The 57671-nt window shown below is 59.2% G+C and carries 50 protein-coding genes (2 of these 50 running past the window's edge); 34 read left to right on the top strand and 16 right to left on the bottom strand.

Going from position 1 to position 57671, the window contains the following annotated elements; all coding sequences use genetic code 11:
* A protein-coding gene (locus AC1RS8_RS12945; RefSeq protein ID WP_489340413.1) for a c-type cytochrome crosses the window boundary here: on the bottom strand, window positions 1–1178 show its 5' portion. 295 nt of this gene lie to the left of the window's left edge; 1178 of the gene's 1473 nt are visible here — the first part of the coding sequence; it begins with the start codon at window positions 1176–1178; the stop codon falls past the left edge of the window.
* Window positions 1179–1491: 313 nt separating this feature from the next.
* Here AC1RS8_RS12945 and AC1RS8_RS12940 point away from each other — a divergent pair, with 313 nt between their 5' ends.
* A complete protein-coding gene (locus tag AC1RS8_RS12940) occupies window positions 1492–1830 on the top strand; it encodes a hypothetical protein (RefSeq protein WP_489340412.1) in 339 nt (112 codons plus the stop codon).
* Window positions 1831–2771: 941 nt separating this feature from the next.
* Here AC1RS8_RS12940 and AC1RS8_RS12935 read toward each other — a convergent pair.
* Complete coding sequence (locus tag AC1RS8_RS12935; RefSeq protein ID WP_090454858.1) at window positions 2772–3698, bottom strand: LysR family transcriptional regulator; 927 nt, start codon at window positions 3696–3698, stop codon at window positions 2772–2774.
* On the bottom strand, window positions 3695–4669 hold the full coding sequence (locus AC1RS8_RS12930) for a quinone oxidoreductase family protein (protein ID WP_489340411.1): 975 nt from the start codon (window positions 4667–4669) through the stop codon (window positions 3695–3697). The genes AC1RS8_RS12935 and AC1RS8_RS12930 overlap by 4 nt, the downstream gene beginning before the upstream one ends.
* A 490-nt stretch (window positions 4670–5159) precedes the next feature.
* Between AC1RS8_RS12930 and AC1RS8_RS12925 the strand changes: the two genes are divergently transcribed.
* On the top strand, window positions 5160–5438 hold the full coding sequence (locus AC1RS8_RS12925; protein ID WP_057715339.1) for a DUF2790 domain-containing protein: 279 nt from the start codon (window positions 5160–5162) through the stop codon (window positions 5436–5438).
* A 276-nt stretch (window positions 5439–5714) separates the two neighbouring features.
* The gene (locus AC1RS8_RS12920; RefSeq protein ID WP_057715340.1) at window positions 5715–6368 is read left to right on the top strand and encodes a hypothetical protein; all 654 of its coding nucleotides are present in this window, start codon (window positions 5715–5717) and stop codon (window positions 6366–6368) included.
* Window positions 6369–6519: 151 nt separating this feature from the next.
* Here AC1RS8_RS12920 and AC1RS8_RS12915 read toward each other — a convergent pair whose 3' ends face one another.
* Together AC1RS8_RS12915 and AC1RS8_RS12910 are read right to left on the bottom strand one after the other, a co-directional pair.
* Complete coding sequence (locus AC1RS8_RS12915; protein ID WP_057716633.1) at window positions 6520–6819, bottom strand: hypothetical protein; 300 nt, start codon at window positions 6817–6819, stop codon at window positions 6520–6522.
* A gap of 319 nt (window positions 6820–7138) precedes the next feature.
* Window positions 7139–7780 (bottom strand): response regulator, encoded by a 642-nt coding sequence (locus AC1RS8_RS12910; RefSeq protein WP_057715341.1) that lies wholly within the window; start codon window positions 7778–7780, stop codon window positions 7139–7141.
* A 283-nt stretch (window positions 7781–8063) separates the two neighbouring features.
* Here AC1RS8_RS12910 and AC1RS8_RS12905 point away from each other — a divergent pair, with 283 nt between their 5' ends.
* From AC1RS8_RS12905 to AC1RS8_RS12875, 7 genes are all read left to right on the top strand, one after another.
* Window positions 8064–12926, top strand: coding sequence for a HAMP domain-containing protein (locus AC1RS8_RS12905; RefSeq protein WP_489340410.1), 4863 nt, complete (start codon window positions 8064–8066; stop codon window positions 12924–12926).
* Between the two features lie 117 nt (window positions 12927–13043).
* Window positions 13044–14177 (top strand): ATP-binding response regulator, encoded by a 1134-nt coding sequence (locus tag AC1RS8_RS12900; protein WP_090454854.1) that lies wholly within the window; start codon window positions 13044–13046, stop codon window positions 14175–14177.
* Window positions 14178–14233: 56 nt separating this feature from the next.
* Window positions 14234–14974, top strand: coding sequence for a Mut7-C RNAse domain-containing protein (locus tag AC1RS8_RS12895; protein WP_057715344.1), 741 nt, complete (start codon window positions 14234–14236; stop codon window positions 14972–14974).
* Between the two features lie 105 nt (window positions 14975–15079).
* Complete coding sequence (locus AC1RS8_RS12890; protein ID WP_489340409.1) at window positions 15080–17206, top strand: TonB-dependent receptor family protein; 2127 nt, start codon at window positions 15080–15082, stop codon at window positions 17204–17206.
* A gap of 87 nt (window positions 17207–17293) precedes the next feature.
* Window positions 17294–18571, top strand: coding sequence for a peptidase MATCAP family protein (locus tag AC1RS8_RS12885; protein WP_489340408.1), 1278 nt, complete (start codon window positions 17294–17296; stop codon window positions 18569–18571).
* A gap of 165 nt (window positions 18572–18736) precedes the next feature.
* Window positions 18737–20296 carry a DUF3300 domain-containing protein gene (locus tag AC1RS8_RS12880; protein WP_489340407.1) on the top strand — a complete coding sequence of 520 codons (1560 nt, stop codon included), beginning with the start codon at window positions 18737–18739 and terminating at the stop codon, window positions 20294–20296.
* Between the two features lie 80 nt (window positions 20297–20376).
* Entirely contained in the window at window positions 20377–21210 is an 834-nt protein-coding gene (locus AC1RS8_RS12875; protein ID WP_057715348.1) for a DUF2950 domain-containing protein, read from the top strand.
* Window positions 21211–21252: 42 nt separating this feature from the next.
* Here AC1RS8_RS12875 and AC1RS8_RS12870 read toward each other — a convergent pair whose 3' ends face one another.
* Window positions 21253–21756 (bottom strand): GNAT family N-acetyltransferase, encoded by a 504-nt coding sequence (locus tag AC1RS8_RS12870; protein WP_218498395.1) that lies wholly within the window; start codon window positions 21754–21756, stop codon window positions 21253–21255.
* A gap of 158 nt (window positions 21757–21914) precedes the next feature.
* Between AC1RS8_RS12870 and AC1RS8_RS12865 the strand changes: the two genes are divergently transcribed.
* The 16 genes from AC1RS8_RS12865 (at window position 21915) to AC1RS8_RS12790 (ending at window position 38099) form a co-directional block, all read left to right on the top strand.
* On the top strand, window positions 21915–22262 hold the full coding sequence (locus AC1RS8_RS12865) for a metalloregulator ArsR/SmtB family transcription factor (protein ID WP_489340406.1): 348 nt from the start codon (window positions 21915–21917) through the stop codon (window positions 22260–22262).
* Window positions 22263–22285: 23 nt separating this feature from the next.
* Window positions 22286–23569, top strand: coding sequence for an arsenic transporter (locus AC1RS8_RS12860; RefSeq protein ID WP_489340405.1), 1284 nt, complete (start codon window positions 22286–22288; stop codon window positions 23567–23569).
* A 28-nt stretch (window positions 23570–23597) separates the two neighbouring features.
* Window positions 23598–24068, top strand: coding sequence for an arsenate reductase ArsC (locus AC1RS8_RS12855; RefSeq protein ID WP_090454846.1), 471 nt, complete (start codon window positions 23598–23600; stop codon window positions 24066–24068).
* Between the two features lie 11 nt (window positions 24069–24079).
* A complete protein-coding gene (gene arsH, locus AC1RS8_RS12850; RefSeq protein ID WP_489340404.1) occupies window positions 24080–24775 on the top strand; it encodes an arsenical resistance protein ArsH in 696 nt (231 codons plus the stop codon).
* Between the two features lie 75 nt (window positions 24776–24850).
* Entirely contained in the window at window positions 24851–25657 is an 807-nt protein-coding gene (locus tag AC1RS8_RS12845) for a hypothetical protein (RefSeq protein WP_493162761.1), read from the top strand.
* Window positions 25658–26115: 458 nt separating this feature from the next.
* A complete protein-coding gene (locus tag AC1RS8_RS12840; protein WP_090454844.1) occupies window positions 26116–26892 on the top strand; it encodes an ABC transporter substrate-binding protein in 777 nt (258 codons plus the stop codon).
* 91 nt (window positions 26893–26983) lie between these two features.
* A complete protein-coding gene (locus AC1RS8_RS12835; protein ID WP_057715357.1) occupies window positions 26984–27673 on the top strand; it encodes an ABC transporter permease in 690 nt (229 codons plus the stop codon).
* A gap of 12 nt (window positions 27674–27685) precedes the next feature.
* The gene (locus AC1RS8_RS12830; protein WP_090454843.1) at window positions 27686–28384 is read left to right on the top strand and encodes an ABC transporter permease; all 699 of its coding nucleotides are present in this window, start codon (window positions 27686–27688) and stop codon (window positions 28382–28384) included.
* A 9-nt stretch (window positions 28385–28393) separates the two neighbouring features.
* On the top strand, window positions 28394–29506 hold the full coding sequence (locus tag AC1RS8_RS12825; RefSeq protein ID WP_489340402.1) for a succinylglutamate desuccinylase/aspartoacylase family protein: 1113 nt from the start codon (window positions 28394–28396) through the stop codon (window positions 29504–29506).
* Window positions 29507–29524: 18 nt separating this feature from the next.
* Complete coding sequence (locus AC1RS8_RS12820; RefSeq protein WP_489340401.1) at window positions 29525–30289, top strand: ABC transporter ATP-binding protein; 765 nt, start codon at window positions 29525–29527, stop codon at window positions 30287–30289.
* Between the two features lie 127 nt (window positions 30290–30416).
* Window positions 30417–31325: a MurR/RpiR family transcriptional regulator gene (locus AC1RS8_RS12815; RefSeq protein WP_489340400.1), complete on the top strand. Its 909-nt coding sequence runs from the start codon at window positions 30417–30419 to the stop codon at window positions 31323–31325.
* A 92-nt stretch (window positions 31326–31417) separates the two neighbouring features.
* Entirely contained in the window at window positions 31418–31759 is a 342-nt protein-coding gene (locus AC1RS8_RS12810) for a hypothetical protein (protein WP_407516034.1), read from the top strand.
* Between the two features lie 100 nt (window positions 31760–31859).
* A complete protein-coding gene (locus AC1RS8_RS12805) occupies window positions 31860–33116 on the top strand; it encodes a TolC family protein (protein WP_489340399.1) in 1257 nt (418 codons plus the stop codon).
* Window positions 33113–34597: an efflux RND transporter periplasmic adaptor subunit gene (locus AC1RS8_RS12800; protein ID WP_489340398.1), complete on the top strand. Its 1485-nt coding sequence runs from the start codon at window positions 33113–33115 to the stop codon at window positions 34595–34597. Before AC1RS8_RS12805 ends, AC1RS8_RS12800 begins: the two co-directional genes overlap by 4 nt.
* Window positions 34594–37752, top strand: coding sequence for an efflux RND transporter permease subunit (locus AC1RS8_RS12795; RefSeq protein WP_489340397.1), 3159 nt, complete (start codon window positions 34594–34596; stop codon window positions 37750–37752). Before AC1RS8_RS12800 ends, AC1RS8_RS12795 begins: the two co-directional genes overlap by 4 nt.
* Entirely contained in the window at window positions 37749–38099 is a 351-nt protein-coding gene (locus AC1RS8_RS12790; RefSeq protein WP_090454838.1) for a copper-binding protein, read from the top strand. The genes AC1RS8_RS12795 and AC1RS8_RS12790 overlap by 4 nt, the downstream gene beginning before the upstream one ends.
* Window positions 38100–38396: 297 nt before the next feature.
* Here the strand turns inward: AC1RS8_RS12790 and AC1RS8_RS12785 are convergent, their stop codons facing one another.
* Window positions 38397–39416 carry a hypothetical protein gene (locus AC1RS8_RS12785; RefSeq protein ID WP_489340658.1) on the bottom strand — a complete coding sequence of 340 codons (1020 nt, stop codon included), beginning with the start codon at window positions 39414–39416 and terminating at the stop codon, window positions 38397–38399.
* Window positions 39417–39775: 359 nt separating this feature from the next.
* Here AC1RS8_RS12785 and AC1RS8_RS12780 point away from each other — a divergent pair, with 359 nt between their 5' ends.
* The 3 genes from AC1RS8_RS12780 to AC1RS8_RS12770 all read left to right on the top strand — a co-directional run bounded on the left by AC1RS8_RS12780 (window position 39776) and on the right by AC1RS8_RS12770 (window position 42290).
* A complete protein-coding gene (locus AC1RS8_RS12780; RefSeq protein ID WP_057715369.1) occupies window positions 39776–40261 on the top strand; it encodes an adenosine-specific kinase in 486 nt (161 codons plus the stop codon).
* A 332-nt stretch (window positions 40262–40593) separates the two neighbouring features.
* The gene (locus tag AC1RS8_RS12775) at window positions 40594–41403 is read left to right on the top strand and encodes a glycosyltransferase (RefSeq protein WP_218498387.1); all 810 of its coding nucleotides are present in this window, start codon (window positions 40594–40596) and stop codon (window positions 41401–41403) included.
* Window positions 41404–41486: 83 nt separating this feature from the next.
* Window positions 41487–42290: a 2OG-Fe(II) oxygenase gene (locus AC1RS8_RS12770; protein ID WP_057715371.1), complete on the top strand. Its 804-nt coding sequence runs from the start codon at window positions 41487–41489 to the stop codon at window positions 42288–42290.
* A 92-nt stretch (window positions 42291–42382) separates the two neighbouring features.
* Here AC1RS8_RS12770 and AC1RS8_RS12765 read toward each other — a convergent pair whose 3' ends face one another.
* The 4 genes from AC1RS8_RS12765 to AC1RS8_RS12750 all read right to left on the bottom strand — a co-directional run bounded on the left by AC1RS8_RS12765 (window position 42383) and on the right by AC1RS8_RS12750 (window position 46523).
* Window positions 42383–43132: a hypothetical protein gene (locus AC1RS8_RS12765; protein ID WP_489340396.1), complete on the bottom strand. Its 750-nt coding sequence runs from the start codon at window positions 43130–43132 to the stop codon at window positions 42383–42385.
* Window positions 43133–43234: 102 nt separating this feature from the next.
* Window positions 43235–44893 (bottom strand): DUF5666 domain-containing protein, encoded by a 1659-nt coding sequence (locus AC1RS8_RS12760; protein ID WP_489340395.1) that lies wholly within the window; start codon window positions 44891–44893, stop codon window positions 43235–43237.
* On the bottom strand, window positions 44890–45732 hold the full coding sequence (locus AC1RS8_RS12755) for a DUF6502 family protein (RefSeq protein WP_489340394.1): 843 nt from the start codon (window positions 45730–45732) through the stop codon (window positions 44890–44892). The genes AC1RS8_RS12760 and AC1RS8_RS12755 overlap by 4 nt, the downstream gene beginning before the upstream one ends.
* A 218-nt stretch (window positions 45733–45950) precedes the next feature.
* Window positions 45951–46523 carry a hypothetical protein gene (locus AC1RS8_RS12750; RefSeq protein WP_218498384.1) on the bottom strand — a complete coding sequence of 191 codons (573 nt, stop codon included), beginning with the start codon at window positions 46521–46523 and terminating at the stop codon, window positions 45951–45953.
* A 267-nt stretch (window positions 46524–46790) separates the two neighbouring features.
* Between AC1RS8_RS12750 and AC1RS8_RS12745 the strand changes: the two genes are divergently transcribed.
* Window positions 46791–47417 carry a dihydrofolate reductase family protein gene (locus AC1RS8_RS12745; protein WP_489340393.1) on the top strand — a complete coding sequence of 209 codons (627 nt, stop codon included), beginning with the start codon at window positions 46791–46793 and terminating at the stop codon, window positions 47415–47417.
* A 95-nt stretch (window positions 47418–47512) separates the two neighbouring features.
* Window positions 47513–48319 carry a glycosyltransferase family 2 protein gene (locus tag AC1RS8_RS12740; RefSeq protein WP_489340392.1) on the top strand — a complete coding sequence of 269 codons (807 nt, stop codon included), beginning with the start codon at window positions 47513–47515 and terminating at the stop codon, window positions 48317–48319.
* Window positions 48320–48394: 75 nt separating this feature from the next.
* Here the strand turns inward: AC1RS8_RS12740 and sorB are convergent, their stop codons facing one another.
* The 3 genes from sorB to mqo form a co-directional block, all read right to left on the bottom strand.
* Entirely contained in the window at window positions 48395–49033 is a 639-nt protein-coding gene (sorB, locus tag AC1RS8_RS12735; RefSeq protein WP_489340391.1) for a SorB family sulfite dehydrogenase c-type cytochrome subunit, read from the bottom strand.
* Between the two features lie 10 nt (window positions 49034–49043).
* Window positions 49044–50303: a SorA family sulfite dehydrogenase catalytic subunit gene (gene sorA / locus AC1RS8_RS12730; RefSeq protein WP_057715379.1), complete on the bottom strand. Its 1260-nt coding sequence runs from the start codon at window positions 50301–50303 to the stop codon at window positions 49044–49046.
* A 636-nt stretch (window positions 50304–50939) separates the two neighbouring features.
* Entirely contained in the window at window positions 50940–52586 is a 1647-nt protein-coding gene (gene mqo / locus AC1RS8_RS12725; protein WP_407516053.1) for a malate dehydrogenase (quinone), read from the bottom strand.
* 390 nt (window positions 52587–52976) lie between these two features.
* On the opposite strand from mqo, the gene ilvD reads away from it, so the two are divergent.
* Window positions 52977–54659: a dihydroxy-acid dehydratase gene (ilvD, locus tag AC1RS8_RS12720; protein ID WP_057715383.1), complete on the top strand. Its 1683-nt coding sequence runs from the start codon at window positions 52977–52979 to the stop codon at window positions 54657–54659.
* 191 nt (window positions 54660–54850) lie between these two features.
* Here the strand turns inward: ilvD and AC1RS8_RS12715 are convergent, their stop codons facing one another.
* Window positions 54851–55501 carry a DUF2238 domain-containing protein gene (locus tag AC1RS8_RS12715; protein ID WP_489340390.1) on the bottom strand — a complete coding sequence of 217 codons (651 nt, stop codon included), beginning with the start codon at window positions 55499–55501 and terminating at the stop codon, window positions 54851–54853.
* Window positions 55502–55658: 157 nt separating this feature from the next.
* Between AC1RS8_RS12715 and AC1RS8_RS12710 the strand changes: the two genes are divergently transcribed.
* Window positions 55659–56090 (top strand): nuclear transport factor 2 family protein, encoded by a 432-nt coding sequence (locus AC1RS8_RS12710; RefSeq protein ID WP_489340389.1) that lies wholly within the window; start codon window positions 55659–55661, stop codon window positions 56088–56090.
* Between the two features lie 84 nt (window positions 56091–56174).
* Here AC1RS8_RS12710 and AC1RS8_RS12705 read toward each other — a convergent pair whose 3' ends face one another.
* On the bottom strand, window positions 56175–57035 hold the full coding sequence (locus tag AC1RS8_RS12705; RefSeq protein WP_489340388.1) for a helix-turn-helix domain-containing protein: 861 nt from the start codon (window positions 57033–57035) through the stop codon (window positions 56175–56177).
* Window positions 57036–57169: 134 nt separating this feature from the next.
* Between AC1RS8_RS12705 and AC1RS8_RS12700 the strand changes: the two genes are divergently transcribed.
* Window positions 57170–57671, top strand: the 5' portion of a protein-coding gene (locus tag AC1RS8_RS12700) for a carboxymuconolactone decarboxylase family protein (protein WP_218498376.1). 17 nt of this gene lie beyond the right edge of the window; only the first 502 of its 519 coding nucleotides appear in the window; the start codon lies at window positions 57170–57172; its stop codon lies off the right edge, out of view.

The following is a 57671-nucleotide window of genomic DNA, read 5'->3' as shown; positions in this document are numbered from 1 at the left end:
GCCAGTCGCTGCCCCTGCGCCACCAGGTCTTCACCCGGGCTCGACGCTTCGCCGGTCGAAGGTTCATCGTCTTGCCCCGCAGCACCCAGTGATTTGATCAGGGCGATGACAGCGCCCAGTTCATCGTCTTTGAGAGTATAGGCCACCATCACCGGCGGGTAGCCCTGTACCAGCCGGGCCTTCGGATCGAGAATCGACTCTTTCAGGTAGGCCTCGTCGACCACCGCACTGGTGCCATCGGCAAACTGTTCAGTGCGGCCGTACAGCCCTTTCCATCCCGGGCCGAGACTGGCACTGCCATCCTGGCTATGGCAGGCCTTGCAGCCGAGCTGTTCGACCAACTGGCGGCCTTTTTCCAGCACGCTGTCGCGACCGGGTTTGGCAGTTGTCGTCAATGTCTGCGCAAAAGTCGGCTGGCCGTTGAGCCATTGATCGAAGACGCCCTGCTCTTCCACGATCATATGGCCGCGCATGTTGTAATGACCTACACCACAAAACTCAGCGCAAAGGACTTCGTATTTTCCGGTTTTAGTTGGCGTAAACCAAAAGTACGACACCATTCCTGGCACCATATCCATCTTGCTGCGAATTTGCGGTACATAGAAATCGTGCAGGACATCTTTAGCGCGCAACAAGACTTTCACCGGCCGGTCGAGCGGAAGGCGAACTTCATTATTCATTACAAGCACATCGTCCTGCCCTGCAGGATCCTTGGGATCAAGGCCGAAGGGATTGGCGGCATCAATAAACCTGATATCCGATTTGCCCAGCTTTGCGTCCTGGCCGGGAAAACGAAAGGCCCACTGCCACTGTTGGGCGACCACTTCAAGTTCGTAAGCCTCTTTCGGTACCCGGATGAAGTCGTTGTAGACAACAAGGCCTGGCGCCAGCATCCCGGCAATACCTACCGACGTAATGATAATTAACCACAGTTCCAGCTTTTTATTTTCTGGCTGGTAGGCCGCCCTGGCACCCTCCTTGTGACGATACCGCATCACCGCTACTGCCATGAATACCGTGATGGCAATGAAAAATATTCCGCTAATGATCAGGGTGATGAACAGGGTGGTGTCTATGGAACCCCAGTTGGAAGCTGCCGGTGTCGCGTGCCAAGGCGCCAGTATGTGGAATAGCACTGATGCAATAACGATTAGTATCAGGACAATTGCTATTGCCATTTCCTCTTCATCCTATTCCTGTTGTTCATTGGTTATGCAAAAGCATCGCCTCTGACGTCCAAGCAGGGCAGACAAATACCACCCATCGGGGCGGCAAAGTCAGTAAGAAGTATAGAGCCCATCGGGTTGTACGTGAGGTTGGCAAGCGAGGCCCGGCGACCGGCTATACTGAATGTCTGATGACGGACAGCAGGGTCGGCCAGAAGCGGCGCCAAAATCGAACCCTGCCCTTGTGCAGTCATCCAACATAAGTGATGGCATCGAGCAGGAACGATAGCTACAGATTCCAGCAATCCACATGGGAGGTTTCGTCATGAGTGCCCTGACGATCGAAGGTTGGTGCAAAACCAGCGGCGCCCAAAAGTCCACCCCGATGGGGGAAGTTCATTTCTACGTCGACGGCCCTCTGCACCTCCGTCTGGAGCAGGCCGAAGAGCGCTTGCAGAAGACCCACGAGCCGGAAGCCATGGTCAATGTCGATATGGACTCGATGGATCTGATCATGCCCGAGGGATACGCCCCCTTGTCCGACTGTCAGATGCGTGTCTATTTGCACCACGAACGCGGACAGTTCCATCTGGTTGGACACCGGGCGAGTGACGGCAGTTTGATCTACACCAATGCGGTGTTGATAGATCAGCTGCTTGAGTAGCGGTTACGTGATTCTCGGCATCGATGTTTCTCCTCGGGTAATGTGCGGTGCCGAAAACTCACTCGTCTATTAAACAGAATTCAGTGTGTTGCTTCGACCGGTTGAAACCACAGTTAGAAGCGGCCCTTCCGCCCCGTTAAATCCACCTCGCCTCAGGGACAAGTAGCCCCTACCAAAAACAATCGGTGAAACAGGGCCGCTACTCTCTCCAAAAATGGGGTACTACACCCACCCAACCAGGCGTTTACCACCAACTTTGAGGAATATTCCCCCCTCCCCCCTTTCTCTCGCTTGAAACCCCTCGCAAACAGCTTGTTAATTAATTTGAGTTTTTTCTTCGCCCTATTGAAATGGCTCATTAGTTGCACCACCCCTGGTACCCGCAACAGCTGTCGTCCCGGACATCATGGAGACGGCGGGGCTCGCCGGATTCGGCATGACGCGAGGGGTAGGAAATGAAACGCGCGACACCATGCGGTTCCATCGCCTTACTGCCCAAGTCAAGCCTGTGGTGCGTGTTCCACGCAAAAGTGAGGATGAGTGATGGCTTCCACTGATAGATCAATTGCTCGAATCACGAAACGGCCGATGGCCCTTTATAAGCAGCTGGCCGAGTTGGGCCTGATGTTTATCGCGTTGGTGATGACGCTGGCGTTGTCCGCTGTACTGGCGATGGAATTGACCCTTGGAGTGTTCTGACGAGTTATTGCTCATGCGACGAGCGCCCGTTTTACCAGGCACCCATGTAAAGAAAGCGGTTATGGGAGGTGTGTCATGTGGAATCAGCCTCTGATGATTGTGGCGATCTACCTTGCCATCACCCTCTGCATCGGCTGGTTGTGGTCCGTTACTATCCTGTATTGGCTTTGATGCAATGCTGATTTTATGAACACACATGACCGGCAGCCATGTGTCGGTCAGGGGAATCGAAGGTCAGCCGGTCAGATGGTCCATGGGGGCGCGGGGGTAAACTTTGACTCGATCCATTGTTTGAACGCGACGACCACGGCACCCGGAAACTTGGCTGATGGCCTGACCAGGTAGACCCCACCGGCGGTATCCAATTGCCAGTCAGGAAGGACCTGCAACAGTCCCCCGGCAGCAATATCACGACTCATCAACCAGTCACCTGCCCCCAGTATTCCCGCATCGGCGCAGGCCGCTGCAAGTAATGATTCGCTGTCGTTGGCCGTCAGGTTTCCTTTGGGAGAAACCGTCTGCAGTTCATTGCCGCGATGGAGTCTCCACTGAGGAAAAGACGCAAGGCCACTGAAGCGAAGGCAATTGTGCCTGATCAGGTCCTGTGGCGTTTCGGGCATGCCGTGCTTTGTGATGTAAGCAGGCGAGGCACACAGTATCCGGCGATGGTCACTCAGTTTTTTGGCTATCAGCCGGCTGTCGTCCAACTCTCCGATTCGGATCGCCGCGTCAAAACCTTCATCGATGATGTCGACCAGACGCTCGCTATAGTCAGCGATGATCGAGACATGCGGATGAGCCTTGAGAAACTCCGGCAGCATCGGGCCAAGCCAACGTCTGCCCATGGCTGCCGGCAATGCAAGGCGCAAAGTACCGCGGATTTCGCTGGCGCCCTCGGACGCTTGCTGCTGCGCTTCATTCATCAATTCGATGGCTGAGCGAAGCCGTTGCTCCAGCCTGGCACCTGTTTCAGTAATTCGAACCTGGCGGGTGGAGCGCTCCACAAGCCGAACGCCAAGGCGCTTTTCCATTGCGGCGAGTCGTTTCGAAACGACTGTTGGGTGTCGCTGCAATAGCCGGCCTGCCCCGACAAACGAGCCTTGCGAGGCCACGGCCAGAAACGCAGCGATTTCGTCGCTGTGCTGATTGTTCAGAACATCAAGATTCATGGTTTTAGAATGATCGCCCCCGATGAACGCCCCGACTCCAGGTCCGCATGCGCCAATGCTGCGTCCGCCAGAGAGTAACTTGCCCGGACCGAAGGTTTGATAATACCTGCACCTATGGCGGCCAACACATCCTGCGCTCGTTCCTGGTACTCAGAGACACTCGCCGTATGGGCTGCCAACGAAGGACGTGTCAGGAACAGCGAGCCTTTGGTATTGAGTGTCGACAGTTCCACGGCTGACGGCGCACCTGATGAGGCTCCGAACGATACCATCAGGCCTCGTGGTCGCAAGCTATCCAGGGATGCCTGGAAAGAAACACGCCCAATCGGGTCATAGACGACGTCGACCATTTTACCCTTGGTGATACGAGCGACCCGGGAAGCCAGGCTGTCTGCATCGAACACCAGGACTTCATCGCATCCCGACGCCAGAGCTTTCTCGACACTGGCCTGCTTTGAAACCACACCGATCACGATGGCACCCAAGTGTCTGGCCCACGGCACCATGATTTCCCCCAGCCCTCCGGCCACACCGTAGAGGAGAATGGTTGTACCGGGCCCCACAGGATAGGTGGCTTTCAACAGGTACTGCGCAGTGATGCCCTTGAACATGACGGCTGCTGCATCGTCAAATGACAGCGAATCCGGAATTCTGACCAGCCGCTCTGCCGGATAAAGCCGGGCCGAAGCATAGGAACCCAAGGGGCCGGTGGCATAGGCGACGCGATCCCCTACTCGCACGTTGCTGACACCCACACCCACAGCGGCGACACGCCCCGCGCCTTCCAGCCCAATTCCAGATGGCAAAGCAATCGGCACCGCCCCTTTTCGTTGGGTCACGTCGAGAAAGTTGACACCTACAGCCTCTTGCTCAAGCCATACCTCACCCTGGCCGGGCGCTTGTTCGCTCAGTGTCTCCAGGTTCAGTACTTCAGGGTTGCCGAATTGGTTAAACCGGATCGCAGATACCATGGTCATCTCTCCTTCAGTCAGAAGCCGTTATCAAATGAGTGACCTCAGTGTGATAACTGACCTACTGATGAACAAGACGGGTGATTGCAGGACATTAATGCACCTGTTGCAGCAATATAATCACGGATAGCACGCTTTACTACGTGGAGCATGTTGGTTTCATTGTGATTTTGGAGATGCCAAAGATTGCCTCCGAGAGTCCTCCATGGGTCGGATATAGCCCTCGGTGACAGGCAGAAATCGGCCAATACCCGACGCGTGACAATCGGTCATGACATGTCATGACCTCCTTAAAAAACGGACTTTTTCCAGCAAATACGGGGGTTAAAGGACGAACGGTCGAGAGGCGTCAAGCGTGGGGAATTGCCGGGAGTTTGCAGCCACTACAGGCTTTTCAGGCAGGCGCGTTCGTCGCGGTCAAGTGAACTTCACTTTCACCACGTGTCACATTAAGTCCTTGTCAAGCGAACTTCAGTGGAGGTACAGCCTTATGAGCATGGCCACGATTGTCAGTGCCGTGATTTCCAGTCTCGCACCCAGTGTCTTTGACCAGAGCAGCCTGCAAGAACCCGGCGCGCATGTTTCAGCCGTCGAATACCACTACGGGATGGACATCGATGTGAAACGGGTACTGCAGCGCACCGATACATCCGACAAGACCGGCGTGGTACCGGTGACCCTGGTCTACGAAGACAGCGAGGGCGAGGTTCACAAGATCCGTTTCCTCGAATGGGGTGGAAGCCCCGCCGACCCTACCAGCATTGCCTGATTCGCTCGTCGATCGGGTTCCGGGCCTCACCGCCCCCCAGAAGCGGAAGTTAAACCTCCCATGCACTCAGTGCGATTGAGGTTTTTGGTTACCTGAAAATGGACATGATCGAATGACTAAAAGTTCATTCGAGAAACTCACTATTATCTTGCTGGCGTAATGTCGCAAGATTAACTGATAACAATTGCTGGATCTAAATGGCAGTCAGCAACGGTAAATTCCAATCAAGCCGTGCCGAGAGCCAAGTTGATTCACTATTGAAGCCAAGAGGTCACCATGGAACTTAGTATGTTTTCTTCGTCCACCGTGGAATATGTGCGTTTGGGCGTTGTATATTTTCATCTTATCGCCTGCTGTGTGGCAATCGGGCTGGTCTTGACCAGCGACATTGCAATGGTCAAGCAACTCCTGAAGGGAGATGCGTCAGGCCACCACGATGACGCGCATATGGAAAGCCTTCAAAAAACCGTAGTGCTTGCACTTGTAGCGCTCTGGATTACGGGCATTGGTATTGTCGGGATCGATTATGCCGGCAAGGGGATGGAATATTTCCTCAATCCAAAACTGCAAGCCAAAATCGGCATAGTAGTGCTGTTGACCTTTAACGGCATCCTGTTGCATAGCGCTGTATTGCCGGCACTGAAAAAAGCCGGTTCGTTACTCAAACTCTCCTTCAGCCTGCGCATGCTGGCGCTGTTTTCCGGCGCCCTCTCTGGCGTGTCATGGTTCTATGCCGCCATGCTGGGTATTGGTCGTCCGCTGGCCTGGAAGTACTCGCTGGTGGAGTTGCTGGCAGCCTATCCGGTACTCATCGTCGGTGGTTTCGGGGCGATGGTACTGCTCACCGCCTGGGCAAAAGACAGAGACACCGAAGCGCGTTTGGAGCAAGACACCAGGCCCCTGGGAAACGCCGCCCTGGCTGGATGGTGAAGTCAGGTTGAACAAGGAAGTTCAGCTTTAGCCAATAAATCCGTTGTTAGCCGTTCGCGAAATTTGAGTTGAGCGCCTGACCGGAAAAGTCTCCCCGCCGGGCGACGATAGTGAAATCTCAATTACCCGCAGTAGTCATGGAAACAGGCATCTATCGCTTACCCTTCATGCAGACTACGGACAGATATGCACCCCAAAGAACACCACATAGGGCAAGTATCAGCTCCGGATTGAAAACACTCTGATCGACCGGCGCCACCAGGATTTCGCTATAAAGACACATGGCGCCCGCGATCAACGCAAAAAAGTAGCCTGTCCGGTTTCTAGTCCGGCGCAGCAACAGAACCTTTTTCAGACCCTCGTCTTTCCATTCCTGTCGGGGTATGAGTTGGATCTCCTCCAGCAGCACCACTCCCCACAGCAATGCGCATAACCAATAACCTATCATCATGATGCCCTCCAGTTTGAACATTGATTCAACATGAATGCAGCGTGCACTCCGCGCTCAACTTGCGAGTATCAATTCCGGAGTCTTTTCTGACTCGTGAAACTTGCTCTCATGCATATCCTGAAGGCCATGGCGGTACAAGACTTTGACGAAGACAACTCCATTGAGCGAACGAAAATTTGTCGAGAGGTAAATATGCTTGATTGGAACGGCTCCCGCTATCGACGTTAGCAGGACATCTTTGTGGAGATTTCGACCAAGAGCTTGTAGCGATTCCACTACAAACAGTCTGGTGCCCGGCTGCGTCGGATGGCAGGGCGATCTAAGTCAACAGGCCGTTTTCGAGTGCATAGCGGGCCAATTTCGCGTTGCTGTCCATCCCTGTTTTTTCCAGGATACGTGCCCGGTACGTCGTGACGGTACTCGGGCTCAAGTGCAATATCTGAGCGATGCGGACAATTCTCTCGCCTGCAGCAAGGAGCTTGAGTACTTCAAGCTCCCGGTCGGATAGCGCTTCGTGGGGCGCCGCGTCGCCTTTGCCGATAGCGTTGACCAGTTTTTCCGCCAGTTCAGGACTGACGTGCTTGCCACCTGAGGCCACCTTGCGAACTGCCGTAACCAGGGTGGCTGCGGAAATATCTTTGGTGAGGTAGCCCGCAGCGCCGAGCTTGATTGCGCGTAACGCATAGGCCTCGACCGAATGCATGCTCAGCATCAGAACGGCGAGCTTGGGCTTGTGCGCACGCATGAGTTTGAGGAGTTGGAGGCCGGTCTTGTCGGGAAGCTGAATATCCACCAGCGCCACGTCGAAATCCTGCTCCCGGACCAGGAGCATTGCGTCTTGTGCCGTCTCGGCTTCACCCGTTACGTCGATCTCGCCGGCAGTCTCCAGCATGCGTCGCACGCCACTGCGCACGATGCTGTGATCATCCACCAGCAAGACTCTGATTTTGTGGTCAATCATCTGTATTTTCCATTCGCACCCGCAAGGCCCCGGCCGTATCGTGTCTCGACCTACAGATGATGTTGAACCCGCCGGCACAGTGGCGCGCGCCCATGCATTCCCACACCAGCCCTGCGGCCAGTGGCCAGCAAGCCATGGAATCTACTGCAGAGTTTGACGTTAGCAGGCACAGAGCACACTTGCACTTTTGCCTCAGGCGTTAGCGGCGCCTAAGCTCTTAGGATTGTCTGCACGCCCATGGGTAATGCCTTGCCCGTGGCATCAATTATGACTGGACAGAGGCATGGCCACAGTGACGACACCGATCGAAGCTTTCGACATGAAGACGTTGCTGGCAGCGCTGAAGTCGTTGCGCAAAGGTGACTTCACTACGCGTATGCCGGAAGACTGGACCGGCATGCCGGGCAAGATCGCCGACACGCTCAACGAGATCATCGACATGGCAGCCGACACCACCACCGAATTCGAACGCGTGGCGCGTCTGATCGGCAAGCAGGGCAAGGTCGATGAGCGTATCGAATTGCCGATGATGAAAGGCTCATGGCAAAAGATCGTCAACTCGAGCAATGCGCTCACCAGCGACCTCATCAGCCCGATGAACGAGATCATTCGCGTTGTCGGTTCGGTTGCCGAGGGTAATTTGAACCAGCAGGTACCGCCGGTACTCAACGGCCTGAGACTGCGGGGTCAGTTCCTCAAATCCGCCGAGATCGTGAACACCATGGTGACGCGACTGGGCTCCTTCGCCTCCGAGGTGACCCGCGTGGCGCGCGAAGTCGGCACTGAAGGGATTCTCGGTGGGCAGGCCAATGTCAAAGGGGTGTCCGGCACCTGGAAAGACCTGACCGACTCCGTCAACGACATGGCCGCCAATCTGACCACCCAGATGCGCAACATCGCTTACGTGACGACTGCGGTGGCCAAAGGCGATCTGGGCAAGACGATTACCGTCGAAGCCAAGGGTGAGATTCTCGAGCTGAAGAACACCATCAATACGATGGTCGGCCAGCTCTCGAGTTTCGCTGCGGAGGTGACCCGTGTGGCGCTTGAAGTCGGTACCGAAGGCAAGTTGGGCGGTCAGGCGGAAGTGCGCGACGTTTCAGGCACCTGGCGCGACCTGACCGAATCGGTCAACGGCATGGCGGCCAACCTGACCACCCAGGTGCGCAACCTCGCACAGGTGACGACGGCGGTGGCGCGCGGCGACCTCGGCAAGAAAATTACGGTTGAAGCCAAGGGCGAGATTCTCGAACTGAAAAACACCATCAACACGATGGTCGACCAGCTCTCCAGCTTCGCCGCGGAGGTGACACGCGTCGCACTGGAAGTCGGTACCGAAGGCAAACTGGGTGGACAGGCCGAAGTGACCGGCGTGTCCGGTACCTGGAAGGACTTGACCAATTCGGTCAACGGCATGGCGGCCAACCTGACCACCCAGGTGCGCAACATTGCCGACGTGACGACGGCGGTGGCCAACGGCGACCTGTCACGCAAGATCACAGCCGAAGCGAAAGGAGAAATTCTCCAACTCAAGGAAACCATCAACACGATGGTGGACCAGCTCTCGACCTTTGCCGACGAAGTGACACGCATGGCTCGCGAAGTGGGGACTGACGGCAAGCTCGGTGGCCAGGCCAAGGTGACAGGCGTCGGTGGAACCTGGAAAGATTTGACCGACTCGGTCAACAGCATGGCGGCCAACCTGACCAATCAGGTGCGCAACATCGCCGACGTGACGACGGCGGTGGCCAAAGGCGACCTGGGACGCAAGATTACCGTGGAAGCCAAGGGCGAAATCATGGAGCTGAAGAACACCATCAACACCATGGTGGACCAGCTCAATAGCTTTGCCGCCGAAGTGACGCGGGTGGCGCGCGAAGTCGGCACCGAAGGAAAGCTCGGGGGACAGGCACAGGTGCAAGGCGTGTCCGGCACCTGGAGGGATTTGACCGAAAACGTGAACTTCATGGCCGCCAACCTGACCAGTCAGGTGCGAGGCATCGCGAAAGTGGTGACCGCGGTAGCCAACGGCGACATGAAGAAGAAACTGACACTGGAAGCCAAGGGTGAGATCGCCGAACTGGCCGATACCATCAACGGTATGACCGATACGCTGGCGCTGTTCTCCGATCAGGTGACCTCGGTGGCGCGTGAAGTGGGCGTCGAGGGCAAGCTGGGGGGCCAGGCCAACGTGCCGGGTGCTGCCGGCACCTGGCGCGACCTGACCGACAACGTGAACGGTCTGGCGGCCAACCTGACCAATCAGGTGCGCGCAATTGCCGATGTGGCGACTGCCGTGACCAAGGGCGATCTGACGCGTTACGTGGAGGTGGAAGCAAAGGGTGAAGTGGCGGAGCTCAAGGACAACGTCAACGAGATGATCCGCAACCTGCGGGAAACCACGCGGCAAAACGCGGAGCAGGATTGGCTCAAGAGCAATCTGGCGAAATTCAACCGTCTGCTGCAGGGCCAGCGCGATCTGGCGGCAGTCTCCAAGATGGTGCTGTCTGAACTGGCTCCGCTGATCAACGCCCAGCACGGTGTGTTCTACATGATGAACGAGAGCCCGCCCGATCCTGCGAAACTCAAGCTACTGTCCGCTTATGCGTACAAGGGAAACATCAATGTGAACGATGAGTGGCGGCTCGGCGAGGGCCTGGTCGGGCAATGCGCTTACGAGAAGCGGCGCATCCTGCTGACCGATGTACCCGCAGATTACGTCGCGATTTCATCCGGACTGGGCGCGGCCGCCCCGCTGAACATCATCGTGTTGCCGATCCTGTTCGAGAACAAGGTCAAGGCTGTCGTCGAAATGGCTTCGTTCACGCGCTACAGCATCATTCATCAAACCTTCCTTGATCAGCTTGCTGAATCGATTGGTATCGTGCTCAACACGATCGAAGCCAATATGCGTACCGAAGAACTGCTCAAGCAGTCGCAATCGCTGGCGCAGGAGCTGCAAAAGCAACAAGAAGAATTGAGACAGACCAACGAGGAACTGGGGGACAAGGCTGGACTGCTGGCGGAGCAGAAAGCCGAAGTCGAGCGCAAGAACCGCGAAGTCGAAATCACCAAGCTATCGCTGGAGGAGAAGGCGGAGCAACTGACGCTGACCTCGAAGTACAAGTCCGAATTCCTCTCCAGCATGTCCCATGAGCTCAGAACGCCATTGAACAGCTTGCTGATCCTGGCCCGCCAGCTCAGCGACAACGCGGAACACAATCTCACTCCCAGGCAGGTCGAATATGCCAAGACCATCCGTAGCGCGGGCAAAGACCTGCTGGAGCTGATCGACGAGATTCTCTATCTGTCCAAGATCGAGTCGGGTACGGTCACACTGGATCTGAATGAAGCGCTGTTCGCCGATCTGCACGACCAGATCGAACGCACCTTCCGGCCGGTCGCCGAAAGCCGGGGCCTCTCCTTCACGATTGAACTGGCGACTACCCTGCCCCCCGTCATCCGGACCGACGAAAAGCGCCTGCTGCAGGTGGTCAAGAACCTGCTGTCCAACGCCTTCAAGTTCACTGAGCAAGGCAGCGTCAAGATCAGCATCGCGCCCGCTGTGTCCGGGTGGAGCGTGGATAACAGCGAACTGAATCGTGCCGATGCGGTGGTCGCCTTCGTGGTCACCGACACCGGCATTGGCGTCTCGGCCGGCAAGCAGAAGCTGATCTTCGAAGCGTTCCAGCAGGGAGATACCGGAACCTCACGAAAATACGGCGGCACCGGCCTCGGCCTGTCGATCAGCCGCGAGCTCGCACACCGGCTGGGCGGTGAGCTGCGACTGATCCCCGGTGAGATCGGCAAGGGCAGTACTTTCGCGCTGTACGTGCCCTTGCGTACACAGGATGCCCAGGGTCAGACGCTAGACGAATCAGCGACAGAGGCAGTACCTGGCCAGGTCAAGCGCGACCTCATGTCAAACCCGACCGCACAGGTACTGGACGACCGCGAGTCTGTCCAACCCGGGGATCAAGTGCTGCTGATGCTCGAGGGCGACACCCGATTCGCCAGCATTCTGCTCGAGGCCGCGCACCAGAAGGGGTTCAGGGCTATCGTCACGACCCGTGGCGCGGATGCGCTGGAGCTTGTCGAGCGCTTCAAACCCGCCGCGATCACGCTGGACCCGGGCCTGACGGACATCGATGGCTGGTCGCTGCTCGAGCAGTTGAAGCGCAATTTCGCCACGCGTCACATCCCGGTCCAGATCATCTCGATCGCTGACGACCACACCCGCGGGCTGCGCTATGGCGCTTTCGACTATCTGCTCAAGCCGGTCACAGCCGACGAGATTCAAAATGCGCTGGCCGCCATCGTGGCATTCGCTCGGCGCAAGACCCGGGACCTGCTGCTCATCGACGGCGACGAAGGGAACCGCGCCCGCATCCTCGATCTGCTCGATAACACCGACGTGAAGATCACAGCGACCGACAGCGGCGCTGACGCCATGAAGAAACTGGCAAAGAAACGCTACGACTGCATGGCAATCAATCTCAAACTGCCCGACGCATCCGGCATCAGGTTTCTCGAGGCGTTGCAGGAAGACCACGCCATGCGTGAATTGCCGATCGTCGTCTATGGTGCAGAGACGCTGACCAAACCGGAACACGAGCGTTTCAGGACACTGCTCGGCAAAAGCGTCATCAAGGCCGTTCAGTCCCCCGAGCGCATACTCGACGAAACCGCTCTGTTTCTACACCGTGTCGTCGCCAGGCTGTCGCAGACCCAGCGCAGAATGCTGGAAAAACTCTATGAAGGTTCGGACAGTCTCGAGGGTAAAAAGGCCCTGGTGGTCGACGATGACGTGCGCAATATTTTTGCCCTGACCAGCGTGCTTGAGAGCAACAAAATGCTGGTGGCCACGGCCGAAAACGGCCGAACCGCCATAGAACTGCTGCAGCAGCAGCCCGATACCGACATCGTGCTGATGGACATCATGATGCCCGAGATGGATGGCTTTGAAACCATGCGCCAGATCCGTACATTCAAAAGATTTGAAGCCCTGCCCATGATTGCGCTGACGGCCAAGGCGATGATGGGTGACCGTGAAAAGTGCATCGAGGCAGGCGCCTCGGACTATGTCAGCAAGCCGGTGGATACCGACCAGCTACTGTCACTGATGCGCAAATGGCTCTATCGATGATTCTGTGCCGCGCTCATTGCGCGACAGCAAAGGTGGCAAAGTGCGCAAGGCCGGCTCGACTTTACCGGTGTTGCCGTAACGGCAAGAGGCGCTAGCGCAAACCGAAGTGGCATAAATATGCAGCAGGAACCCCCGGTATTCAATGAGAGAACCCAGGTGCGGCACCCGCTCCCGCCTGATGGCGTGCCAGCATCCGTGTTGCTGGTGGATGACAATCCCGCCAAGCTCACGGCGCTCGCCGCGGTGATTGCCGACATGGGCCTCGATATTGCCACGGCGACTTCCGGACGCGAGGCGCTGCGCCTGCTATTGCAGCGCGACTTCGCCGTCATTCTGCTCGACGTGAAAATGCCAGTGATGGACGGTTTTGAAACCGCTGCACTCATTCACGGCCGCCCGAAGTCGGCCCACACGCCCATTATCTTCGTCACGGCGGAGGCCGACACCGATTCCGAGCGTTTCCGCGGTTATACGGCCGGCGCAGTCGATTACATCTTCTCGCCGATTGTGGCCGAGGTTCTTCGCGCCAAGATCCAGGTGTTTGTCGACCTGTTCTACTTGCAGCGCAAACTGACAATGCAGGCCGAAGAATTGCTGCAATCGAAGCTGCAGCTGCGTGAACTGGCCTCCTATCAGGAGCACATCAAGGAAGAAGAGCGAAAGCGGATCGCACGGGACATCCATGACGAGCTGGGGCAGAGTCTGCTGGCGTTGCGAATCGATGTCTCCATGTTGCAGACGCGCACCAGTACCATGCACCCCAAGCTCAACGAAAAGGCCAGCGATGCTCTGAATCACCTCGATACAGCCATCCGCAGTGTCCGCAGTATCATCAATGATCTTCGGCCACCCGTACTCGATCTGGGATTGCAGGCAGCGATCGAGTGGCAACTTGAAGAGTTCCGGCAGCGCAGCGCGATCGATTGCACGATGTCGGCGAAAGACGAAAACTTCCGTTGCGATCTGAATGAAAAATCCGCCACCACTCTGTTCCGCATCGTGCAGGAATCGCTGTCGAACATTGCCCGGCACGCGCAAGCGACACAGGTGCATATCGAACTCTCCAGGGAGGGTCGCCGGCTTTACCTGCAGATCAAAGACAACGGCGTAGGCATGACGGATCGCAAAAAACTGAACTCGTTCGGGTTGGTGGGGATGAAGGAACGCATCAGCATGCTGGGCGGGGAGTTCACGATCGACAGCGCACCGGACAAAGGAACGAGATTAACGATATCGCTGCCACTGGACTGACCCGGCTGGCATCAACACCAGAACAACCACACTGCAGCCCTGCCATACTGTTCAACATGACCAGTGCAACTTTCCGCTTCTACGAGGAGCTCAACGATTTCCTGCCGGCCGAACGGCGGCGGCAACCCTTCACCTGTGAGTGCGCGCAAGGGGCGACGGTCAAGCACATGATCGAGGCGCTCGGGATACCGCACACCGAGGTCGAACTGGTGCTGCTCAATGGCGAGTCGGTGGGCCTGGAGCGGGTGATCCTCGACAATGACCGGCTGGCGGTGTATCCCAAGTTCGAAGCGCTGGACATCAGCCCGCTGCTCAAGGTTCGTGCGCAACCTTTACGGGTGCTGCGTTTCGTCGCGGATGCGCACCTTGGCGGGCTGGCCAGCCTGCTGCGCATGAGCGGCTTCGACACCCTCTACGACAATGGCTTCGAGGATAGCGAGATCGCCGAGATCGCTGCGCAGCAAGGACGCATCGTGCTGACCCGCGACCGCGAACTGCTCAAGCGGCGAATCATCAGCCACGGCTGTTATGTGCATGCCCTGAAACCGTCGCTGCAGCTGCGTGAATTGTACGAGCGCCTCGACCTGGCGCGTAGTGCGCGGCCATTCAGCCTGTGCCTGCATTGCAACCTGCCGCTGCACGAGATCAGCCTGGAACTGGCCCGGACGCAGGTGCCGCCACGCATTGGCGTCCTCTATTCGCACTTCCTGCGCTGCGACGCCTGCCAACGGGTTTACTGGGAGGGCTCGCACTGGCGCGGTATGTGCGCATTGCTGGCACCGCTGCTGAATCGATAGCCGCCAACCCTTGGCGGGAAAATAACAAAATTGCCATGTGCTCCCTTCGTTCCTTCTTGCGTCGCACTGTTCATTGCCCGTTCCCGTACGTCTGGAGTTTTCCCAATGCCCTCGCCTCATTCCTTGCCCGCTGCGCTGCTGGGCCTGGCCCTTGTTTGTCCGGCCATGACCGAGGCTCAGGGCCTGGAGCTGGGACAAGTGCTGATTGGCGCTGAGGACCAGAGCGACGAAGACCAGGGGATCGAGGACGCCAGGGCCCGGCTGGCCCAAGTGCCCGGCGGCACCAACGTTGTCGACATGCGCCGTCCGTTGCAGGGCCGCGTGGCCAGCAATCAGGATGTGCTCGCTTACCAGCCGGGGATCTATGCCCAGTCGGCGGGCAACGAAGGGGTGAAGATTTCGATCCGCGGATCGGGGATCAACCGTGCACCGGGCGCCCATGCCTCGGGGCTGTACGCCATGCTCGACGGTCTGCCGCTGACCGGCCCCGGCGGCACGCCCTATGAATTGCTGGAACCGCTGTGGCTCGACCATGTGCAAGTGCTGCGCGGCGCCAACGGATTCGACCGGGGCGCCCTGGCTCTTGGCGGGGCCATCGATTACGTCAGCCATACCGGCTACAACGCGCCGAAGTTGCAGGTACGCTACGCAACGGGCAGTCACGGCTATCAGCAGCGCCAGGTCAGCTCCGGACAGGTGCTCGGCGCCTTCGATTACTACGTGGCCATGACCGACGCCAACGCCGACGGCTATCAGGACCACACGGCCAGCGAGAGCCAGGGTGTCATCGCCAACTTCGGCTATCGCTTCAACCCCAACCTGGAAACACGCTTCTACCTGCGTCACCGCCAGACCGACAACGATCTCGCGGGACGGGTGACCAAACACTCCATCGAGCACAACCCACGGGCGGCCAACCCGGCCTACGTGGCGCGTGACGACCACCGCGACGAGCCCGGTAGCACCTTTATTGGCAACAAGACCACCTGGTACATCGATGACGATTCGAGCATCCAGACCGGCCTTGTCTACCACGACTATCCCATGGACCTGAGCGAGGGCCCCAACCGCCTGAAGGTGGCGTACACGGATGTCAGCGGCACGTTCGACTACAAGCGTCGCGACATGCTCTGGGGGCTGGAAAGCCAAAGTACCTTGGGTCTGCGAGTGACCAAACACCTGCCCAACGCCGGTGCCAGCGAGTTCGTGCGCATCCCCACCGGCAACACCGCCGGTTACGCACCGGGCACGCTGATTCGCAACTTCACCTACCAGGGCTCGGACACGGTCCTGCATGTCGGCAATGACCTGGAGATCGCCGACGACCTGTGGCTGACCACCGGACTCGCCGCGATCTATACCCGCCGTGAAAGCGCTGTCACCTACCCGCAGGAAGGTGGCAAGACCAGCCTGCACGACTGGGACTACGCCCCGCGCGTGGGCTTGCGCTACCAACTGACACCGGACCTGCAACTGTTTGGCAATCTCAGCCGCTCGGTCGAGGCGCCACATCCGTGGTCGCTGATCTATAGCTCGAACATCCGATTCCCCGCCGGCAGTGGCGTCGCCACGGGCGCCCAGCGCGAACCGGTCACGCTGCAAAACCAGACCGCCACCACCCTGGAAATCGGCGGCCGTGGCGATAGCACGCTGGGGCAGTGGAGCCTGGCCTGGTACTACGCCCAGGTGCGCCACGAACTGCTTTCGGTGCTGCCGGACGCCAACGCCACCACGCCCTACGAGCTCAACGCCAGCCCGACCGTGCACCAGGGCGTGGAAGCCAGCCTGCTGAGCCCCCTCTGGTCGCCGGGCGATGGCGGCCAATTGAGCCTGCGCCAGAGCTATACCTTCAGTGACTTCCACTACCGCGACGATGAGCGCTTCGGCGACAACCGCCTGCCGGGCCTGCCGATGCACTATTACCAGGGCGAACTGCGCTACGACTGGCCACAAGGCTTCTTCGCCGCGGTCAACACGCAATGGGTGTCGAAGGTGGCCGTCGATTACGCCAACAGCTACTACGCCGATCCCTATGCCATATTCGGCGCGACCTTGGGCTACAACGCGCCCAAGGGCGACTGGCAGACCTGGCTGGACCTGCGCAACCTGACCGACAAGCACTATGCCGCCACGGTCACGCCGGGCTACGACGACAAAGGGCTGGACGCGGCACGATCCACCCCCGGTGAGGGCATGGCAATGTACATCGGGGTGTCGTGGAGCCTGCTCTGAGGCCGTTTACCTCACTTCGTAAACACACACAACCGCGCGCGACGACTAAGCTTTTGTAACGTCACTTCGTCCCTCAAGGAGCTATCCATGAGCGCCGCCGCCCTGTCCGAACTCGATGCCGCCCTGCCCGGCCTGACCCGCAAGATCCGCGTGCTGGATGCCCTGTCCTGGCCGGACGGCGTCGAGGAAGACTTCCTGGCGAAATGGCGCGGCGGGCGGGCCGAGTTACCCCAGGTCCAGTTGCAGCCCCGCGACCACAGCGCCGACATCGCCGCCCTGGAAACCTTTATCCGCCGTTGCGATGTGGGGCATCCGGCCGGCAATTACCTGGCCATGACCGCCCGTAGCTATGCCACGGCCGGGCACATGCTGGGAGCCATCGGTACTCCCGCCTTTACGCAGTATTCATCCGCGCTGTACCGGCGCCCGGATTTCTATTACACACGCCTGCAACTGAGCATGCTTGACGCGGCCCGGTTCTTCCTCAAGACCACCGACGCCCTGCTGGGCAGTGCGCGGATTCCACCCTGCCCGGCCGAGATCCCGGCCAAGGCGTTCGCCGCCTGGATTCAACCGGAACTGGACCGATTCTTCGGCGTCGGACAAATCACGGTCGTGCTCGATCCGAACCTGGCCGCCAAGGCCATCGCCGGATCGAGCCGCATTCGCCTGCGGGCCAGCGCGCTGTTCTCGGAACTGGACAAGCATCAGCTGTTGCAACACGAGGCGTTCGTGCATGTCGCCACGGCACAGAACGGCGCGCGCCAGCCCAACCTCACGAGCCTGGGCCTGGGGGCGCCCCGCACCACACAGACCCAGGAAGGCATTGCCACCCTGGCCGAACTGTTCACCGGCAGCATGGACATCAACCGCCTGCGGCGCCTGGCCCTGCGCGTGCTCGCCGTCCAGCAGGCACTGGAGGGTGCGGATTTCATCCAGGTGTTTGAAGGTTTTCTGGCGGCCGGACAGACAGAAGAGGAATCCTTCCGCTCAACCCAACGGGTGTTCCGCGGCGCCGACCTGCGGGGCGGTTCGGCGTTCACCAAGGATGCCGCCTACCTGACCGGGTTGCTCGGCGTCCACACCCTGCTGCGCATTGCTATCCGCGACAACCGGCCGGAACTGATCGGGCATCTGTTTGCAGGGCGCCTCAGCCTGGCTGACACCGTGCGCCTGGCGCCCCTGTTCGAGTCTGGCTGGCTCAAGGGGCCGGTCTATCTTCCGGCCTGGGCCAGCGACCTGCGCCTGCTGGCCGCCAACCTGGCCTTCTCGGCGTTCATCGCCCAGATCAAGCTGGAGGTGCTGGACCTGGATGTGTTCATGGCATTCGCCGAAGAACACGAAAGCGATGCCAGTGCACATTGACCAGGAACAGGATCACACCGTTTGAAAGTCAACCTGGCTTTTTAAAATCAACTGCTACCATTAGGAAGCGGTGTCGAGGTCAGGCTCTGTGGCTTGCAAAGTCGGCTTCACCTGCCAGGGATTGATCCACTCATTTCAAGCCTGCCTGACCCCATGGGGGGTGCAATGCACAATCCATTACTTTACGCGTTGTCGGCCGTACTGTTCTTGAGCGGATCGTCCTGCCTGGCACTGGGTACGGAGGGGACCGCTGCCGCACCGGCCCCGGTTCCGGCACCCGCCGCAGCCCCCGCACCGGCAAGCACAGCCAATGCAGCGCCCGTCGCCCCGGTGGCCAAGGACCCGGTATTCACCCAGGAACAACTGGATCAGATGCTGGCGCCCATTGCGCTTTACCCGGACCCACTGTTTGCACAGGTGCTGATGGCCACCACCTACCCCGGGGAAGTCGGCGAGGCGGTCAACTGGTCCAAAGCGCACCCGGACGCCAAGGGTGACGAAGCGGTCAAACAGGTGGCGAACCAGCCATGGGATCCGAGCGTGCAGGCACTGGTCGCCTTCCCGCAGGTTCTGGCATTGCTGGGACAGGATCCCGTCTGGGTCCAGCGCCTGGGTGATGCCTTCCTGGCGCAGCCCGACGATGTCATGGAAAGCGCGCAACGCTTGCGGCGCCAGGCACAGGCCGCCGGCAATCTGCAGAGCAACCAATATCAGAACGTGACGATCCAGAATGTCGCGGCACCGGCTCCGGCTCCGGCTCCGGCGACCACGACTGCGGCACCGGCTCCAGCCCCTGAATCGGCCCCCGCCAGCAACTCCACCATCATCATTCAGCCTGCCGATCCGCAGGTGGTGTACGTCCCCACCTATAACCCGACCACCACCTACGGCACCTGGCCCTATCCGGCGTCGCCGCCCGCGTACTATCCACCGCCACCGGCCTATTACCCTGGTCAGGCCCTGATGGCCGGACTCGCGTTTGGTGCCGGAGTGGCGATCATTGGATCGTTGTGGGGTGAATGTGACTGGGGCAATAACGACATCGACATCGACGTCAATCGCTACAACAACATCAATGCCAACAACCGGATCACCAACAACAAATGGCAACACAACCCGGTGCATCGTAATGGCGTGCCCTATCGAGACAACGCAAGCCGCGCACAGTACGGCCGCCAACTCAACGGTGCCAACCAGCGTGAAGCCTATCGCGGGGACAATGCCCAACGCGCCCAGGCCCGTGAAAATGCCCGCACCTCAATGGACAGGCACGGTATCGAACGACCTGCCACCAGCAACCGCGAAGCCCGTGATCAAACACGCAAACTCCAGTCCGGGGCCTCGGGCGGCGACCGGTTACAGGCCGGTGCAGACAGACCGAAGGCGGCGGACAGAAGCCAGGGCACGGCCAGGAACACCCGGGAGAATCAGCAGCCCAGGAGAGAGACCCAGCAACCCAGGAACCAGAGCGCCCAGTTGAATCAGCGCAGAGAAGGCTCCGCGCAGACGCGGCAAGCGACGAATAAACGGCCTGCCGCCAGTGCCGGCAGTGCCCGCAACAATGCGTTCGCCGGCGCACGCTCACCGTCCCAGGCCAACGTCCAGGCCAATCGTGGCCGGGCCAGCCAGGTTTCCGCCCAACGCCCCAGTGCTTCGCGATCAGCCGGCCACCAGGTCAGCCGGCCGTCCAATCCACCATCGCGTCAAAGGGGGGGCCGTCGTTGAACAACCATCCTCGATTGAAGGGACTCACGGGCTTGCTCCCTCATGTCCTGGTTATAGCCGCCGGCTTGTTGTGGTCGTGCATGGCGACGGCACAGCAGGCCTTTCCAACCCCGGAAAAGGCCGCGGAAGCCTTTGTCGAAGCACTGGGCACGGAACACGCCGACCAGGCACGCCTGACCGAACTGCTGGGCAATGACTGGCACAATTACATCCCCCGCGAAGGCGTGCAGCGCAAAGATGTGGATGCGTTCTTGCAGCAGTACCGCGAGCAACACCACTTTGAAAACACCAGTGACCGCAAGGCTGTGCTGGCGGTCGGCAGTGAGAACTGGACACTGCCTATCCCCCTTACAAAGAACGAGAACGGTTGGCGGTTCGACATGAAGGCCGGCAGTGCAGAGATCCGTGCACGTCAAATCGGCCGCAATGAACTTGCCGCGGTGCAATCGGTGCTGGCCTATCACGACGCCCAGATGGACTATGCGTCAGTGGATCGGGACGATGATGGCGCACTCGAGTATGCGCAGAAAATCTTCAGCACCCCCGGCATGCACGATGGACTCTATTGGGACGAAGACGACAGCGGCCAGATCAGCCCGCTGGGGCCTTCGTTCGGCAAAGCCATAGCCGACGAAGAGTGGCATGGCTATCGCTTCCGCATCCTTCATGGCCAGGGTCCTTCGGCACCGGGTGGCGCCTACAGCTACCTCATCGGTGACAAGATGAGCCGCGGCTTTGCGCTGATCGCCTGGCCGGCAAAATACAACGACACCGGCGTGATGAGTTTCATGATCAGTCATGAAGGACAGGTATTCGAAAAAGACCTGGGGCCCGAAGGTGAAAAACTGGCGCTGGCGATGAAACGTTTTGATCCGGATGACAGCTGGAAAGAGGTGCCCGAAGATCAGGAGTAGCAGGCATGACCTGCTACAAGCCTTCAGAATGGTTGAACGCAGTTATCTGATCGACAGGACGAATCGATCTTCGCCCCCCGTGTTGTCGTTGCAGGAGGGTTGCTCAAGTTTGAATCCGCACCGATCCAGGACCTTTCTGGAGCCGGCGTTCTCCCTGAAGGCATACGCAACCAGTTGCGCAAGTCCCCAACGTATCCGGGCCTCCTGGATCAGGTGCCTCAGCGCCAGTGTTGCCAGCCCCTGCCCGCACACGCGTTGATCGATCCGATAGCCGACTTCGGCAGAACCCGTCGATGAGTCGATGCTTTTCAGATTGGCTCTACCGACGATTCTCTGACTGGAATCCTCGATGACAAAGGGGTGCCAGGCGCCGATGGCGAAATCGGACAAATAGCTTTCGATATGATCGGCGACACCCTGCAACGAGTAAAAAGCAGGGTCGCGCGCATCGATATGGGATTCGAACCATTCACGGTTCTGGATTTCGAAAGCCAGCAACGCTTGAGCGTCAGTCATTTTCAGCTCGCGTACGCTAAATGATTCCATTCACCGCCTCTCCTGTGCCTTGTGCCGAATCGGCTCGAGTCTATCTCATACCTGAACAACCTGGTCGGGCCGAGCCTTCCCTTCGCGAGCCCGAGCGGCTTGCACAATACATATGGAAAATCGTATATTCGAATAACCATATGTATCGAGCCACGCCAATGCTCAATCCTGCCACCGTATTCAAATGTCTGTCCGACGAAACCCGCGCCCGGGCCACTTTGCTCATCACTCGTGAAGGCGAGTTATGCGTGTGTGAGCTGGTCTGCGCCCTGGACGACAGTCAGCCCAAAATTTCCCGCCACCTTGCCCAGCTTCGCGGCTGTGGCCTGCTTCTCGACCGCCGTCAGGGGCAGTGGGTGTATTACCGGCTCAATCCCGATCTGCCCGCGTGGGTTCGCGACGTTCTCGAGACAACGTTGCTGGCAAACGCCGACTGGCTTGCGGACGACAGCACTCGTCTTGCCGCGATGGGCGACCGTCCACTCAACACTTCCGCCTGCTGCTGACCCTTCATTCATCGAGACTCCGCATGTTTACTGCGTTTATCATTTTCCTGCTCACCATGGTGTTGGTCATCTGGCAACCCAAGGGCCTGGGCGTCGGTTGGAGCGCCTCCCTGGGAGCCATCCTGGCCCTGCTGGCAGGCGTCGTGACGCTGGACGATATTCCACTGGTGTGGGCCATTGTCTGGAACGCCACCGCGACCTTCATCTCGCTCATCATCATCAGTCTGCTGCTCGATGAGGCCGGGTTTTTCCAGTGGGCGGCATTGCATGTGGCGCGCTGGGCCAAGGGTGACGGGCGGCGCCTGTTCGTTTTCACGATTCTGCTGGGGGCCGGCGTATCCGCGCTGTTTGCCAACGACGGTGCAGCCCTGATCCTGACCCCCATTGTTGTTTCAATACTGCTCGCACTGCGTTTTTCGCCAGCGTCTACCCTGGCGTTCGTCATGGCGGCCGGTTTCATTGCCGACACGGCGAGCCTGCCCCTGGTGGTGTCCAACCTCGTCAACATCGTTTCGGCCGACTACTTCGACCTGGGCTTCAGCGAGTACGCCGCCATCATGGTGCCGGTCAATTTCGTTGCCGTGGCGACCACGCTCGTGGTGCTGTACTGGTTTTTCCGGCGTGACATCCCCAGGCACTACTCTCTCGATGACGTGATAGACCCGCGACGCGCCGTGCGTGATCCCCTGACCTTCCGCGTCGGCTGGATTGTCCTGGCTCTGTTGCTGATCGGGCTGTTTGCTCTGGAACCCTTGGGCATTCCCATCAGTGCCATTGCAGCGGTCTGTGCCGCGATGCTGTTCGCCGTGGCTGCGCGTGGGCATGTGATTTCAACGCGACGGGTGCTGCGCGAGGCGCCCTGGCAGGTCGTGATCTTTTCGCTGGGCATGTACCTGGTGGTGTACGGGCTGAAAAACGCCGGACTGACCACCTACATGACCATGGCGCTGAACCACATGGCCGAATTCGGCATCTGGGGTGCCGCGCTGGGCACTGGCCTGCTCACGGCGTTGCTGTCATCGGGCATGAACAACATGCCCACGGTGCTGGTGGGTGCCCTGTCGATTCAGGCCAGTGACGCCACCGGTGTGGTGCGTGAAGCCATGATCTACGCCAATGTCATCGGTTCTGACCTCGGTCCCAAAATCACTCCCATCGGCAGTCTTGCCACCTTGCTCTGGCTGCATGTGCTGGAGCGCAAGGGCATCCGCATTACCTGGGGTTACTACTTCAAGGTCGGCGTGGTCCTGACGCTGCCGATTCTGTTCATCACCTTGTCTGCCCTGGCCCTGCGCCTGAGCGTTTAGCCCTGTGCGACTGCAAAGAGGAATCACCATGCGCGTTCTGTTTATGTGTACCGCCAATAGCTGTCGCAGCATCCTGTCCGAAGCCATGTTCAACCATCTCGCCCCGCAAGGTTTTGAGGCGATCAGTGCCGGCAGCTTCCCCAAGGGACAGGTGCTGCCCCGCAGCCTGAGCACGTTGCAAGAAGCCGGCATCGCCATCGACGGCTTGAGCAGCAAAGGCAATGAGGCTTTCGAAGCCAACCCGCCGGACATCGTCATCACGGTCTGCGACAAGGCCGCTGGTGAGGCGTGCCCCGTGTACTTCGGGCCGGCGTTGAAAGCTCATTGGGGCCTGGAAGACCCATCGGACATAAAGGGAGATGACGCGACGGTATCGGCGGCGTTCCACTCGACCCTGGCGCGCATCGAAACGCGCTGCCGGGCATTCCTCGACCTGCCTTTTGCACAACTCGACCGCGATGCGCTGAAGCGGGAACTCGACCGCATCGGCACGCTATGACCGGAGCCCCCATGACCCATCCCCTGCCCAATCTCGACACATCACTGACCCAGCCCATCGCCAGTGGACGCGACGACCAGCACAAACCGCGTATCCTGTTGCTATACGGTTCGACTCGTGCGCGGTCGTTCAGTCGCCTGCTGGTCGAGGAAGCAGCCCGGTTGCTCGAACACTTCGGTGCCGAGACACGGATCTTCAACCCATCAGGCCTGCCGCTACCGGACGACGCGCCCTCCGATCACCCGAAAGTCCAGGAGCTGCTCGAACTGATGCAATGGTCCGAAGGACAGGTCTGGTGCTCGCCAGAGCGCCACGGCTCCATGTCTGCGGTGTTCAAGGCGCAAATCGACTGGGTGCCGTTGGCGTTGGGGGCGGTTCGCCCAACCCAAGGGAAAACCCTCGCGGTCATGCAAGTCTGCGGCGGTTCCCAATCCTTCAATGTGGTGAATCAGCTTCGTGTGCTGGGGCGCTGGATGCGCATGTTCACCATCCCCAATCAATCCTCCGTGCCAAAGGCTTTTCTGGAGTTTGACGACACCAATCGCATGAAACCCTCGTCGCTGTACGACAGGGTGGTGGACGTCATGGAGGAACTGGTGAAATTTACCCTGCTGCTACGGGATCGCCCCGATCTGGTTGACCGGTACTCGGAACGCAAAGAGTCCGCGCAGGAACTGAGTCAGCGCGTGAATCAGCGGTCGATCTGACTGTAGAAATGTTCGCCTTGGCTCGATAGCCGAAACAAGTCGCAAACCCCACGATGCTTCGGGGCTTGCGACTCTTTGCCGATACGTCCCTCAAGCTCCCGGGACGTTTTCTACGGTATGCCTGCCGTGTTCATTGCCGAACGTGCAGGTCTAGTTCTCTACCTCAACCGCGTCGAAATCCGGTTCGTCCGGGGCATCCGCCACATCCTCTCGGGCGTCTTTCGCCTCAACTTTGGCAGCTTCTCTGGCTGCGTTCGCCTCGGCTTTGGCGGCGTCCCTGGCAGCATCCGCGGTAGCCCGGGCAGCATCCCTGGCGGCATCTGCTTCAGCCTTGGCGGCGTCCCTCGCTGCATCTGCAGTGGCCCGGGCAGCGTCCCTGGCTGCATCCGCTTCTGCGCGCGGTACGCCAGCCGCTCTTGCGGCATCCCGGGCGGCATCTGCTTCAGCCCTGGCGGCATCCCGTGCGGCATCGGCAGTGGCTTTTGCCGCATCACGGGCGGCATCCGCAGTCGCTCTGGCGGTGTCCCGGGCTGCATTGGCATCAGCTCTGGCAGCGTCCCTGGCTGCATCGGCGGCATCGTTGTCATGGGCATTGCCCGGGCCTTTGTTCCCGGCTACACCACCATGGTCAGCGTCGCCGCGCCCCGGACCTCCATGACCGTCACCGTCATGGCCTGCAGCACCATGATCGCCACCCTCTCCTCCATGGCCGCCGGCACCGTGACCGCCACCACCGGAGCCACCGCCACCGCCACCGCCGTGACCTCCACCGCCTCCACCGCTGCCGCCATCCTTGGCATACGCGCTGGAGAAACTACCGATGTAATCGGGCACCAGGACAGTCGAAGCCGACAGGACTCCGCCGATTGCCAGAGCCAATAAACATTTCTTGAGCAGCATGATGCACCTCCGCATGGAGTTGCGTACCCATCTCCGTATCGAACGCAATGTCCAGTGAGTTCCCGGCCGCCCGTTGGAGCAGCCGACCAACCGGCACGGCCATCAATCTGCAGCATGAACGAGCTACTGCGGTATCCGCACGATCCCTGAAAGCCAGTTGGCATCGTTGCGTGGGAAACATTCCCATATTTTTTGGATAAGTGCTTTCAGCCCGAGTTCAAAAAATGAGCATCAGGGCTTACCCATGGGTTGAGCAAAAACGTCTACCGGGCCCAATGGAGCATCGTCGCGATCAAAACTGATATGTTTATTTTCAGTTTATTTGCATATAGAATTTTATTGTGTCATTTATAGGCTCGCCGATCACAGGACTGATCCACCACGCCAACCTGGATGGCGGGCACCCGTTTCCCCCAAATGCCTTCCAAGGAGTCAACAATATGAACAAGACAGAACTTCTAGGTGCTCTGGCGCTATGCGCTTTCAGCTTCCTGGCACATGCCGACGAAGACAGCCTGCGTATCGGTATCGAAGCCGCCTACCCACCCTTCTCCTTCAAGACACCAGAGGGCAACGTCAGCGGGTTCGATTACGACATCGGCAACGCCTTGTGCGAAGAAATGAAGGTCAAGTGCGAGTGGGTCATTCAGGAGTTCGACGGCATGATCCCGTCGCTCAAAGTGCGCAAGATCGATGCCGTGCTGTCGTCGATGTCAATCACCGAAGACCGGATGAAGTCCGTGGACTTCAGCAAAAAGTACTACCACACACCGGGCAAGTTCGCGATGAAGGCCGGCAACGTGATCAATGATCCTTTGGTGGACCTCAAGGGCAAGAAAGTCGGCGTGCAACGCTCCTCGACTTACGATCGTTTTGCCACCGAGCAACTGGAAAAAGCCGGCGTCGTCGTGGTGCGCTACTCCTCACAAAATGAAGCCTTTCTCGATCTTGCCTCGGGTCGTCTGGACGCCACCCTCGCCGACATCGTCAACACCGATGAGAGCTTCATCAAAACACCGGCTGGCCAGGGCTTCACACTCACAGGGCCCGACATCAACGACCCGAAGTACTTTGGCCGTGGCGCCGGGATCGCCGTGCGCAAAGGCGACAGTGCCAACGTTGCGCGCCTGAGTGCCGCGATCGACGCCATTCGCGCCAATGGCAAGTACCAGCAAGTGATGGCCAGGTACTTCGCGTTCGATATCTACGGCGAGTAAGCCTTACCCATAGCCCCGGTGCCGGCCTATTGCAGGCGCCGATTCGGGCTTGTCTTGCGCGCCTCGCGGCGCTCGCTTGAGGAACTTCATCATGCTTCACGGCTACGGATCGAGCATTCTCGATGGCGCCTGGCTGACCATAAACCTGGCCCTGACTTCCATGTCCCTGGCGATTGCCCTCGGCCTGGTCGGCGCGGCCTTTCGCCTGTCACCGCTCAAATGGCTGGCCCTGCTCGGGGAAAGTTACACCACCCTGATTCGCGGCATTCCAGACCTGGTGCTGATCCTGCTGATTTTCTACGGCGGCCAGGATCTGGTGAACCGCATTGCCCTGGCGCTCGGTTACACCCGCTATATCGACATCAACCCCTTTATCGCCGGCGTCTGCACCATGGGCTTCATTTTTGGCGCCTACCTCTCGGAAACCTTTCGCGGCGCGTTCATGGCGATCCCCAAAGGTCAGGCCGAGGCCGGCGTGGCCTATGGCATGGGCGGTGCGCAGGTGTTCTGGCGAATTCTGGTACCGCAGATGATTCGTTTCGCCATTCCCGGGTTCACCAACAATTGGTTGGTACTGACCAAATCCACCGCGCTGATCTCGGTGATCGGCTTGCAGGACATGATGTTCAAAGCCAAGAACGCAGCGGATGCCACACACGAGCCATTCACGTTTTTCCTCGCGGTGGCGGCGCTGTATCTGATGCTCACCAGCCTGTCATTGCTGGTGCTGCGCTATCTGGAAAAACACTACTCGGTCGGCATCAAAGCCGCCGAATTGTGAGGGGAGCGGCCCATGATTCTCGACTACAACCTGATTTGGGAAAACCTGCCGCTGTACTTCAATGGCGCCTTGTTGACCCTCAAAGTCCTGCTTATTTCCCTGGCCCTGGGCCTGGTATTGGCTATTCCACTGGCGTTGATGCGGGTGTCGCGATCACCGCTGATCAACTTCCCGGCCTGGCTCTATACCTACGTGATTCGCGGCACGCCGATGCTGGTGCAATTGTTCCTGATCTATTACGGCCTGGCGCAGTTCGAAGCAGTGCGCCAAAGCGTACTCTGGCCTTACCTCTCCAGCGCCACCTTTTGCGCCTGCCTGGCCTTCGCGATCAACACCAGTGCCTATAGCGCAGAGCTGCTGGCCGGCAGTTTGAAATCCACCCCCCATGGCGAGATCGAAGCCGCCAGGGCCATGGGCATGTCACGCCTGACTCTGTATCGCCGCATTCTCATGCCGTCGGCCTTGCGCCGGGCATTGCCGCAGTACAGCAACGAGGTGCTGATGATGCTGCAAACCACCAGCCTGGCCTCCATCGTCACCCTCGTCGACATCACCGGGGCCGCGCGTACTGTCAGCTCACGGTTCTATCTGCCGTTCGAGGCGTTTATCACCGCCGGCCTCTTCTACCTCGCCCTGACCTTCATTCTGGTGCGCCTGTTCAAGCTGGCCGAGCGCCATTGGCTGGCGTATCTGGCACCGCGCAAGCACTAAGGAGCTGCTATGAAGCACATTCAATACCTGTTGCCGTGGAGTGCCTCGGGCACCGAACGAACGCTGTCACTGTTTCGTTTTGGCAGTGGAGCACGCAAAGCGTACATCCAGGCGTCATTGCATGCCGACGAATTGCCAGGGATGCGCGTCGCCGTCGAGCTCAAGCGCCGTCTTCTGGAACTGGAAACACAAGGCCGCCTGACCGGGGTGATCGAGTTGGTGCCAATGGCCAATCCGATCGGTATCGCCCAGATGTTCCAGGCCACCCATCAGGGGCGCTTCGAGTTCTCCAGCGGCAAGAACTTCAATCGCGACTTCCCGGAGTTGGTCGATGCCGTTGCACCGCTGCTGGAGGGCCGATTGGGAAACGATGCCGACGCCAACATCGCACTCATCCGCCGCGCCATGGGCGATGCCCTCGCCGCCATGCCGGCACCAACCTCGGAACTCGACGGCCTGCGCCGCCTGTTGCTGCAGCATGCCTGTGACGCCGATGTGGTGCTGGACCTGCACTGCGATTTCGAATCGATCATGTTGTTGTATGCGATGCCGCAAAACTGGCCACGCCTGCAGTCATTGGCCGCTCGCCTCGGTGCCGAGGTCACGTTATTGGCCGAGAATGCGGGCGGCAGCGCCTTCGACGAAGCCTGCGCCATTGCATGGCTACGACTGGCCGAGCTGTTTCCCCAAGCCAACATTCCCCTGGCGTGCGTGGCCACCACCATCGAATTGCGTGGCATGGCAGACACCGAACGCGAGCAATGCGTCGACAGTGCCCAAGCCATTCTCGGGTATCTCGCCGAACAAGGCCTGATCAGCGGTGACTGGTCAGCGGCACCGGCGAGCCATTGCCAGGCCGTGCCATTCGCCGGCGCGCAGTACGCCTGTGCGCCCCATCCCGGTGTGGTGAGTTTTCTGCAACCGCTGGGCGCGCAGGTCAAGGTCGGCGATCCGCTGTTCGAGGTCATCGACCCGCTGACCGACCGCCATAGCGTGGTGAGCGCCAGCACCGACGGCATTCTCTATGCCCGTGAACGGCTGCGTTTTGCCCAGCCTGGATTGTGGCTGGCCAAAGTTGCCGGTTCTACCCCCATTCGCCAGGGTCGCTTGCTCAGCGACTGATTCCAGAGAGTTCAAACCATGTACAAACTTGAAGTTCAGGACCTGCATAAAAGTTACGGCGCGCACCAGGTGCTCAACGGCGTGTCCCTGCAAGCACAGGCCGGTGACGTGATCAGCATCATCGGCTCCAGCGGCTCTGGCAAAAGTACGTTCCTGCGCTGCATCAACCTGTTGGAGCAACCCAATGGGGGCAATATCGTGCTCAATGGCGAACCGCTCAAGCTGGTGGCCAACAAGCTTGGCGGGCTGAAGGCGGCCGAACCCAGGCAGTTGCAACGCATGCGTTCGCAGCTATCGATGGTATTTCAACACTTCAACCTCTGGTCACACATGAGCGCTCTGGAAAACGTCATGGAAGCCCCGGTGCATGTGCTGGGCCTGGGCAAGAAAGAGGCACGGGAAAAGGCCGAGCACTACCTGAACAAAGTCGGTGTAGCGCACCGCATGAACGCCTGGCCGGCGCATATGTCCGGTGGCGAGCAGCAGCGCGTGGCCATTGCCCGCGCACTGGCGATGGAACCGCAAGTGATGCTGTTTGATGAGCCGACTTCGGCGCTCGACCCCGAACTGGTCGGCGAAGTACTTAAAGTCATGCAGGATCTGGCGCAGGAAGGCCGCACCATGGTGGTGGTGACTCACGAAATGGGCTTTGCCCGCGAGGTTTCGAATCAACTGGTGTTCCTGCACAAGGGCGTTGTCGAAGAGCGCGGCGACCCGCGCGAAGTGCTGGTCAACCCGCAGTCCGAACGCCTCCGGCAGTTTCTGGCCGGGAGCTTGAAGTAAGTCCGCCGCCTAGCCATCGACTGCTCGGCGCTGCCCTGACAAGGTTGGCTTCGGATACACTCCAGCCAATCTTGTCAGGGCATCAGGCACAGCCCTTCTCTCACCTTCAGGAAATGTTGAGCCGGATATGCCCACCCCATCGAAAGACACCACAGTCTATGCCGCGCCGGTCATGCGCAAACTGACGGAAATCGTTTCCGAACTGCCGCCGTCATTGCGCAAGGTCGCGGACTTTATCCTGCGTCACCCGCTCAAAGCCGCGACGCTGACCATCGAGGAGATGGCTCACGAAACATTGACCTCACCCGCCGCCGTCAACCGTCTGGCCAAAGCGCTGAATCTCGGTGGCTACAGCGGCATGAAGGCCGAACTGGTCGCAACGTTGCAGCAAATGGTGTCGCCGGTCGACAAACTGCGCAACGAACTTGCCCATCGCCCGGGCGGCGCGTTTGGTCTGCATGAGCAACTCCAGAGCGCCAGCAGCAACTTGGCCACCGCGGCGAGCAACAACCACGCCGACACCTTTGAAGCCTTCGTCACTCGCCTGACCAAAGCGCGCAAAATCTACATTCTGGGCTTTGGCAACAGTGTCTACTTCGCCGGTCTCGCCGCCTCGACCCTGATGCCCTTTTGTGCGGACGCCACTGCCATCAGCATGGAGGGCGGTAACGAAAACGCCGCTTACCGTCTGGCCGCCATCACCGACCAGGACGTGCTGCTGGCGATCTCCCTGCCACGCTACTCCCTCGACACCCTGCAACTGGCACGCTTCGCCAATGAACGTGGCGCATCAGTGCTGGCAATTACCGACTCACCCGCCTCGCCGCTCACCGGCATTGCCGAGCACACGCTGTTTGCGCCTTGCGATCACCCGGTGCTGACCAGTTCCAACATCGCCGTACTGGCCTTGATCGAAGGCTTGGTCGCCGGCGTGATGGCACGCAATAAAGAAGCGGTCAAACTGGCAACCGAACTGACTGAAAGCGTGATGTCGTACCTGCACATCCCTGCCAGCGGTAAACCAGCGAAAAAGTGAGCGATGGAAATCCAGCGCCCGCTTCTTGCCGGCAGGCTGTGAGAACATTCATCCAATTGTAAGAGTCCATTTCAGCCTCTACACTCCAGCCCATGAAACGCTACCTGCGGTTTTGCCTCATTTTCGTGATTAGCCTGGTGCTTCCCCTCAGCGGGATGGCGGGTGTCCAGGCGCCCACAGAACCGTGCCCGATGAAGACGATGGGCATGCCGATGATGGATGACATGGGAATGGACTGCTGCAACGACATGAAAAGCCCGACAGAGCATGGCAAGCCCTGCAAGCCGGGCCAGGAATGCAAGACAGGCGGTATGCTGCAAGTCTCGATCCTCAAGCCTCCTGTAACCGTGTTCAGCCCTGTAGTGGTTTCCTTCTTCAGTGATTCCATGCCCGTACAAACCCCGTCCGGGGTATGGCGACCGCCTCGCGTTTGATTCCTGTCCAACATTGAGCCTCATTCCGTATTAGCGGGATGGACTGGCTGTGCGCATGTCTTTTTGACGCGTGCAGTGGATGATCAAAGGAATCGTAAACATGAACTCCAAGTGCTATTGCACAGGCTGGTCCCTCGTGGCCGGTCTGGCGGCAAGCGTACTGGCATTGCCGAGCTTCGCTGCCACGCTGACCCTCGATGAAGCGCTGCGGCTGGCCGAAAACAATGCGCCGTCGCTGGCTGCACAAGATGCAAAGATTCAGGCTGCCAGCAGTGCGGCTATTCCAGCGGGTGAATTACCTGACCCCAAGTTGCTGGCAGGTGTGCAGAACTACCCCATTGGCGGCCCGGATCGCTGGAGCATCAACGACGACTTCATGACCATGCAAATGGTCGGGGTCAGGCAAGAGATGCCCAACGGTGACAAGCGCAAGGCTCGCATCGAGGTCGCCAACGCCGCCGTTGATCGCGCTGCCGCCGAGCGTCGGGTTGCACGACTGAACGTACGCCAGTCCACGGCATTGGCCTGGATCAACAGCTACTCGGTCGAGCGCAAAGATGCGCTGTTCCAGGACTTCTACAAAGAAAACCGCCTGCTGACCGATACCGTCCTGGCCCGGATTGCCGGTGGTCGCGCTCAACCCGCCGATGCGGTGACGCCCAAGCAAGAAGCGGCTCGACTGGCGGAGCAGCAGGACGATCTGGTGCTCCAGAGAGCGCAGGCCCGAGCGGCCCTCAAACGCTGGATTGGCTCCGCCGCCAATGACAAGCCTGTGGGCAGCTTGCCTGCATGGCCCGTCGATCCCTCAAATTACGCCCATAAACTGCAACACCATCCCGAGTTGGCAGCGTTTGCGCCGATGACCCGCGAAGCGCAAGCCAAGGTTCGTGAAGCCGAGTCGGAGAAAAAGTCAGACTGGAGTTGGGAGCTTGACTATCAACATCGCGATCGCCAGTTCGGTGACATGGTCAGCGTGCAATTGTCCTGGGACTTGCCACTGTTTCCTGACTCCCGGCAAAACCCAAAAATCGCAGCCAAACAGGCTGAACTCAGCCAGCTTGAGGCTGAGCGCGAAGCCCTGTCACGGGAGCACACTCAGCAACTGGAAAACGAACTGGCTGACTATGAGCGCCTCAATCGTGCGGTAAGCCGCAACCAGGAAAGCCTGCTGCCGCTGGCCAGGGAAAAGGTCGAACTCAGCATGGCCAGCTACCGTGCCGGCACAGGCGATTTAAACGCCGTTGTCGCCGCCCGACGCGAACTCATCGAAGCCCGCCTCAAACAGATCGACGTGGAGGAGCAGCGAGCGCTGACCAGTGCGCGTCTGTATTTTGCTTATGGGGAGTCCGGCCAATGATCCTTGAAAAATGGAACGGAGCATTGCTGGTTGGCATCTCGCTGGCATTGGGTGTTACCGGTGGCTACTGGTTCGCTCACACGCGCATGAGCGCGGTACCTGTTACCGCCCAGGAGCAGAAACTCAATTCGCCGGACGAACGCAAGGCACTGTATTGGTACGACCCCATGTACCCGCAGCAAAAGTTCGATAAACCGGGCAAGTCCCCCTTCATGGACATGCAACTGGTACCCCGGTACGCCAGCGGTGACGAGGATCGTGCGACCGTGAGCATCGATCCGGGTCTGACCCAGAATCTCGGTCTGCGTTTTGCGACCGTCACCCGTGGAGTCTTTGACTCCAGCCTCGATGTGACAGGTGTCCTGGCATTCAACGAACGTGATGTGGCGGTGATACAGGCACGTACAGCCGGCTTCGTGGAGCGAGTCTATGCCCATGCTCCAGGCGACCTGCTCAAAGCCAATGCGGCACTGGCGGATATCCTGGTGCCGGAGTGGGCGGCCGCCCAGACAGAGTTCCTTGCCCTCAAGCGCAACGCTGATGCCGACCTGTTGGCTGCGGCCCGCCAGCGACTGCGGCTCACAGGGATGCCGGCGGCGCTGATCACCCAGGTAGAGCGCAGTGGCAAAGTCCAGCCGAACCTGACCATCAGCAGCCCCATCAGCGGCGTGCTGCAAGAGTTGAACGTACGTGCGGGTATGACCGTGGCGGCTGGCGAGACTCTGGCACGCGTCAATGGCTTGAGCCGTGTCTGGCTCGCCGTGGCCGTTCCGGAATCGGATGCCGGAGCCATCACCGTGGGGCAGGCAGTCGAAGCGCGACTGCCTGCCTTCCCGGGGACAATGTTCAATGGCAAGGTCAGCGCGATTTTGCCCGAGACCAATCCGGACAGCCGCACCCTTCGCGTACGTGTCGAGTTACCCAATCCCGACGGGCGCCTGAGACCAGGTTTGACAGCGCAGGTCCGCCTCAACCACTCGACCGGGCACAGTGTGTTGTGGGTGCCTAGTGAGGCGGTTATCCGCACTGGGCGACGCGCCCTGGTAATGCTCGCCGAAGACGCCGGCCGCTACCGCCCGGTGGAGGTGCAACCCGGGCAGGAAAGCGATGGCAAGACGGAGATTTTGAAAGGTCTGGAAGAAGGCCGGAAGGTGGTTACGTCTGGCCAGTTCCTCCTCGATTCCGAGGCCAGTCTCAAGGGCATTGTTGCTACCTCCGAGCAAGAGTCACCCGCCAGTCGAGCAGCCGCCAGTTTGCATGAGGCGGATGGGCAGATCGTTGAGATCGACGACAAAGAAGTTACGCTCGCCCACGGTCCTTTCAAGACGCTGGGCATGCCTGGCATGACGATGACTTTCCCGCTCGCCAGCCCGGCACTGATGCAGGGCCTCAAGGCGGGTGACAAGGTTCAGGTCGCGGTGAGCCAGACCGACGATGGCTTGCGTGTCGAGCGCCTGGCCAAATCGGGGGGCCAGCCATGATCGCTGCCCTCATTCGTTGGTCAGTGGCCAACCGGTTCCTGGTACTACTGGCGACGTTGTTCGTCACGGCTTGGGGTATCTGGACGGTGCAGAGCACACCCATTGATGCACTGCCAGATCTCTCGGATGTGCAGGTGATCATCCGCACCCCTTATGCAGGACAAGCGCCGCAGATTGTCGAGAATCAGGTGACCTATCCGTTGGCCACCACCATGCTCTCGGTGCCGGGCGCCAGAACCGTGCGTGGTTACTCCTTCTTCGGCGACAGCTTCGTTTACGTGCTGTTCGAAGACGGCACGGACTTGTACTGGGCTCGCTCGCGGGTGTTGGAGTACCTGAGCCAGGTACAAAGCCGGTTGCCGGCCAGCGCCAAGCCAGCGTTGGGGCCGGATGCGACGGGAGTGGGCTGGATCTACCAGTACGCACTGGTGGATCGCAGTGGTGGACACGACCTGGCGCAACTGCGCGCGCTTCAGGACTGGTTTCTCAAGTTCGAACTCAAGACCCTGCCCAACGTGGCGGAAGTGGCCACAGTGGGGGGGATGGTCAAGCAGTACCAGGTGCAGCTGGACCCGCTGAAACTGGCCAGCTTCGGTATCACTCAGGCTGAGGTGACCGACGCTATCGGCAAGGCCAATCAGGAAACCGGTGGCGCGGTGCTGGAGATGGCAGAGACCGAGTTCATTGTGCGCGCGTCCGGCTACTTGAAAACGCTCAATGACTTTCGGGCAATCCCGCTCAAGCTGGGTTCGGATCGTGTTCCGGTGACCCTTGGCGATGTCGCCACGATTCAGTCGGGACCGGAAATGCGCCGTGGCATCACCGAACTCGACGGCGAAGGCGAGACCGTCGGCGGTGTGGTGATTTTGCGCAGCGGCAAGAACGCTCGCGAGACCATTGCAGCGGTCAAGACCAAACTCGACGAACTGAAAAGCAGTCTGCCGGCCGGGGTGGAAATCGTCACCACCTACGACCGCAGCAAGCTGATCGACCGCGCGGTGGAAAACCTCAGCCACAAGCTCATCGAAGAGTTCATCGTCGTCGCGTTGGTCTGCGGGATCTTTCTCTGGCACTTGCGCTCATCGCTGGTGGCGATCATTTCGCTGCCGGTGGGGGTGCTTGCTGCCTTCGTCGTCATGCGCTACCAAGGCATCAACGCCAACATCATGTCCTTGGGCGGGATTGCCATCGCCATCGGCGCCATGGTCGATGCCGCCGTGGTGATGATCGAGAACGCCCACAAAAAGATTGAGGCCTGGCACGTAGCCAATCCAGGGGAGGAATTGAAGGGCGAGCGTCATTGGCATGTAATGACCGAAGCAGCGGTGGAGGTAGGCCCGGCGCTTTTCTTCTGTTTGCTGATCATCACCCTGTCGTTCATTCCGGTGTTCACGCTGCAAGCTCAGGAAGGACGGCTGTTCGGCCCTTTGGCCTTCACCAAGACCTATGCCATGGCCGCAGCGGCGGGATTGTCAGTGACCCTGGTGCCGGTGCTGATGGGCTACTGGATTCGGGGGCGAATTCCCAGTGAACAACAGAATCCGTTGAACCGGTGGTTGATTCGAATCTATCAGCCGGCCCTGGACGCGGTCTTGCGCCGCCCAAAGATCACGCTACTGGTCGCGCTGTTGGTTTTTGTCAGTGCGCTATGGCCAATGTCTCGTCTGGGTGGCGAGTTTCTCCCCCCGCTGGACGAGGGCGACCTGCTCTATATGCCTTCTGCCCTGTCGGGATTGTCGGCGCAGAAAGCGGCGCAACTGCTGCAACAGACCGACCGGTTGATCAAGACCGTACCAGAGGTCGAACACGTCTTCGGTAAAGCCGGTCGTGCCGAAACCGCTACCGACCCGGCACCGCTGGAAATGTTCGAAACCACCATCCAGTTCAAGCCACATGAGCAATGGCGTGCAGGCATGACTCAGGAAAAACTGGTGGAGGAACTGGATCGCGTGGTGCGCGTTCCCGGTTTGACCAACATCTGGATACCGCCGATTCGTAACCGTATCGACATGCTGGCGACGGGTATAAAGAGCCCGATCGGTGTGAAGGTTGCCGGCTCCAATCTCGCGGAAATCGATGCGGTCACCCAGACGGTCGAGCGAGTGGCCAAGGACGTGCCCGGTGTCAGTTCGGCCCTGGCCGAGCGGCTGACTGGCGGCCGCTACATCGATGTGGATATCGACCGCAAGGCTGCTGCTCGTTACGGGCTGAACATCGCCGATGTGCAGTCCATCGTGGCCGGTGCCATCGGTGGTGAAAATGTCGGGGAGACTATTGAAGGTCTGGCACGTTTCCCGATCAGCGTACGTTACCCACGGGAGTGGCGCGACTCGCTCGGCGCCCTGGAACGACTGCCGATCTACACCCCGCTGGGTAGTCAGATCACCCTTGGCACAGTGGCGAAGGTCAAGGTCAGTGACGGCCCACCGATGCTCAAGAGCGAGAACGCACGGCCTTCAGGCTGGGTGTACATCGATGTTCGAGGCAGGGATATTGCCTCGGTGGTTGCCGATCTTCGTCGGGTCGTCAATGAACAGGTCAGGTTGCAGCCAGGCATGAGCCTCAGTTACTCGGGACAGTTCGAGTTTCTCGAAAGAGCCAACGCACGACTCAAACTGGTGGTGCCTGCCACGCTGCTGATCATCTTCGTGTTGCTCTACCTGACTTTTGCCCGATTCGATGAGGCCCTGCTGATCATGGCCACTCTGCCATTCGCACTGACTGGGGGGGCATGGTTTCTCTATCTGTTGGGCTTCAACCTGTCGGTCGCCACGGGGGTCGGCTTCATCGCCTTGGCCGGCGTTTCTGCCGAGTTCGGCGTGATTATGTTGCTCTACCTGAAAAACGCCTGGGCCGAACGTGAAGACCTCGGTGACAGCACTGAACGCGGGCTGGTGGCGGCGATTCGTGAAGGCGCTGTACAGCGCGTTCGACCCAAGGCCATGACCGTTGCCGTCATCATTGCCGGTCTGCTGCCCATTCTGTTGGGCAGCGGAACCGGTAGTGAGGTGATGAGCCGAATCGCCGCGCCCATGGTCGGCGGCATGGTCACGGCCCCCTTGCTGTCCCTGTTTGTCATTCCGGCAGCCTATCGATTGATGCGCCGCCGGCACCTCCTGCCTGTACCCACCACACCTCAAGGTAAAGTCATATGAAACTCACCCTGACCGCAGTCGCAAGCACCCTATTCGCGCTTTCACTTTCTGCCCACGCGCAGGACATGCCGGGCATGAAAATGGACGGCATGGAAGGCATGCCGATGAAGCAGGAAACAAAACAGGCTCCGGTATCCAATGCCGAAGGCACGATCAAGGCTATCGATACTGCGAAGCATACGGTGACCATCTCCCACGGCGCCGTTCCCGCCCTGCAATGGCCACCGATGACGATGGCGTTTTCCGTGACGCAAGATCAGTTGTCAGGGTTGGCGCCTGGAGACCGGGTATCGTTTTCCTTCCGGCTAGAGGGTAACAGCGCCTCGATCGTGTCGATTAACAAGTAAATTCCGGTGGTGGAAGTGTCCGGCACATATTGTCGTGCCGGACTAACCCGTTAAATCGGCTGGTTCAGGAAAAACGGAGGGTTCGGGGGATTTTGAACGGCTGGCAATTGCTTACCCGCCCAGTTCCGTCTCCTCTTGCGTCATCCTCGTCAGTGTTTCGGACCTGCAACAGATTTCGAAAAAAAGTCGCAAGCCCCGAGATTCTTCAGGGCTTGCGACTCATTGCCGATACGTCCTTCAAACTCCCGGGACGTAATCTACGGGATGCCTGCAGTGTTCAATGCCGAACATGCAGGCCTAGTTCTGCACCTCAGCCGTGTCGAAATCCGGCGCGTCCGGTGCATCTGGTGCGTCTGGAGCATCCGGTGCATCCAGTGCATCCGGTGCGTCTGGAGCATCCGGCGCATCCGGTGCATCCGGGGCGTCCGCTACATCCCTCGCCTCAGCTTTGGCAGCCTCTCTGGCTGCGTTCGCCTCGGCTTTGGCTGCGTCCCTGGCGGCATCCGCAGTAGCCCGAGCAGCATCTCTGGCTGCATCTGCCTCGGCCTTGGCAGCGTCCCTGGCTGCATCCGCAGCGGCCCGGGCAGCGTCTCTGGCTGCATCCGCTTCTGCGCGCGATAAGCCAGCAGCTCTTGCGGCATCCCGGGCTGCATCCGCCTCAGCTCTGGCGGCGTCACGGGCGGCGTCCGCAGTCGCTTTTGCCGCATCCCGGGCTGCATCTGCATCAGCCCGAGCAGCGTCCCGGGCTGCATTGGCATCAGCCCTGGCCGCGTCCCTGGCAGCATCTGCGGCATCGTTATCATTGTCTTTGGCGTTGTCGTTGTCACGCGCATTGCCCGGGCCTTTGTTCCCGGCTATACCACCATGGTCAGCGTCGCCGCGTCCCGGGCCTCCACGACCGTCACCGTCGTGGCCGTCACCACCATGACCGCCACCCTCTCCTCCATGACCGCCACCGCCGTCACCACCGTGACCACCGCCTCCGGAGCCTCCACTGCCGGAGCCACCGCCGCTGCCGCTGCCGCCACCATGGCCGCCTCCGCCACCGCCGCCGTCACCACCGTGACCGCCGCCTCCAGAGCCACCGCCACCACCGTGACCGCCGCCTCCGGAGCCACCGCCACCACCGTGACCACCGCCTCCGGAACCGCCGCCACCGCCGTGACCGCCACCGCCTCCGCCGCTACCACCACCGCCGCTGCCGCCATCTTTGGCATACACGCTGGAGAAACTACTGATGTAATCGGGCACCAGGACAGTCGATGCCGACAGTACCCCGCCTATTGCCAGAGCCAACAAACATTTCTTGAGCAGCATGATGCACCTCCGATTGGAGTTGCGTTTTCACCTCCGTATCGAACGCAATGTCCAGTGAGTTCCCGGCCGCCCATTGGAGCGGCCCGCCAACCGGCACGGCCATCAATCTGCAGCAATAGCGAGCCACTGCGGTATCCGTACGGTCCCTCAAAGCCAGCTGGTATCTATGCGTGGGAAATATTCCCACACACCTTAGATTAGTACCCTCAGCCCAAGTGTCAACGACCACATATCAGGTCCAAGGCACGCGTTGAGCAATTGGCCAAAAACAGACAGAGGACGCAGCAATAACCAATGAGTAGCTATGCTTGATTTGTGGCCAGGCTCTCCTGGCAACATCGTGAAAGGAGGCGTTTGAGATGCAACTCATCACGTTGAAAATCGAAAAGCCGGATGCGACGAACTTCATTCTGGGCCAGACGCACTTCATCAAGTCCGTCGAGGACATCCACGAAGCGCTGGTCAATACCGTGCCAGGTATCCAGTTTGGCGTGGCCTTTTGTGAAGCCTCTGGTCAATGCCTGGTGAGATGGTCTGGCACCGATAGCTCAATGATTGAACTTGCACAGAAAAATGCGAAAGCCATCGCCGCCGGCCATAGTTTCATCATTTTCCTGGGCGACGGTTTCTATCCGCTGAACGTGTTGAACACCATCAAAATGGTTCCAGAGGTATGCCGTATTTTTTGTGCAACAGCCAATCCGACCGAAGTGATTCTCGCTGAGACGCAGCAAGGGCGAGCGATCCTTGGCGTAGTGGATGGCTTTTGTGCCAATGACATCGAAGGCGATGAAGACATCCTTTGGCGCAAGAACCTGTTGCGGCAGATTGGCTACAAGCAGTGAATTGCAGAACGTGCTGGCGCACCACATGACGTTACAAATTACCTGAATGCCTTGCGCAAGAGCAGTTCACACCGTCCCGGGATGCTGGCCCGGCCAGCCTCCTGATGTAACGAATCAAGTCAAAATGTTTACCTGCAGAGCAGATCCTTATACGATGAAGTCCGCTTCTACCGCTCTCCATCGGGTCTGAGCAGCCCGTGGTTATTATGCATGACAAAGCGACTTAACAAATTGTGCTCTATGGCCATGCAAGATTTTGCGCGGCGAACAAGAAAAAATTGTATACAAGTTAATTCATACAATTAAATAGAATAACATTGAGCACCTGAACGATGAACAACCCTGATTTACTGACTGAAAACTCCAAAACCTTCAGCGTAGTTATAGTAAATTACAAAACACCTGAAATCACCAAGATATGCCTGGACTTATTACACCAGCATTTTGGCAGCAACAGCGTCCCGGTATGGGTAGTTGACAACTATTCCGCCGATGAAAGCACTGAGTACTTACGAACGCTTGACTGGATCAATTTGATTGAACGCTCTGTTTCCGAACCAGAGGCGGGCCATATTGCCCATGGCAAGGCACTCGACCTGGTTCTCGAGCGAATTGACACCGATTATTTATTCCTGATGCACACCGATACATTTGTTTTCGACAAGAATGTTTTTCCGATGATGCTGAATAAATGTTTGAAAAACCCAAAAGTCGTGGCCGTCGGTTGTGTCGAGCAAATTAACCGCGGCACCGCCAGAACTGTCTGGCGCTATAGCTCACGACTATTCAAGCATCACTTCAGACGCCTGAAAATCTCCATGGGATTGCGCTCCAGAGAACCAAAGCCGTACAAAGAAGTCTACTTGAAAAGTTTCTGCACATTGTGGAACTGCAAACTTGTAAAACAGCACAACATGCACTTTTCGATGGATGATCGCGTGCCAGGCTATACGCTTCAGGACCGCATGACCGAACTGGGTTATGCCGTTGAAATGCTATCACCGCGTAAAATTTTCAGCTATCTGGATCACATTCAGTCCGGCACTGTTGCAGCGGTTGGCGGCTATGCTAAAAATCATAGACGAACCAAAATGTACAACAACATCCTTAAGCGTCTGAACAAGGACGACAGAACAAATTGAGTTGCGAATAGACGCAACGAGCAGTGCATTCAACGCTGCATGAAGTCACCCACAGGTTTTTATATCAGGTCATTGGAGCGGTAATGGCACCCATCACTCAGGCACTACCTATCACCCTGTCCCCGGAGCTTGATTTCGACCAGAATGCCGCCAGCGCCTTTGGTGCCTCATTGACCGATAGCTATGTTCAGGCTACGCCATTTCCGCACATAGTCATCGACAACTTCTTGCACGAAGACCTGATTGCAAGCATCTGCTCGCATTTCCCGGTCGAGCCAACCAACAACGAAATGCTCTACGAGCGCGGCTATAAAGGTCAGCGCAAACGTCAAATCAGTCCCAACGAATGCGACCCTTATTTGAAGACTGTTTTCAACGCCTTTAACTCGGCCCCCATGTTGCAGTTTCTTGAAAAGCTCACAGGCATCGAAGGTTTGATACCCGACCCCTACTTTACCGGTGGCGGCCTGCACGAAACGAAAAGCGGTGGTTTCCTGGGGGTGCACTCGGACTTCCGGCTCAACAAAAAACTTAATGTTGAACGCAGACTGAACATCATCATTTATCTGAATGAAGACTGGCAAGAGGAGTACGGCGGCAACCTGGAACTTTGGGATGTCGGCATGAAGACCTGCCTTAAAAAAGTCCTGCCCATTTACAATCGCTGTGTCATTTTCAACACAGACAAGGACAGTAATCATGGGCACCCAGAGCCTTTAACGACTCCGGAACACATCACCCGCAGGTCTATCGCGCTTTATTACTACACCGCGGGAACCATGGCGATCGATCCGGCACAAAGAAACAAAACCCACTACAAACCAAGGCCCAAGGATCGTTTGAGCCTGAAGTACTACATCAATAAACTGATCAAGAAGAAAAACTGAACTGCAAAACGCCCGGAAGTGAGGCCAGGACCTGAGTCGAGGCGGTGAAACGCATCAATGCTGGAAGTAACCTGACAGGCAACGACCAGGAATCAGAAAGCATGGCTGAGCAACAGCCCGGCCTCGCCGTCCGGGCTGGCGTCGGAAAAACCCTTGACGGCATACAACTGAAACTTCCATTCCTGATTGAGCTTGTGCGTGAGGAAGAGCGTCAGCTCCTTGATTTCGTCACCCGTGGAAACGACCTTCTGCCGCCAGTCGTAGGACACGCCCGCCGTGGTGCGCACGAACACGGGCATGGCAAAGCCCAGGCCGGCGAATATCGGGTTGTCGAAGTCGGAGCCCGACGGGTCGCCGAACTTTTTCCAGCCCAGGGTCGCAAACCCGGTCACAGGACCGAAGGCTTTGGCAACATCGACCTGGCCGGAATAGTCGGTTTTGCCGGTGCCCAGGCACTCGTCTTCGTCGGCGGTGGGCAACTTGACCTTGCCGATCAGGTCCACGAACAGCCCGCCAACGCTGCCGTCCAGCACGGCATAGCCGGCACCGGCAACGGTGTCGCCCAGACCGCTTTCCACCTTGCCGCAACCGCCGGGCAGCGGTTCGCCGTCAGGGCCGACCGAAGGATTGGTGATGCGTAGCCAGGGCACGGTGAGCTTGTAGGTCATGGGGCCGGTTTCGTATCTGCCCACCAGCGGGACGTACCAGGTTTCGGAAGTCGTACCGGTGCCATAGTCGCCTCGTGAGTAGTCGGTTCCGATCGAGGTCGTAAAGGTATCGGCCAAGGTCGGCAAGGCCAGGCTGGCAAGCCAACCGACGAGCAGGATGCGCTTGGGGTCCATGTTCACCTCGTGTCTGACGTCATCGAAGTTCACACGCATGTTTTGTTGCGTGACTTACCCAGCCTAGTTACTTATGACGAAAGTGCATCATGACTGCACTGCTTAACCCGACTTGCCGGAGCGATCGACTTTTTCAACCGGCTCGACTTTTTCGACCTTCTCAACTTTTTCTGGCCGATCAACTTTGTCTATCTTCTCAACCTTTTCTGGCCGATCAACTTTCTCGACTTTCTCCGGACGTTCGACTTTCTCTACCTTCTCTATCTTCTCTACCTTCTCTACCCTCTCCACTTTCTCGATTCTGCCGGATTGCTCGACCCTCTCGACTCGCTCTGACTTGCCGGACTTGTCCACATCCACATCCACATCCACGTCCACGTCCACGTCCACGTCCACGCGTTCAATCTTGTCGCCACCGCCATGACTGTCACTCCCCCCGTGGCGAGCATCGTCGACAACGCGGCCTTCGCTCTCGGAGCGGCCGCTCCTGTCACCGCCCGAGCTCCCTGAACTCCCTGAACTCCCTGAACTCCCCGAGCTGTCAGAGTTGCCGGAGTTGTCGGAGCCGCTTGAGTCAATCGAGTTGCCCGAGCCACTTGAGTCGTCGGTGTCTTGCTCGTTGGTGCCATGTCGTCCGTGCCGGTTGCTCGCTGGTGAGTCGGAGCGATCGCGGGGCAATTCAATACGCGTTGCCTGCACCTCCCGCGCGCCGGTGAACACGCCGTTGATCCGCACCCGTCGATCCAGCGCCAGCTCCGAAGCCTGCACACCGACAAACACGGTGTCGTGCGCCAGCGTCACATTAATGCCGCCCACCACCAAATGGCGGTCCTGCCGGCCCTGTACTAGACCCTCGATCACCGCATTGTGTGCCCGGCCAATGAAAGGCAGGCTCGGATCGGGGCGGCTTTGGTTCACGTCCAGCTCGCGGCCGGACCAATGGCCGCGCACCAGCATTTCCTGCGCCGGGCCTGGGTGATTGCTGAGCTTGAGCCCCTGGAGATAGCCACTGCGATCCACCGGGCCGATGGCACTGGCCTCCTTGAGGCCGGGCGCCCGGTCGATGCGGCTGGCCACCACTTCGCCACGAGCATCGCGCAGCCCGCTGACCCGCACGGGATCCCCCGGACGCAGGCCGGCAGCGACCTGGGCACCGTTGGCCAGGCGTACCGGTTGCCCCATGACGCGCATCGGCATAGAGTCGCGCGGCAGGGCTGTCAAAGGGCCTTCGTAGGCGTGCAGGATAGAAATGCGCCCGGCCTCCAGACCACGCCGGGTATTGAACGCTTCCACGGCAACCACTTGGCCTACCGCCAGGCGGGCACTGGAGCTGGCGATGCCGTTCTCGCTGACAGGAACGTTTTTGTTGAAGTGCACTTCCACACCATTGACGCAGATCGAGGCGAACCCGGTGATGGTGCCGACAATGCCGGTGCCACCGATTCCTCCGTTATCGTTGCTGATGCCCGTGCCACCCACTCCGCCTGCAACGGCACCGGTGCCGCCAATGCCGCCAGGGCTCTTTTTCAGTGGTGCGCCGGTACCACCGATCCCGCCGTTGTCGGTGTCGATGCCGGTACCGCCCATGCCGCCAGGTGCTGCGCCCGTGCCGCCGGTGCCACCAGGTGCCTGGATGACCGGCACTTCGCTGGTGCCCGCATCATTCTGGCTGACACAAGCTGGGGCGGCTTGCAACACACTTGCAAGCCCGAGGCCCAGAACGAGGGCGACTGCACGAATCAGGCGCAATTTGACGGTCATGGTTCAGGGGCTGTTGGCGAATTGGGATCGGAAGCTTCAGTGTAGAAGTACAAGCCGACTGTGATGCGCTGGCGCGGTTCAAGGCTGGGCAGGTCCCGGAACTCCAGTTCGGCGGCGAGTCGGTTGAAGCTCAACAGAGCCTGCATTCCCTCGCTGGCCACGGCTTCGCGTAACGCCTCGACGCTCATCGGGGCCAGTGCGTCATAGTGGACGCTGCGTTCAAAAAAGGCCGGGGCTTCGCTGCTCAGGTTGTGAACCGCAGCGCAGGCATGATCGTGCAGATTGTGCCCCAGATAAGCCGCTTTCTCATCGAAGCCCTTTTGCGGCACGAAGGCCTGGGCTTCAAGGTGCACGCGCTCTTGTTCGTCAAGGCGCACGACCCCCAGGCGCAGCCACTCGTCCAACACCACCCGCGCCCTGATATCGGTACTGACCTTCGCCACCAAGGCGTCAAAGGAGCGGTCACCGCCGACACTGGCCAATCGAGGCAACGGCAGTGGCTGGCCGGCGTCGTTGCAGAAAGGCGCGCTGGCCCAGGCGTTGACCAGTTGCGCACCAAACGTGATGTTTTCCGGAAGCGTGGAAGCAGCCGGATCACCGGTATTGCGCAAGCGCCGTACGTCTTTGCGGTGCACGCCGGTGAGCAGACTGATGCGACTGTCGGTCGGTGCCTTCTCGCCCAGGCGGAACTCACGGTCCGCCACTTCGACGAAAACCTCCTTGAGCAGGTCGGCAAACACCAGGTAGGTGACGCCTTTGCGCAGCATCAGGCGCACCAGCGGCCGCATGACATGTCGCAAGGCTTTGAGGAGCGAGGTGGGCAGCGTTGACGATTGCATTCAGCGAATTCCTGGGTAGATAACCCCAGTATAGCCATGTGGGAAATAATCCCATGAATTTACCGAGAAACGTGCCAACGCAATATGCGTTGCAATCCGGGAGCAGCTTGGAGCAATTCGTCAGTCTTACAGTTTCGCCTGAATTTTATGCGCGGGAACTTTTCCCGCGCAATGAAGCTGACCCGAATTTACAGGTATGAAATACGCCGTGCTGATCGCTACCCCGGTACCGAGGATTTTGGCGCATCGACACTGCCCGCCCTGCCGGCAACTGCCAGTGCCACGCAACAGGCCAGCAACGAGAATGCGACGAATGCGCCCATCACATGCAGGTAAGGCAACACGTGATTCCAGGCTCGAGCCACGCCCAGGAAAGCGGCGAATAGCCAACCGCTCATGGAAAGCGCACCCAACAAGGCCAGCCGCGTGCGGCCTGCACTGCGCAGTGCGACGAATGGAGCCTTTTGCAGCAGCGGGAAGCCGACTCGATGCAAGAGTGCACCGTTGAGGCTCAGCAGCGCGACGACCGTCACCTTGGCCCAGAGTTTCTGATTGAGCAGATACGCGTCGCCTTCATTGAGGTAACCCTGAAGCACCAGCAACAGTCCACTTGCCCAAAGGGCCAGCAGTGCAAGGCTGACGATCTTCTGAGTTTCATCGAGGTATTCCAGCCTCGCCTGGTCCAGTACTTCCTTGCGCCAACTCCAAAGCTTGTGATCCGCCTGCAACACCCTCCCCAGAGCAATACACGTAGCGAGCAGATGACCGTACACGAGAAGCATTTTGAGCATTGCCTTGACCTTATTATTGTTTTGGCGCTGCGTTCCCTGCTTCGCTGAATTGAAACCGAATGATACAAATTTGCAATTGCACCTTCAAGACAAATCCTCGCTAACACGCACCTGCACAAACCACCATAGGACCTTCGTCGTATATGGGCCGCGCACTTTGTTGTCGATTTCACAGCGTCTGGTTCGACTACCTTTCAGGGAACGGTCTCAAGGAATTGCAGACTTCCCTGTCTAAACGCTTAAACCGGAATGAATCAGGAGAAGAGCATGCGCACACTGACCGTTGCCGCATTCGTGAGTCTGGACGGCGTCATGCAAGCGCCTGGCGGGCCCGAAGAGGATTCCAGTAGCGGATTCCGCTTCGGTGGCTGGATCGTGCCCTACGCCGACAAAACCACCGGCCAGGCCGTACAGGACCTGTTCTCGCAGCCATTCGAGTTGCTGCTGGGGCGTCGCACCTACGACATCTTCGCCGCCTATTGGCCGAACATTCAGGCCGATTCAACCCATCACACCATCGCGGACCTGTTCAACGCCGTCCCCAAGCATGTGGCCACCCATCGCGCCGACTCGCTGGCCTGGCACAACAGTCATGCGCTGGAGGGCAACCTGGTCGACGCGATCAACGCGCTTAAACGCCAGGAAGGTCCTCAGCTGCTGACCCAAGGCAGCGGCGATCTGGTGCGCCAACTGCTTGCCGCCGGCCTGGTGGACGAGTTGCGGCTGATGATTCATCCCATCCTGCTGGGGCGCGGCAAGCGCCTGTTCGACGACAACGCACAAGCGTCTGCCTTCACCTTGGTGAATTCGATCAACTCACCCGGGGGTGTGCTGATCGCCCGCTACATCCGCAGTGGCGAAGTGCGTACAGGTTCATTCGAAGGCGTCAGGTAGCGATAGCCAGCGTCGTGTCGCCCAGGTGAAATTAAGCTTGGGCTAAGGTTGCCCCTTTAGTCTTCGACCCTTTCGGGTAGTCGAGCATTTCGAAGATGGGTCGTGTCGATACAAACGCCAAGCCACCGTTCAGCATCGTTCTGGTTAATTACAAAACCCCGGAGCTCACCAGGATCTGCCTGGAACTGTTGCAGGAGCATGTCCAAAAATCAGGCATTGCGGTCTGGGTGGTCGATAACGGTTCGGCGGACGCCAGCGTCGAGTATTTGCGCTCGCTCGACTGGATCAACCTGATCGAACGCGATGCCCCCACCAAAGAACCGGGGCACATCGCCCATGGCAAAGCGCTGGACATGGCGCTGGCCAGGGTCAATACCGACTACCTGTTCCTGATGCACACCGACACGTTCGTCTTCGATGCAAACGTCTTTGCGATGATGATGGACCACTGCACCAAGGATCAAAACATCATCGCGGTCGGTTGCACGGAGCAACTCAACCGCGGACTGCCAAGGACCGTTTGGCGCTTCACTTCACGCCTGATCAAGCACCACTGCCGACGCCTGAAGCAATCGCTCGGCCTGCGCTCGAAGGAGCCGAAACCCTACCGGGAAACCCACTTGAAAAGCTTTTGCACGCTATGGAATGGCAGGCTGATGAAGCAGCAGGGTTTGCATTTTCAGATCGATGACCGTGTGCCCGGTTATGAGCTGCAAGACCGCGTGATCAGGCTTGGCTACAAAGTCGTGTTCCTTTCGCCCGGCAAAATCTTCAAGTACCTGGACCACGTCCAGTCTGGCACCGTCGCTGCCGCGGGCGGATATGGCCAAGGTCATCGACGGACGAAAATGTACCAGGACATTCTCAAGCGCTTCAGTGCAACCCACTCCTCGATGTCTTGAATAAACCAGCGCCCACAAGAAAGCCCGCTGACCGTCGCCGGTTCAGCGGGCTTTTCGCATCAGGCTAATACTGGCTCACTGTTGCAGGATAAAGGTCGCCAGGCTTTTCAGGTCGTCCGGGCTCAACTGCGCGAAAGGCGGCATGGGCACATCCCCCCACTTCCCGCTGCCACCGTGCTGGATGCTGGACATAAGCCTGTCCATTGCCTGCGGGTCCTTGGCATATTTGGCCGCCACATCGCGGTAGGCCGGGCCTACCACCTTGTGATCGGTCGCGTGGCAGGACAGGCAGGCATTGTTCTGCAGCAAGACCTTGGCATCGACTTTTGCCCCAGCCCCAGCCATCACCGGGGCGCTCGAGGCCGCCAGAACATCGGCATCATTGGCCTTCGCACTGCCGTAGGTCACCGCCAGGTAAGCGCCGATAACACTCACATCCCGGTCGCTGATCGGGGCGCCGTACACGTGCTGCATCTTGCCCGCTTCAGCGGTCCACTGCGTCAGGCTCATACCCGGCGGCTGGAAATTGATGTAGTCGGCCGAATGGCAGACGGAACACTTCTGCTGCGCCAAAGCGTAGCCAGGCATCGTGCTGGGCTTGAACGCAGCCGTTTCAGGCGGCAGCGTGATGGACAGCGGCGCGGCGCCAGCCAGGGTGGCCAGACAAACCTGAGCCGCGCAGAGCAAGGCGGTCATGCATTTCACAAGTTTCATGCGGCCCTCCTCAGGCGACGGTCACGTGGGTGGTTTCGACGACGTGGCGGCGGTAGCCAGCGGGATTCCAGTCGGCCTGCAGCGGTTGCGTCTCGCCAGCACTGTTGCTGGCCCGCACCATCAATGGTGTGGCGCCCTTGCCGGTAAAGGTGATCGGCAGTGTCCACTCACGGAAGGAGTAACGGCCAAGGTCCTGCCCGAGCGTGGATTCACGCCAGGTTTTTCCGCCGTCGATCGACACCTCCACCTTGTTGACCCCAACGCCACCGTCGAACGCGATGCCCTTGAGCACCACGCTTTTGTTCAGCGGCAATACATCGCCGTGTTTAACACTGGTGATGAAACTGCGGACCGGCAATCTGGAAATCGGCTGGGTTTTCGCCGCCGTGGTGCCTGGGGCAATACAGAAGCAATCGTTATCCGGAACCCGGTAACCCTTGGCCATGAAGAAACCGTCGTAGGTATGGTCGACGACTTCGATCTCACTCAGGTGCTTGACCCAGTAGGTGCCGAAGTAGCCTGGCACCACCAAACGAATCGGGTATCCGTTGAGAAATGGCAGGTCGGTGCCATTCATCGACCACGCGATCATGGGCTCGCCGTCCATGGCATGGCTGATATCCAGCGCCTTGATGAACTCCGGCGTGCTTGGCAACACCGGCTTATCGAGCCCACGGAAAGTCACTTGCCGGGCCTCGGCTTTCACACCGGCCTTTTCCAATACCGCCTTGAGTGGTACCCCTACCCAGCGCGCATTGCCCATGGAGCCATTGCCCAACTGCGCGCCGAACACTCGAGGCATCGAAAAGCCACGGCTGTTACCCGAACACTGATTGACGGCCACCACTTCCACCGGTGCGGCAAGGGCCTTGAGCTCGGCAAGGGAAAGCGACAGCGGCGTGTCGACCGAGCCCTTGATCGTCAGGCGGTAGCTGTCCGGATCGATGCTGGTCGGGAAATTGGCCAGGTGGTAACGCACGAAAAAGGCGTCATTGGGCGTGATCGGCCCTTCATTGAAGACCGGGAACGGCGTCTCCAGATGTGGCGGCCGAGTGGTCACCAGGGTCAACGGGCGTTTTTGCGGGTATTGCACCAGCGGTCGTGGGCCTGCGGCAAAGGTCACGTCTTCGACGGATTCACTGGCCGCTGCGGATTCGTCGGATGCCCTGGCCAGGCTTGCCAACGGCGAGGTCGCCAAAGCCAAAGTGAAAGCATCGCGTAAAACCCGCCGGCGGCTCGGCTGGCTGCTGTCTACAAAACTGAACTTCATTCTGCGCTCTCTATGATTGTTTTATTGAGATGCAACTGACTGTGGGAGCGAGCTTGCTCGCGATGATCGTTAACGAAAACGCGTGCTTACTGACTAAACGCGGCGCACTTGAGTCCATCGCGAGCCAGCTCGCTCCTACAAATTCCCGCCAGGGCGGAGAGGTATCAGGCTTACGGTTTCGCCTTACCGAGGTCGGAAAACAAACCAGTATCGTCAGGGCCGAACTGTCTGCTTCTCATTGAGCGTCAGTGACTTGACAATTGATGACAGGAACCCCCGTTACGGCCGGCGTAGACGCTCCGAGCTCAAAGCGTTGCCTGTGCCATCGCCCACAAAAAAACCCACTGACCGTCGCCGGTTCAGTGGGCTTTTTCACATCAGTCTAAAAACTGCCCTCGCCTGCTGCCGCCAAGGCAATGGTCTGTCCATATTGCATAAACGCCAGCTTGTAGGAGCGAGCTTGCTCGCGATGGACGTCAACGATACCGCGTGCTGCCTGAGTGCCCGCGTTGTCCTGGCGTTTTTCGCGAGCAGGCTCGCTCCTACAGGGAATCAGGGGTATTTCGAGGGATCCGAGAGCAAAAAAACCCACTGACCGTCGCCGGTTCAGTGGGCTTTTTTTGATTTAGCTTCTAGTTACAGAGCCATATCACTCGCAGCATTAGCCTTCGGCGCTTTCGCATCCGTATCGACAGTCACTGGCTTCACAGCCGGCGCAATCACCGCTGGTGGCGGAGTCAGTTCCAGCACCTTGGCAGTGTAGGCCCATTCTTCAGCAACCTTCTCAGGGCTGGCGTTCAGCTGGGTGCCGTAGCTCGGTACGATCTGGTGCAGTTTTGCCTGCCACTCAGGGGTCGCGACCTTGTCCTTGAACACTTTCTGCAGCACGGTCAGCATGATCGGTGCGGCGGTCGAAGCGCCTGGGGAGGCGCCCAGCAGGCCGGCGATGCTGCCGTCTTGCGAAGCGACGATTTCGGTGCCCAGTTTCAGCACGCCACCGGCGGCTTCGTCACGCTTGATGATCTGCACGCGCTGGCCGGCCTGCCACAGGCGCCAGTCTTCAGCCTTGGCGTTCGGGAAGTATTCTTTCAGGGCGTTCATGCGGTCTTCGTCAGACAGCATCAACTGGCCTGCCAGGTACTCGACCAGCGGGTATTCCTTGATGCCGACCTTGGTCATTGGCCACACGTTGTGGGTGGTCGTGGTGGTCAGCAGGTCCAGGTACGAACCTTCTTTCAGGAACTTGGTGCTGAAGGTCGCGAACGGGCCAAACAGGATCACGCGCTTGCCGTCCAACACGCGGGTGTCCAAGTGCGGAACCGACATCGGCGGTGCACCAACGGAGGCTTTGCCGTAGGCCTTGGCCAGGTGTTGCTCGGCGATGGTCGGGTTCTCGGTCACCAGGAACGAGCCGCCTACCGGGAAGCCTGCGTATTCCTTGGCTTCAGGAATGCCGGACTTCTGCAGCAGGTGCAGGGCACCGCCGCCGGCGCCGATGAACACGAACTTGGCGTCGGTTTCAGTCTTGCTGCCGTCTTTCAGGTTTTTGTAGCTGACACGCCAGCTGCCGTCTTCGTTCCGGGTGATGTCCTGTACTTCGCTGGACAGCTTCAAGTCGAACTTCGGCGTGGTTTGCAGGTGCGCAACGAACTGGCGGGTGATTTCGCCGAAGTTCACGTCGGTACCCAGCGGGCTCCAGGTGGCCGCGATCTTCTGGCTCGGGTCACGCCCTTCCATCATCAGCGGCACCCACTGCTTGATCACAGCCGGGTCTTCGGAGTACTGCATGCCGGCGAACAGCGGGCTCGCTTGCAGGGCTTCGTAGCGTTTTTTCAGGAACTTGATGTTGTCATCGCCCCACACGAAGCTCATGTGCGGTGTGGAGTTGATGAACGAACGCGGGTTCTTCAGCACGCCTTGCTGAACCTGCCAGGCCCAGAACTGACGGGAGATCTGGAACGCTTCGTTGATTTCAACGGCCTTCGGGATCGAAACCTTGCCGTTCTCGTCTTCAGGGGTGTAGTTCAGCTCGGCCAGGGCGGAGTGACCGGTACCGGCGTTGTTCCAGCCGTTGGAGCTTTCCTGGGCGACGCCGTCGAGGCGCTCGATCATTTCCATCGAAGTGCCGGGTTCCAGCTCATTGAGCCACACACCCAGGGTCGCGCTCATGATGCCGCCGCCGATCAGCAGTACGTCGACTTTCTTGGCTTCTTCGGCCTGGGCTGTCGTCATCCCCAACGACAAGGCCAGCCCCAGCAGGGCTGTGTTCACTTTCTTAAACATCTGTAGCACCTATGATAAAACGCCATCCGCCCTTCCATCCTCATGCGCACAGCCCCGTGTTTCACGGCAGTCACGGGTGCGGCACTCAAGGATTGCAGGGTGGGCACACAAGGCCGACGAACCGCATCGACCCCACTTTAATGTCCCTTCTGAACTGACTTTTTATCTTTATTGGCTTCAGCTACTTGAGCGACAGTGATTCTGCTCGCCCGTCTCAAGGACAGGAAAACTGAATAGATCAAACCAAGTTGTCGCGAAGAATATCACGACAAGGCTTACCCGCGCGTCTGTTCCCGACCGGTTAGCCCGGGCCCGGGCGCCCGGCCTTCTATACTCATCCTGTTTTTCTCAACGAGTGTGTGAGCAACAGCCTCAGCGATAGGAGCAGTCATGAGCGACAAAGACGATCTGCGCAAGTACTCCTCTCAGGTAATCGACGGCGTAGAGGCCGCACCGGCACGCGCCATGCTGCGAGCCGTGGGCTTTACCGATGCAGACTTCACGAAGCCGCAGATCGGCATCGCCTCGACCTGGGCCATGGTCACGCCCTGCAACATGCACATCGACAAGCTGGCGCTCGAAGCCGAAAAAGGCGCGAATGCCGCCGGTGCCAAGGGCGTGATCTTCAACACCATCACCATTTCCGACGGCATCGCCAACGGCACCGAAGGCATGAAGTATTCGCTGGTGTCCCGCGAGGTGATCGCCGACTCCATCGAAGTGGTCACCGGTTGCGAAGGTTTCGACGGTCTGGTGACCATCGGCGGCTGCGACAAGAACATGCCGGGATGCCTGATCGGCATGGCGCGGCTGAACCGACCTTCGATCTTTGTCTATGGCGGCACCATCCAGCCGGGGGCTGGCCACACCGACATCATTTCCGTGTTCGAGGCCGTGGGCCAACACGCGCGGGGCGACATCAGCGAGATTCAGGTCAAGCAGATCGAAGAAGTGGCGATTCCCGGCCCCGGTTCCTGTGGCGGCATGTACACCGCCAACACCATGGCCTCGGCCATTGAAGCCTTGGGCATGAGCCTGCCCGGTTCCAGCTCCCAGGACGCCATCGGGGCCGACAAGGCCTCGGACAGTTTCCGCGCCGGCCAGCAGGTCATGGAGTTGCTCAAGCTCGACCTCAAGCCTCGCGACATCATGACCCGCAAAGCCTTCGAGAACGCCATTCGCGTGGTGATCGCCCTCGCCGGCTCGACCAACGCCGTGCTGCATCTGCTGGCCATGGCCAATGCGGTGGATGTCGAACTGACCCTGGATGACTTCGTCGAGCTGGGCAAGGTTTCCCCGGTGGTCGCCGACCTGCGCCCCAGTGGCAAATACATGATGAGCGAACTGGTGGCCATCGGCGGCATTCAACCGCTGATGAAGCGCATGCTCGATGCCGGCATGCTGCACGGCGATGTGCTGACCGTCACCGGCCAGACCCTGGCGGAAAACCTGGCCAGCGTGCCCGACTACCCGGCCGGCCAGGACGTGATCCGGCCTTTCGACCAGCCGATCAAAAAGGACTCCCACCTGGTCATTCTGCGCGGCAACCTCTCGCCCACCGGCGCCGTGGCCAAGATCACCGGCAAGGAAGGCCTGCGCTTCGAAGGCACGGCCCGGGTCTATCACGGCGAAGAAGGTGCACTGGCCGGCATTCTCAATGGCGAAGTCCAGCCCGGCGAAGTGATCGTGATCCGTTACGAAGGGCCAAAGGGTGGCCCGGGCATGCGCGAAATGCTCTCGCCGACGTCGGCGGTCATGGGCAAGGGCCTCGGCAAGGAGGTGGCGCTGATCACCGACGGGCGTTTTTCCGGTGGTTCCCACGGTTTCGTGGTCGGTCACATCACGCCGGAAGCCTTTGAGGGCGGACCGATTGCACTGGTCGAGAATGGCGACAGGATCATCATCGATGCTGAAACCCGGCTGATCACGGTGGATGTCTCCGACGCCGTGCTGGCCGAGCGCAAGTCGCGCTGGGTGCGGCCGGAATCAAAATACAAGCGCGGGGTGCTGGCCAAGTATGCGAAGACGGTGTCCAGTGCTTCGGAGGGGGCTGTGACGGATAAGTATCTTTAGGTCGCTGGTCCTGCGTTTTCTGGGCTATTGCCATCGCGAGCAAGCTCGCTCCCACAGTTGATCTCCATTTGCCGAAGATCACCTGTGGGAGCGAGCTTGCTCGCGATGGCGTCCTGTCAGGCAACCTCTACCTCAAAACCTGAACCGATCAACCGACCGCGACAGCTGCCCCGCCGAAGCCGTCCACCCGATCACCTTGCAGTCGTCACCGGTTGCTTTTGCGCCATGCCCCGCAAAGACACCAGCAACAGGCTGACAAACGCACCGGCAACCGCGATGGCCATGTCCTTTTGCGAGTCCCAGGGATCGTTTTGCGCACCGACGAAGGCCTTCGCCGTGTCTTTGCCCAGGAAAGCACCGCCGATCCATTCCACCAGTTCGTACAAGGCCGATGTCGACAGCATGATGTTCAGGGTCACGAAAAACAGCCAGAACCCGCGCAGTGGCGTCAGGCGCCACAGCACTTCGCGCACCGGATAAACCAGCAGCAGCCCATAGCTCAGATGTACCAGGCGGTCGTAGTGATTGCGATGAGCACCTGTCGCCCGGTCGAAACTGAAGCCCAACCACGCCGAAGACCATTGTTCGTAAGGCACCAGGGAATAGGTGTAGTGGGCGCCCAGTTCATGCACGCACAGAAACGCAAACACCAGCGTGATAGACGTCGCCGACAAACGGAACCGCCGTGAAACCGCCACCAGCGTCCCCACCAGCAACAGCACCAGCAGGTTCTCCAGCGCCCAGTCCACCCGGCTGCGGGGAGCAAAACCCGACACCACGACAATCACCAGAAACACCATGAGCAACGTCAGGTCGTGCCGTAAACGCGGGTCAGGCTGCATGGCGCAATACCTCGAAGTCAGGGCATCGCCCTTTTAACTTCGAGGTACGGTCACCGGGCAAGTTCGCTTTTTTCCTCCATCGCATGCTACGTTGTACGATGACTGACGAATACTCGAACAGTCATCGCGCTATCCCTACAACAACAAGGAAACACCCATGAAAAAAGCAACAGTGCTGATTGGTTTTCTGTGCCTGTTCAGCGGTTACGTCGCCGCCACCCCGGCCGCCGCGGACAAGGACGTGGCCCAGGCGGTCGACCACCTGACCCAGGCCATGCTGCACAAAGACATCCCGGAGCTGAACGCCTTGACCGCCGAGAACCTGACCTACGGGCATTCCAGCGGCAAGATCCAGGACAAGCAGGCGTTCATCGCCGACATCGAAACCGGCAAAAGCGCCTTCAAGACCCTTGAGATGCAAAACCAGACCATTACCGTCTCGGGCGATGTCGCGCTGGTCCGTCACCACTTCTCGGCCCAAGCGCTCAAAGGCACCGAAGTGGTGCCCACCGAAATCGAAAACTTCCAGATCTGGCAAAAGCAGAACGGCAAATGGCTGCTGGTAGGACGGCAGGCGTACAAGTTCTGATGCACAGCTAAAACCACCCCTTAACCTGTGGGAGCGAGCTTGCTCGCGATAGCGTCATGCCAGTCGACATTGATGTTGAATGGACTACCGAATCGCGAGCAAGCTCGCTCCCACAGGTTTTTCGGGTGAATCAGTGCCCCTCCATTCCCGCGGGCTGAGCCCGGTCTTGCGACGAAACGCCCGGGCCAGCGCCGAGGGGCTTTCGTTACCGACTTCCTCGGCAATCAACGCAATCGGCCGGCCCTCGCGCAAGCGCTTCTGCGCCAGGCTGATGCGCCAGCTCACCAGGTAATCCACCGGCGTTTGCCCGACCACCCGGCGAAAATGTTCGGCGAAACTGGCCCGCGACATGTTGGCGGCGACCGAGAGTTCGGCCACGCTCCAGGCCTTGGCCGGGGTTTCATGCATCAGGCTCAGGGGCCGCGCCAGGCGCGCATCGGCGAGGCCGGCCATCATGCCCGGTTGCTGGCCACCCGTACTCAGAATGTGCCGCAGCAACAGAATCACCAGCAATTCAAACAACCGGTCCATTACGGCTTCACGCCCGCATGTGCCGTCAAACGCCTCGTTGAACAGCCATTCCAGAGTCCCGGCCAGTGCCGGGATTTCATCGAGCTTGAGCACCAGGTAATCAGGCAGTGCCGCCGCCAGGGCATTGCCCGCGCCGCCGTCGAAATCCAGGGTCGCGCAGACCAGTTGCGTGCCGGACGCTTCTGAAGCGAACAGGCGATGCCGATAGGGTCGGGGGAAAAATATCAGGGTCGGTTCGGTCAGTTGCAGATCCGGCTGATCCCCCAACCTGAGCAGCAACTCACCCGCCTGAAGCAGGTGCAAATGACCGCTGACCTGTTGGCCGTCGAAGGCGGTGGTACCGCAAAACGTGCCGCTATGGAACGTGCCGGCATTGACGCCAAAGTGTGTGAGCAACGTAGACAAGCGATCCATGACAAGGCTCCCGAAGGCAGTTCTGGACGATCTGTCGCATATCCTCGACGATTTGCACCCAACAAGCCAGGCGTTCTCCCTAACATCAGCTCCGTACCCAGCGCATTCCGCGCTTCACACCACGGAGTATCACCATGACCCGCATTACCCCGATCAGTCTGGAACACGCCACCGACGCCACCCGCCCGCTGCTGGAAGGCGTGCAGAAGAAAATCGGCTTTTTGCCCAACGTCTTCAAGGTATTGGCCCACGCCCCGGCGGTGCTGGCCTCGTTCCTGCAAAACTCGGCCGCACTGGGCAAGACGTCCCTGAGCGCCACGGAAAAAGAAGCGGTGTCCCTGGCTACTTCGCAGGTCAACGGCTGCGACTACTGCCTGGCCGCTCACACGCTGTTCGCCAGCAAGGCCGGGCTGTCGAAGCAGGACATCCTCAGCGCACGACACGGTGAACTAAACGCCATAGCCACCCTCGCCCGCCAGATCACCGAAAGCCGTGGCCACCTGACGGTCGAACAGATCGCCGCTGCGCGTGCCGCCGGTATCGACGACGGCAAGATCATCGAAGTGATCGCCCATGTAGCTTCGCAGACATTGACCAACTACCTGAACAACGCAGTGCTGACCGACATCGACTTCC

This window comes from Pseudomonas sp. GW821-FHT12A04, from assembly GCF_058807755.1.
The sequence above is the reverse complement of the archived record's forward strand: the minus strand, read 5'-3'. Positions and strand labels throughout refer to the sequence as shown.

Bases quoted from the DNA above. Each gene is read 5' to 3' on its own strand.
- AC1RS8_RS12940 (WP_489340412.1), top strand. From the start codon at position 1,492: ATGAGTGCCCTGACGATCGAAGGTTGGTGCAAAACCAGCGGCGCCCAA.
- AC1RS8_RS12935 (WP_090454858.1), bottom strand. From the start codon at position 3,698: ATGAATCTTGATGTTCTGAACAATCAGCACAGCGACGAAATCGCTGCG.
- AC1RS8_RS12930 (WP_489340411.1), bottom strand. From the start codon at position 4,669: ATGGTATCTGCGATCCGGTTTAACCAATTCGGCAACCCTGAAGTACTG.
- AC1RS8_RS12925 (WP_057715339.1), top strand. From the start codon at position 5,160: ATGAGCATGGCCACGATTGTCAGTGCCGTGATTTCCAGTCTCGCACCC.
- AC1RS8_RS12920 (WP_057715340.1), top strand. From the start codon at position 5,715: ATGGAACTTAGTATGTTTTCTTCGTCCACCGTGGAATATGTGCGTTTG.
- AC1RS8_RS12915 (WP_057716633.1), bottom strand. From the start codon at position 6,819: ATGATGATAGGTTATTGGTTATGCGCATTGCTGTGGGGAGTGGTGCTG.
- AC1RS8_RS12910 (WP_057715341.1), bottom strand. From the start codon at position 7,780: ATGATTGACCACAAAATCAGAGTCTTGCTGGTGGATGATCACAGCATC.
- AC1RS8_RS12905 (WP_489340410.1), top strand. From the start codon at position 8,064: ATGGCCACAGTGACGACACCGATCGAAGCTTTCGACATGAAGACGTTG.
- AC1RS8_RS12900 (WP_090454854.1), top strand. From the start codon at position 13,044: ATGCAGCAGGAACCCCCGGTATTCAATGAGAGAACCCAGGTGCGGCAC.
- AC1RS8_RS12895 (WP_057715344.1), top strand. From the start codon at position 14,234: ATGACCAGTGCAACTTTCCGCTTCTACGAGGAGCTCAACGATTTCCTG.
- AC1RS8_RS12890 (WP_489340409.1), top strand. From the start codon at position 15,080: ATGCCCTCGCCTCATTCCTTGCCCGCTGCGCTGCTGGGCCTGGCCCTT.
- AC1RS8_RS12885 (WP_489340408.1), top strand. From the start codon at position 17,294: ATGAGCGCCGCCGCCCTGTCCGAACTCGATGCCGCCCTGCCCGGCCTG.
- AC1RS8_RS12880 (WP_489340407.1), top strand. From the start codon at position 18,737: ATGCACAATCCATTACTTTACGCGTTGTCGGCCGTACTGTTCTTGAGC.
- AC1RS8_RS12875 (WP_057715348.1), top strand. From the start codon at position 20,377: ATGGCGACGGCACAGCAGGCCTTTCCAACCCCGGAAAAGGCCGCGGAA.
- AC1RS8_RS12870 (WP_218498395.1), bottom strand. From the start codon at position 21,756: ATGGAATCATTTAGCGTACGCGAGCTGAAAATGACTGACGCTCAAGCG.
- AC1RS8_RS12865 (WP_489340406.1), top strand. From the start codon at position 21,915: ATGCTCAATCCTGCCACCGTATTCAAATGTCTGTCCGACGAAACCCGC.
- AC1RS8_RS12860 (WP_489340405.1), top strand. From the start codon at position 22,286: ATGTTTACTGCGTTTATCATTTTCCTGCTCACCATGGTGTTGGTCATC.
- AC1RS8_RS12855 (WP_090454846.1), top strand. From the start codon at position 23,598: ATGCGCGTTCTGTTTATGTGTACCGCCAATAGCTGTCGCAGCATCCTG.
- arsH (WP_489340404.1), top strand. From the start codon at position 24,080: ATGACCCATCCCCTGCCCAATCTCGACACATCACTGACCCAGCCCATC.
- AC1RS8_RS12840 (WP_090454844.1), top strand. From the start codon at position 26,116: ATGAACAAGACAGAACTTCTAGGTGCTCTGGCGCTATGCGCTTTCAGC.
- AC1RS8_RS12835 (WP_057715357.1), top strand. From the start codon at position 26,984: ATGCTTCACGGCTACGGATCGAGCATTCTCGATGGCGCCTGGCTGACC.
- AC1RS8_RS12830 (WP_090454843.1), top strand. From the start codon at position 27,686: ATGATTCTCGACTACAACCTGATTTGGGAAAACCTGCCGCTGTACTTC.
- AC1RS8_RS12825 (WP_489340402.1), top strand. From the start codon at position 28,394: ATGAAGCACATTCAATACCTGTTGCCGTGGAGTGCCTCGGGCACCGAA.
- AC1RS8_RS12820 (WP_489340401.1), top strand. From the start codon at position 29,525: ATGTACAAACTTGAAGTTCAGGACCTGCATAAAAGTTACGGCGCGCAC.
- AC1RS8_RS12815 (WP_489340400.1), top strand. From the start codon at position 30,417: ATGCCCACCCCATCGAAAGACACCACAGTCTATGCCGCGCCGGTCATG.
- AC1RS8_RS12810 (WP_407516034.1), top strand. From the start codon at position 31,418: ATGAAACGCTACCTGCGGTTTTGCCTCATTTTCGTGATTAGCCTGGTG.
- AC1RS8_RS12805 (WP_489340399.1), top strand. From the start codon at position 31,860: ATGAACTCCAAGTGCTATTGCACAGGCTGGTCCCTCGTGGCCGGTCTG.
- AC1RS8_RS12800 (WP_489340398.1), top strand. From the start codon at position 33,113: ATGATCCTTGAAAAATGGAACGGAGCATTGCTGGTTGGCATCTCGCTG.
- AC1RS8_RS12795 (WP_489340397.1), top strand. From the start codon at position 34,594: ATGATCGCTGCCCTCATTCGTTGGTCAGTGGCCAACCGGTTCCTGGTA.
- AC1RS8_RS12790 (WP_090454838.1), top strand. From the start codon at position 37,749: ATGAAACTCACCCTGACCGCAGTCGCAAGCACCCTATTCGCGCTTTCA.
- AC1RS8_RS12785 (WP_489340658.1), bottom strand. From the start codon at position 39,416: ATGCTGCTCAAGAAATGTTTGTTGGCTCTGGCAATAGGCGGGGTACTG.
- AC1RS8_RS12780 (WP_057715369.1), top strand. From the start codon at position 39,776: ATGCAACTCATCACGTTGAAAATCGAAAAGCCGGATGCGACGAACTTC.
- AC1RS8_RS12775 (WP_218498387.1), top strand. From the start codon at position 40,594: ATGAACAACCCTGATTTACTGACTGAAAACTCCAAAACCTTCAGCGTA.
- AC1RS8_RS12770 (WP_057715371.1), top strand. From the start codon at position 41,487: ATGGCACCCATCACTCAGGCACTACCTATCACCCTGTCCCCGGAGCTT.
- AC1RS8_RS12765 (WP_489340396.1), bottom strand. From the start codon at position 43,132: ATGGACCCCAAGCGCATCCTGCTCGTCGGTTGGCTTGCCAGCCTGGCC.
- AC1RS8_RS12760 (WP_489340395.1), bottom strand. From the start codon at position 44,893: ATGACCGTCAAATTGCGCCTGATTCGTGCAGTCGCCCTCGTTCTGGGC.
- AC1RS8_RS12755 (WP_489340394.1), bottom strand. From the start codon at position 45,732: ATGCAATCGTCAACGCTGCCCACCTCGCTCCTCAAAGCCTTGCGACAT.
- AC1RS8_RS12750 (WP_218498384.1), bottom strand. From the start codon at position 46,523: ATGCTCAAAATGCTTCTCGTGTACGGTCATCTGCTCGCTACGTGTATT.
- AC1RS8_RS12745 (WP_489340393.1), top strand. From the start codon at position 46,791: ATGCGCACACTGACCGTTGCCGCATTCGTGAGTCTGGACGGCGTCATG.
- AC1RS8_RS12740 (WP_489340392.1), top strand. From the start codon at position 47,513: ATGGGTCGTGTCGATACAAACGCCAAGCCACCGTTCAGCATCGTTCTG.
- sorB (WP_489340391.1), bottom strand. From the start codon at position 49,033: ATGAAACTTGTGAAATGCATGACCGCCTTGCTCTGCGCGGCTCAGGTT.
- sorA (WP_057715379.1), bottom strand. From the start codon at position 50,303: ATGAAGTTCAGTTTTGTAGACAGCAGCCAGCCGAGCCGCCGGCGGGTT.
- mqo (WP_407516053.1), bottom strand. From the start codon at position 52,586: ATGTTTAAGAAAGTGAACACAGCCCTGCTGGGGCTGGCCTTGTCGTTG.
- ilvD (WP_057715383.1), top strand. From the start codon at position 52,977: ATGAGCGACAAAGACGATCTGCGCAAGTACTCCTCTCAGGTAATCGAC.
- AC1RS8_RS12715 (WP_489340390.1), bottom strand. From the start codon at position 55,501: ATGCAGCCTGACCCGCGTTTACGGCACGACCTGACGTTGCTCATGGTG.
- AC1RS8_RS12710 (WP_489340389.1), top strand. From the start codon at position 55,659: ATGAAAAAAGCAACAGTGCTGATTGGTTTTCTGTGCCTGTTCAGCGGT.
- AC1RS8_RS12705 (WP_489340388.1), bottom strand. From the start codon at position 57,035: ATGGATCGCTTGTCTACGTTGCTCACACACTTTGGCGTCAATGCCGGC.